The 57,671-nt window shown below is 34.2% G+C and carries 32 protein-coding genes and 1 pseudogene (1 of these 33 only partly in view); 22 read left to right on the top strand and 11 right to left on the bottom strand.

The genetic code is table 11. From position 1 onward, the window contains the following. The first annotated feature begins 252 nt into the window (after positions 1 to 252). Positions 253 to 561, top strand: coding sequence for a transposase (locus ONG75_RS04670; RefSeq protein WP_264375903.1), 309 nt, complete (start codon positions 253 to 255; stop codon positions 559 to 561). A 126-nt stretch (positions 562 to 687) separates the two neighbouring features. After that, a pseudogene (locus ONG75_RS04665) lies at positions 688 to 1,902 on the top strand (IS256 family transposase). 119 nt (positions 1,903 to 2,021) lie between these two features. On the opposite strand, the gene secA reads toward ONG75_RS04665, so the two are convergent. Beyond that, on the bottom strand, positions 2,022 to 4,673 hold the full coding sequence (gene secA / locus ONG75_RS04660; protein WP_010405317.1) for a preprotein translocase subunit SecA: 2,652 nt from the start codon (positions 4,671 to 4,673) through the stop codon (positions 2,022 to 2,024). A gap of 225 nt (positions 4,674 to 4,898) precedes the next feature. Here secA and ONG75_RS04655 point away from each other — a divergent pair, with 225 nt between their 5' ends. The 4 genes from ONG75_RS04655 (at position 4,899) to ONG75_RS04640 (ending at position 9,762) form a co-directional block, all read left to right on the top strand. Then, on the top strand, positions 4,899 to 5,921 hold the full coding sequence (locus ONG75_RS04655) for a hypothetical protein (protein WP_264375902.1): 1,023 nt from the start codon (positions 4,899 to 4,901) through the stop codon (positions 5,919 to 5,921). Between the two features lie 172 nt (positions 5,922 to 6,093). After that, positions 6,094 to 6,897, top strand: coding sequence for a hypothetical protein (locus ONG75_RS04650; protein WP_264375901.1), 804 nt, complete (start codon positions 6,094 to 6,096; stop codon positions 6,895 to 6,897). Between the two features lie 100 nt (positions 6,898 to 6,997). Beyond that, positions 6,998 to 8,158, top strand: a complete 1,161-nt coding sequence (locus ONG75_RS04645) for a porin (protein WP_264375900.1) — start codon at positions 6,998 to 7,000, stop codon at positions 8,156 to 8,158. Positions 8,159 to 8,421: 263 nt separating this feature from the next. Beyond that, positions 8,422 to 9,762, top strand: a complete 1,341-nt coding sequence (locus ONG75_RS04640; protein ID WP_064085792.1) for a DNA recombination protein RmuC — start codon at positions 8,422 to 8,424, stop codon at positions 9,760 to 9,762. Positions 9,763 to 9,794: 32 nt separating this feature from the next. Here ONG75_RS04640 and ONG75_RS04635 read toward each other — a convergent pair whose 3' ends face one another. Beyond that, entirely contained in the window at positions 9,795 to 10,901 is a 1,107-nt protein-coding gene (locus ONG75_RS04635) for a D-alanyl-D-alanine carboxypeptidase family protein (RefSeq protein WP_010405178.1), read from the bottom strand. Positions 10,902 to 11,548: 647 nt separating this feature from the next. Between ONG75_RS04635 and radC the strand changes: the two genes are divergently transcribed. Together radC and tnpC (ONG75_RS04625) are read left to right on the top strand one after the other, a co-directional pair. After that, positions 11,549 to 12,229, top strand: a complete 681-nt coding sequence (gene radC, locus ONG75_RS04630) for a RadC family protein (RefSeq protein ID WP_264375899.1) — start codon at positions 11,549 to 11,551, stop codon at positions 12,227 to 12,229. A gap of 372 nt (positions 12,230 to 12,601) precedes the next feature. Next, entirely contained in the window at positions 12,602 to 13,984 is a 1,383-nt protein-coding gene (gene tnpC / locus ONG75_RS04625) for an IS66 family transposase (protein ID WP_264375454.1), read from the top strand. Between the two features lie 72 nt (positions 13,985 to 14,056). Here tnpC (ONG75_RS04625) and ONG75_RS04620 read toward each other — a convergent pair whose 3' ends face one another. Beyond that, positions 14,057 to 15,298, bottom strand: a complete 1,242-nt coding sequence (locus tag ONG75_RS04620) for a hypothetical protein (protein ID WP_264375898.1) — start codon at positions 15,296 to 15,298, stop codon at positions 14,057 to 14,059. Positions 15,299 to 15,453: 155 nt separating this feature from the next. Between ONG75_RS04620 and ONG75_RS04615 the strand changes: the two genes are divergently transcribed. After that, positions 15,454 to 17,568, top strand: a complete 2,115-nt coding sequence (locus ONG75_RS04615; protein WP_458694722.1) for a heme lyase CcmF/NrfE family subunit — start codon at positions 15,454 to 15,456, stop codon at positions 17,566 to 17,568. Here the strand turns inward: ONG75_RS04615 and ONG75_RS04610 are convergent. Further along, on the bottom strand, positions 17,515 to 20,157 hold the full coding sequence (locus tag ONG75_RS04610) for an ankyrin repeat domain-containing protein (protein WP_264375896.1): 2,643 nt from the start codon (positions 20,155 to 20,157) through the stop codon (positions 17,515 to 17,517). The genes ONG75_RS04615 and ONG75_RS04610 overlap by 54 nt on opposite strands. Positions 20,158 to 20,270: 113 nt before the next feature. Between ONG75_RS04610 and mutS the strand changes: the two genes are divergently transcribed. Further along, positions 20,271 to 22,781, top strand: coding sequence for a DNA mismatch repair protein MutS (gene mutS, locus ONG75_RS04605; protein ID WP_264375895.1), 2,511 nt, complete (start codon positions 20,271 to 20,273; stop codon positions 22,779 to 22,781). Positions 22,782 to 22,842: 61 nt separating this feature from the next. On the opposite strand, the gene ONG75_RS04600 is transcribed toward mutS, so the two are convergent. Beyond that, the gene (locus ONG75_RS04600) at positions 22,843 to 24,219 is read right to left on the bottom strand and encodes an ankyrin repeat domain-containing protein (RefSeq protein ID WP_264375894.1); all 1,377 of its coding nucleotides are present in this window, start codon (positions 24,217 to 24,219) and stop codon (positions 22,843 to 22,845) included. Positions 24,220 to 24,352: 133 nt separating this feature from the next. Between ONG75_RS04600 and aspS the strand changes: the two genes are divergently transcribed. Then, positions 24,353 to 26,155 (top strand): aspartate--tRNA ligase, encoded by a 1,803-nt coding sequence (gene aspS / locus ONG75_RS04595; RefSeq protein ID WP_264375893.1) that lies wholly within the window; start codon positions 24,353 to 24,355, stop codon positions 26,153 to 26,155. 35 nt (positions 26,156 to 26,190) lie between these two features. Continuing rightward, the gene (locus ONG75_RS04590) at positions 26,191 to 27,453 is read left to right on the top strand and encodes an MFS transporter (protein ID WP_264375892.1); all 1,263 of its coding nucleotides are present in this window, start codon (positions 26,191 to 26,193) and stop codon (positions 27,451 to 27,453) included. Positions 27,454 to 27,460: 7 nt separating this feature from the next. On the opposite strand, the gene ONG75_RS04585 is transcribed toward ONG75_RS04590, so the two are convergent. Both ONG75_RS04585 and ONG75_RS04580 read right to left on the bottom strand, forming a co-directional pair. Continuing rightward, on the bottom strand, positions 27,461 to 28,384 hold the full coding sequence (locus ONG75_RS04585) for an RluA family pseudouridine synthase (protein ID WP_064085499.1): 924 nt from the start codon (positions 28,382 to 28,384) through the stop codon (positions 27,461 to 27,463). 108 nt (positions 28,385 to 28,492) lie between these two features. Beyond that, positions 28,493 to 30,850, bottom strand: a complete 2,358-nt coding sequence (locus ONG75_RS04580; RefSeq protein WP_264375891.1) for an ankyrin repeat domain-containing protein — start codon at positions 30,848 to 30,850, stop codon at positions 28,493 to 28,495. A gap of 169 nt (positions 30,851 to 31,019) precedes the next feature. Between ONG75_RS04580 and ONG75_RS04575 the strand changes: the two genes are divergently transcribed. Continuing rightward, a complete protein-coding gene (locus tag ONG75_RS04575) occupies positions 31,020 to 32,306 on the top strand; it encodes a Na+/H+ antiporter NhaC family protein (protein WP_211908158.1) in 1,287 nt (428 codons plus the stop codon). Positions 32,307 to 32,480: 174 nt separating this feature from the next. Here ONG75_RS04575 and prfB read toward each other — a convergent pair. Continuing rightward, positions 32,481 to 33,582, bottom strand: a protein-coding gene (gene prfB / locus ONG75_RS04570; RefSeq protein WP_230440360.1) for a peptide chain release factor 2 whose coding sequence is annotated in 2 segments (ribosomal slippage) — positions 32,481 to 33,515 and positions 33,517 to 33,582 — 1,101 coding nt in all. Because the reading frame shifts where the segments join, the coding sequence is not laid out codon by codon here. 155 nt (positions 33,583 to 33,737) lie between these two features. Between prfB and mgtE the strand changes: the two genes are divergently transcribed. The 6 genes from mgtE (at position 33,738) to ONG75_RS04540 (ending at position 51,951) form a co-directional block, all read left to right on the top strand. Further along, complete coding sequence (gene mgtE / locus ONG75_RS04565) at positions 33,738 to 35,108, top strand: magnesium transporter (protein WP_010405243.1); 1,371 nt, start codon at positions 33,738 to 33,740, stop codon at positions 35,106 to 35,108. 489 nt (positions 35,109 to 35,597) lie between these two features. Beyond that, complete coding sequence (locus tag ONG75_RS04560; RefSeq protein ID WP_264375890.1) at positions 35,598 to 38,810, top strand: ankyrin repeat domain-containing protein; 3,213 nt, start codon at positions 35,598 to 35,600, stop codon at positions 38,808 to 38,810. A gap of 406 nt (positions 38,811 to 39,216) precedes the next feature. Continuing rightward, entirely contained in the window at positions 39,217 to 40,944 is a 1,728-nt protein-coding gene (locus ONG75_RS04555; protein ID WP_264375889.1) for an ankyrin repeat domain-containing protein, read from the top strand. 421 nt (positions 40,945 to 41,365) lie between these two features. Further along, positions 41,366 to 42,613 (top strand): hypothetical protein, encoded by a 1,248-nt coding sequence (locus ONG75_RS04550; protein WP_264375888.1) that lies wholly within the window; start codon positions 41,366 to 41,368, stop codon positions 42,611 to 42,613. Positions 42,614 to 42,815: 202 nt separating this feature from the next. Further along, entirely contained in the window at positions 42,816 to 51,767 is an 8,952-nt protein-coding gene (locus tag ONG75_RS04545; RefSeq protein ID WP_264375887.1) for an ankyrin repeat domain-containing protein, read from the top strand. A gap of 28 nt (positions 51,768 to 51,795) precedes the next feature. Further along, the gene (locus tag ONG75_RS04540; protein ID WP_264375886.1) at positions 51,796 to 51,951 is read left to right on the top strand and encodes a hypothetical protein; all 156 of its coding nucleotides are present in this window, start codon (positions 51,796 to 51,798) and stop codon (positions 51,949 to 51,951) included. 127 nt (positions 51,952 to 52,078) lie between these two features. Here ONG75_RS04540 and ONG75_RS04535 read toward each other — a convergent pair whose 3' ends face one another. Beyond that, positions 52,079 to 52,996 (bottom strand): Rpn family recombination-promoting nuclease/putative transposase, encoded by a 918-nt coding sequence (locus ONG75_RS04535; protein ID WP_264376172.1) that lies wholly within the window; start codon positions 52,994 to 52,996, stop codon positions 52,079 to 52,081. 144 nt (positions 52,997 to 53,140) lie between these two features. Between ONG75_RS04535 and tnpC (ONG75_RS04530) the strand changes: the two genes are divergently transcribed. Continuing rightward, positions 53,141 to 54,523, top strand: coding sequence for an IS66 family transposase (gene tnpC / locus ONG75_RS04530; RefSeq protein ID WP_264375454.1), 1,383 nt, complete (start codon positions 53,141 to 53,143; stop codon positions 54,521 to 54,523). A gap of 57 nt (positions 54,524 to 54,580) precedes the next feature. Here tnpC (ONG75_RS04530) and ltrA read toward each other — a convergent pair whose 3' ends face one another. Together ltrA and ONG75_RS04520 are read right to left on the bottom strand one after the other, a co-directional pair. Continuing rightward, the gene (ltrA, locus tag ONG75_RS04525; protein ID WP_264336129.1) at positions 54,581 to 55,828 is read right to left on the bottom strand and encodes a group II intron reverse transcriptase/maturase; all 1,248 of its coding nucleotides are present in this window, start codon (positions 55,826 to 55,828) and stop codon (positions 54,581 to 54,583) included. A gap of 43 nt (positions 55,829 to 55,871) precedes the next feature. Next, the gene (locus ONG75_RS04520; protein WP_264336130.1) at positions 55,872 to 56,021 is read right to left on the bottom strand and encodes a hypothetical protein; all 150 of its coding nucleotides are present in this window, start codon (positions 56,019 to 56,021) and stop codon (positions 55,872 to 55,874) included. A 469-nt stretch (positions 56,022 to 56,490) separates the two neighbouring features. Here ONG75_RS04520 and wmk point away from each other — a divergent pair, with 469 nt between their 5' ends. Together wmk and ONG75_RS04510 are read left to right on the top strand one after the other, a co-directional pair. Then, positions 56,491 to 57,402 carry a WO male-killing family protein Wmk gene (gene wmk / locus ONG75_RS04515; RefSeq protein WP_264375885.1) on the top strand — a complete coding sequence of 304 codons (912 nt, stop codon included), beginning with the start codon at positions 56,491 to 56,493 and terminating at the stop codon, positions 57,400 to 57,402. Positions 57,403 to 57,572: 170 nt separating this feature from the next. Then, on the top strand, positions 57,573 to 57,671 hold the beginning of the coding sequence (locus ONG75_RS04510) for a JAB domain-containing protein (protein ID WP_264375884.1). It continues 558 nt past the right edge of the window; the window shows 99 of its 657 coding nt (coding positions 1–99); it begins with the start codon at positions 57,573 to 57,575; its stop codon lies beyond the right edge, outside the window.

Here is a 57,671-nt window from a genome sequence, read left to right as displayed (position 1 = left end):
AGATTTATCAAATTTCTGAATGGAAATCAGGATATTAGAATTGAAAAGATAATTGAAGAATTTGGTAATATGTGTAGAAGCACAGTATATAACTACCTTAGCAAAGTAAACTATACATATAAAAAAAACTTTTCTTTATCGAGATAAAGAGAAACGCAAAGAGTTCATAAAAAAAGTAGAAGAAATAAATAAAGGAAACTTGATATACATAGATGAGTCTGGAATAGAGGACAATGAATTTTATGAATATGGGTGGTCTCAAAGAGGCAAGAGGTTATTTGCCCAGGGTTTAAAAGAAAGAGGGTAAGCATAATTGGAGCACTGAATGAAGGAAAAGTTAAAGCATCATGGATAATTGATGGCTACTGCAACAGGGAGATTTTTGATGCTTATGTAGAAAATGTACTTGTTCCTGTATTTAAACCTGGACAGACTATTGTTCTCGACAATGCGAGCTTTTATAAATCTGCAAGGATGAAAAATTTGATAGAAAATATTGGGTGTAAAATTTTGTTCTTGCCTCCATACTCGCCAGATTTAAATCCGATTGAGAAGTTCTGATCAAGCACGCCATAAGAAAGGCTCTACAAACCTTTTGGCCCAATATTAATTCGGGGGAGTGTTAAATAAACTGTGTCAAACCGAAAAAAAAGTAATAAATTGATATAAAAAAATGGAGGTTTGACAATGAGTCAGAAAGTAGTAAACAGAACTACCGGTTTGGTAGATTATAAAGAATTAGAAACAAATATCCTGTCGTCTATACGAGAAGGAAGACCGTTGACAGGAAGAGATGGAGCATTAACACCGTTTATAAAAAAGTTGCTGGAGGTAAGCCTGGAAGGTGAAATAGAAAACCACTTGTCGGCTGAAAGCGAAGAGAATAATCGAAGAAATGGGAGGAATGCAAAGACTTTACGTACAAGCGCAGGGTCATTTGAGCTTTTGACGCCAAGAGATAGGGAAGGAAGTTTCGAACCACAAATAGTCAAAAAAAGGCAAACAAACTTACATCCAGAGCTTGAAACGAAGATTTTGAGCACATTTGCCAGTGGTATGGGCTATAGAGATATAGTGTCACATGTTGAGGAAATTTATGATCACAAAATATCGGCGGCAGAGATATCAAGTATTACTGACAAATTGCTACCAGTAATCAACGAATGGCGTAGTCGCCCGCTGCAGTCTGTATATCCGATAGTTTTCATGGTTTTTTAAAGTCAAAGAGGACGGGCATTGCGTAAGTAAATGCATGTATAATATATTAGGCATAGATCAAAATGGCAAAAAAGAAGTATTAGGTTTTTATTTGGCTGAAAGTGAAGTTCTGGTTGGGAGTGCTAAATGACCTCAAAGAAAGAGGAGTAGAAGATATCCTTATTGCCTGCGTTGATGGGCTGAAAAGCTTTCCTGCAGCTATAAACAGTGTCTTTCCTAATGCGGAAGTGCAGATGTGTATAGTGCATCAGATACGCAACTCACTGAAGTATGTGGCCAGTAAAGATGCGAAGAGTTTTTTGAGCGATTTAAAGAAGGTATATCAAGCTTCAAGCAAGGAAATTGCCGAGAATTATCTGTTGGAATTGGATGAAAAATGGGGCACAAAGTATCCTATGGTTTTGGCAGAATAATTGGGAAAACTTGTCTGGTTATTTTAAGTATTCTGGTCCAGTTAGGAGGATAATCTACACCACCAATCCCATAGAGGGGCTACATAGGCAAATTAGGAAATTCACTAAGACCAAAGGCTCATTTACCAGCATAAATGCCTTGTATAAGCAGGTATATTGTGCTATAAAGAAGGCAGAGGAAAAGTGGACGATGCCTGTACATGATTGGGCTTTAACTATCTCTCAACTTGATGTTTTCTTTCCTGGCAGATTGAAAATTGAGTTGAACTAAAAATGCGGTTTGACACAGTTTATTTAACACTCCCTAATTCGGCTATTGATTTTGTTTTTCAGTGCTCGGGCAAATCTTACTTCGGTTAGCTATAGCAGCCTATAATGTGCTTGCAACAACTAATTTACTACGGCAACTGCACCGTGACAGTGTTTGTATTTTTTTCCAGAGTTACAAGGGCACTTGTCATTTCTTGAAACTTTTGGAAGTCTGCTATTTTTAGTAGAGCGTGACCTATTGCCTATTTCTTGATTGTCTAGCAACTTAAAGTGCGCTAGGCGGTGAATGGTAAGCTCCCCCCACTTTTCAAGCATCGACTCAAACATTAAGAAAGCTTCGCGTTTAAATTCATTCAGTGGGTCTTTTTGCCCCATGGCACGCAAATTTATGCTTTGTCTTAGGCTCTCTAAGACCGAAAGGTGCTCCCTCCATAAATGATCAAGTGTCATGATCATCACTTGTTTCACTATCGTATTCCACAAATCTGTAGTTTGTTGACTATTGAAATATTTTTCTTTCTCAGTAAAAAATTCTTGTATCTTGTCATTTATATAATCCAAGGCTTCTTGTTTATTCAAAAACTCTTCTAGATTAAGCGTTATCCCGTATCTTATGTGGAATTCTTTTGCAATATCTTCAACATAATCTTCGTAATAACCACTTTGTACTATACCTTCTATTATATCCTCATTTACTTCACTATATACTTCAACTAAATCATTGATTTCATTGTTTAAAATATGATTTCTCTGCTTAAAAATAACTTTACGTTGATTGTTGATTACATCATCAAACTTTAGCAAAGACTTCCGCACATCATAATTTCTAACTTCAACTTTCTTCTGTGCTTTTTCAAGTGCTTTATTAATCCATGGATGATGAATAGCCTCGTTGTTCTTTAGTCCCACTTTTTGCAAAAAATTCCTCATTCTATCAGAACCAAATATCCTCATTAAATCATCTTCAAGTGATAGAAAGAACTTAGAAAGTCCAGGGTCACCTTGGCGGCCAGAACGTCCACGTAATTGATCATCTATTCTCCTGCTTTCATGCCTTTCGGTTCCAATAACACATAAGCCACCAGCTTTTATAGCAATTTCCTTATCTTTTTTTACTCTTTTGACTATTTCTTGATATTTTTTTTCTCTTTCATCAGCATTTTTTATTTTCTCGAGCTCTATTTTTGCAATCATTTCAACATTTCCACCAAGCTGAATATCAGTTCCACGTCCTGCCATGTTTGTTGCTATAGTAATGCTGCCTGGTATTCCAGCTTGCGCTATTATATACGCTTCTTGTTCATGATAACGAGCATTCAATACTGAATGCTTAAGAGAATGGCTTTTCAAAAGATCGGAAAGTTTTTCAGAATTTTCAATACTCACAGTGCCAACAAGCACTGGTTGAAGGCGTTTGTGACATTCCGCTATAAACTTCAATACAGCACTAAATTTTTCTTTTTCTGTGCCATAAATTTCATCATCAACATCTATTCTTTTAACAGGCACATTAGTTGGAATTTTTACTACATTTAATCTATATATATCACGAAATTCTTCTGCCTCTGTTGCTGCTGTTCCTGTCATACCAGAAAGTTTGTTGTACATACGAAAGTAGTTCTGAAATGTGACTGATGCTAAAGTTTGACTTTCATGCTGAATTTCAAGATTCTCCTTTGCCTCCAGTGCCTGGTGAAGACCATCAGAATATCTCCTACCTTCCATCATGCGCCCAGTAAACTCATCAATAATTACCACCTTACCGTTTTTCACTATATAATCTTTATCAGCAGTAAACAGCTTATGTGCACGAAGTGCTTGATCTATATAATGAGTCAGTATAATATTGCTAGTATCATAGAGCGAGGAATTTTCAGGAATGAGGTTATACGATTTTAGTAATTCCTCCACTCGTGAAATGCCATTTTCAGTGAGGAACACTGCTCTACTCTTTTCATCGACTTCATAGTCAGAATCAACTAATTTGATTACTATTTTATTGATATGCTTATATATCTGATTATTTTCCTCAAGTGGGCCAGAAATAATGAGCGGAGTACGCGCTTCATCAATCAGTATGGAGTCTACTTCGTCTACTATTGCATAATTGAAGCCTCTCTGAACCATATCTTCTTGAGAAAATTTCATATTATCTCGTAGATAATCAAAGGCAAGTTCATTATTTGTTGAGTATACGATATCTGCGCTATAAGCCTTTTTTCTCTCGTCGTCTGTCAAATTATTTGTAATAAATGCAACAGAAACTCCAAGAGAATTATATAATTTACTCATCCACTCTGTATCTCGTTTTGCAAGATAGTCGTTAACAGTTACGACGTGCACACCTTTTCCTTCTAAAGAATTTAGATATGCGGCTAAAGTTGCGACGAGTGTCTTTCCTTCTCCTGTTTTCATTTCTGATATCATGCCATTATGGAGAACCATGCCACCAATTAGCTGAACGTCGAAATGTCTCATGTTAAGGAATCTTCGTGATGCTTCTCGTACAACCGCAAATGCAGGTACGAGAAGGTCATTTAGTGTTTTTCCATTTTTCAGTTCTTGTTTTAATTCCGCAGTTTTACTAGCAAGATCCTCATCAGATAAGCTCTGCATTTCTTGCTCTAGCGCATTAATCTGCTGAGCAATTTTTCTGAAGGATTTTATTATCTTCTTGTTCGTTGATCCAAATATCCTTTTTATAAAAAAAAGTGACAACGTAAAGATGAAGAATATAAGAATAGTTGTTAAAACTAACGTAGAGTCTGGCATAAACTTAGGTAAAGTTTTATTTAATATGAGATTATATTACTAAACGTAACCTGCGGCAATTAGATTCAGAAAATCTTTATTTACAAACTAAGCAAAAGATTCTTGCAGATGAAATGTAAAAGAGTCTATTTATTTTATTAAATATTATAATTAATAATTAAACTTTCTTAATAAATTATTAAAATAGTGTTAAGCTACATGTATAAAACGGTTAGTGGAGTTACAATGTTAAGCAATATTATAAAAGTAAAATTAGAGGAAAATAGTTGTCCTTTTGAAGAATTAGAAGAATTTTTTGCTTCATTAAAATTTGGTACAAAAGGGTTTAAAGATTATTCAATAAAATTAGTTTGCCAAGTATTGGAAGATTTCACCTTAATTCTACCAAGAGAGGCAGTACCTAATTCTTTCGCTTTGAAGCTTTTATCTTTGCTTAGTAAGGGAAATGAGCTAGCTTTACCTATTATATTAAAATACCTTTCTTGCAGAACTGTATTTAAAGATTTTGGTCAAAAACTACAGGATAAAGTGGATCAAGATATAAAAGGACAAAACGATTCTAAAATTTCTCAGGAGATTGAGTTATGCAAAAAAGACATTTTAAATCTTCTCAATGGTGGTAAATCAGTATTAGACGTTCAATTGAAGCAGCGGTATAAAAAATACTATTCGTTAATAGATAATGAGATTGAAGAGTTAAAGACTCAAATTTTAAAAGAACTAGAAGATTATATTAGCAATACTAACGTTAATAAAATGTATCGAAGCCTTAATAATAAAAAGAAAAACGAAGAATCATTAAAAGAAGTAGCGTTAGGATCTTGTTCATTGGGTGGAATTTGCGTGTTAATATTTTTTTCACTTGGTTTTTTTATTTTTTTGGCAACAACCATTGACCCACCTGCTCATATGAGTATGTATAAAGTAAAGGTTTTTAGGTGTATAGGAGCTTCACCTTTAGTTTTTGTAGCATTAGCACTAACAGTAGCAGGTGTAGCTTACTTAACAAGTTGTTATCTAAATCATAGTTTTACAAAAGAAATACAAGACTATATAGAGCAACCAATAAAATGTATGGATAAGGCAACTAATAATAAAGAATTAGACAATTTTCCTTCTGACAATTATGAAAAAGTACAACCTTCAGCACCGCTTGAGGAACTACTACCTTCATACGAAGAATCGTGTTACAGTAGTTTAGGTTATATTCAACCATCTAATCCAATACAGCAAAATAAGTTGTTGTAGTGAAGGTATAAAGAGAATAAGCAAAATTATATTTGTAATTTTGATTCCTTTATCATGACTTAGAACATGCAGCAACATGACGATTTTTCTATACTTTATCAAGTATATTAATGGGTAAATGAATTTTAATACAATCTTATTATACTTATAAATACGTTATATGTGAGAAGATATGGAAGATTTTATAACTGAAAGAAGGAAAGATGATGCTGTGATATCTGTTTGTCAGGATAATGAGAAAAAGAACGTATTAATCTTGGGACTCAATCAAGCTGCAAGGAATTTATTAAAATGTGAGGGAGAGAATTTACTTAATAAGCCGTTAATCAATATTTTAAGTAAAAGAGCAGCTGAAGATATGAAAAGCTATTTGGAGTATACTGAAGATGGGCGCGATTTGCCCGATATATTGCCAAAAGTGATAGGCTTTTCTTTAATCGACGCTAAAGGAGAAGATATAAAAACAAAGGTAAAAGTTTTTCGCACAACTCAATTTACTAATAGCAAGATTAATTATGAGCTATTGATACGTGACATTAGCCTGTTTCATAAGCTAGCAATGTTTAGGGATAAATATCTGATGGGTAAGAAATATAAAAAACACAACTTGTTTGATATACCAGACAATGATTCAACGATTTTGGAGTTATATGTCATATTGAATTTTGCCTTTGAATATCAAATTAATGCAGTTATAGGAATAATAGGCTTCAATAATAAATTTAATGAGATAAACGATGCATTGAGTATGATCACAGAGCATTTTTATAAAAATTGCCGTAGTGATGATTTTCTAGGATTTATTGATGAGAATAAGGTGCTTTTTATTTTGATTAACTGTGATGCAAAGAACACATCTAAAATAATTAGTCGTATATATTCTACCATTAATAAGCAGTTACTAAAGCGAAAGTTACCAAGTATATCAATTATTTATGGAAATATAATTCAAAAACATAGTGTGAAGAATGCTTAAACGCTTTTGTCATTAATTGGTTTGTAGTATCTAAGTTCTACACAATATAAGAATTGTTTTTTATTTCTATTAAGCTTATATTAAAAATTTAAGCTTAACTATGAGGTTACTGATCAAACTATTTTCATTATTATTCGTGGTAGGGAGTGTCAATGCTAGGGTAATTCTAGATAAGGAGATATTTTATGCAGAACTAGATGGAAAAATAGATTTAAGATTTGGCTACGCTTTCAACAGAGATTCTTTTAGCTCTACAAAAGACAAGACCTCAAGCTATTCAGACCTGCGCTTGCTTTATTTACAGCAAGTTTATCCAAATACTAAAATGGGTTTTGATGTTAAGGCAGGAGTTTCTGGTATTGCAAACTTAAAGGCACTAGACATAGAAAAGTTAGAAATGGAGAAGTGGTATTTTATCATAAAGAATCAGGAGTTTGGATCATTTGAATATGGTAAAGGAAGTTTAGTTAGTCAGAGTATGTTAATTAACACTTCAAAAATTTATACAGCTGCTGGGGGAATAAATGGTCATTGGACAAACTATGCAAATCTGCGCGGTAATGGAAAAAAAGATGATGACCCTGGGTATGATAAGGACAAGGTATTTTGGGTAAAACCCAATGTTTACAGCGACTATAATGGACTAGAGCTGAAGTTAAAACAACCAATGATAAACTATATTTCTCCTGAAATTCATAACTTTCAACTTGGATTCAGTTATGTTCCAGGTAAAAATAATTTACAATATAATAATTTAATAGCCGCTGGTCTTTCCTATAAAAATGCCCTATCAGATGAAATAAATTTTACTACTGCTTTGACTGGTGAATTTGCAAGGGAAAATTTAACTGATTGTACAAACAAAAATTCTAGCGATCTTCAGTGTCATAATCAATTACTACACTGGAATTTTGGTGTGAAACTAAAGCTTTTTGAACTTGATTGCATTTTGTCGTACGGGAATGGTGGTAAATCTGGTGAGAAGCGTAGTCATGAAACAAATAATATGCATTATGTAAATGCAGGTATTGCTTATCATTCTGATTCTCGTAAAGTGAGCTTAACATATTTTAATAGTGTTAGGGATATTGCAGACAAAGGTACAAACGAATTAACATCACAGGCTTTCAGTCTTGAATATCCATTAGCTGTTGGTACTTCATATTACTTTGATATTGTAAGATTTAGTACTAAGGAGCTTGCAGTGGAAGATAATAACTCCGGATATGTGCTTTTGGCCGGATTGAAGCTAAGTTTTTAGTGAAGTAACTGGTATGTAAGTATTGTAATAATGAGAGTAAAATTGAGTTGTTAATATATGTGCTATTTGATATTATAAAAATAACTATTACATAAGATTTTCAATAAAAAGACATTCTGTTACTAATCCAAGTGTAGAAGAAAACGGTTATTAATTAGCAAACCAAGCCCTTCAGTAAGCGCATCTCTTCAGGTGCTCTTTTTTTCTTTTTTATATATAAAAAAATTAGATAGTATTGTGAGTGCGGTTTTTTCTGTGTTCTGATGCTTTTCAATTCTATAGCTTTTGTATTGAATTTCCTTTTTTTACTACTATTTCTCTATATTGTTGTAAGAAAGAACAGAAAATTTAGTGAGAATCTTGAGAAGAATTTACTTAAAGTAGAACATGAACTTCAAGAGGCAAAACAGTCTTTAGTAGATAAAAATAAGGAAATAGTTGATTTGAAAGTGAGGAACGCAGAACTTGAAGTAATTCTTCAAAAAGAGCGTGAAGAAAAGAAAAAGGAAATAGAATTACTAACAAAAGCAGAGGAGAGGCTTACGAACACTTTTAAAGCACTTTCTCTTGATGCTCTTCAGGTAAACAATAATAATTTTCTGAACTTAGCAAAAGAAGTGATCGATAATAAGCTAAAAGAAACAGAAAGTGACTTCAAAAAAAGGCAAGCAACGATCAACGAAGTTATCACTCCAATAAAAGAAAAATTAGAAAAATTCGACAGTGAAATACGTGAGCTAGAGAAAGAGAGGGTAGGGGCCTATGAAGGTTTAAGGGAGCAAATTGGAGCATTAATGAGTCAAACCTCTAACCTTGCTAACGCCCTGAGGAAACCTCACATTAGGGGTAAGTGGGGTGAAATGCAGCTCAAAAGAGTGGTAGAAATGGCGGGAATGGTTGAATATTGCGATTTTTTTACTCAAGCTTCAGTGGTTGATAAAAATGAGGATAATTTGTTACGTCCTGATTTAATAATAAAAATGCCATCAGGAAAGCAAATAATAATAGATGCTAAAGTGCCACTTGATTCTTATATGGATGCTATGTCACAAAATGATTTGCAGATACAAAGGGAAAAGTTGAAGAATCATTCTCTGGCGATAAAAAAACATATAAACGATCTAGGCAGAAAGGAATATTGGAACCAATTTGAAAATACGCCAGAGTTTGTGGTGCTTTTTTTAACAGGAGAAGGGGTTTTCAGCGCAGCACTAGAATGTGAACCAGCTTTGATAGAAATTGGAATAGAAAAAAAAGTAATTATTGCAACACCAATCACTTTAATCGCGCTACTTAGGGCAGTAGCCTATGGATGGAAGCAAGAGATGATAGCTGAAAATGCAAAGAAAATAAGTGAACTAGGCCATATTTTATATGAGCGAATCTGCACAATGGGCGAAAATTTTGATAATTTACGCAGAAGCTTAAAAAGTGCTGTTGATCATTACAATAAAACTGCTGGTTCGCTTGAGGCAAGAGTGTTTCCTGCTGCCCGAGAATTCAATAAGCTTGGTATACATGCAAAAAATAAAGAACTCACTGCTGCAAAAGAGTTGGAATCTTTACCACGCAGTTTACATGCTGAGAGGTTGAAAGTAGATTAGTATTTCAGGTCTCCTTAACTTACATTTGCTGATTAAAACAACTTTCTAAAAATTTTTTTTATATAGCTCAATTTCTGCACATCATTTGCTGCATAAACAGGTATAGTTTGTTGCTCAGTACCAGGTATTTCTACAAAAATTTTGCCCACTTCTTGACCTTTTTTAATTGGTGCGGGTACCATATCTTTATACTCAATACGCACTTTAATTTTATCATGTAATCTGCGGTTATAAGTTATGGTAACATCGTTTGCAACTGTAACGGGCACTTTTTTATCTTTTCCATAAACAATATTTATTTCTTCAACTACGCTATCCTTAGCAAATATTTTCTTGGTATTAAAATGATTTAAGGAATATTGTATTAGTCTTTTTGCTTCCTCTATTCGCTCTTTCTCGGTGTCCAAACCATTCACGACAGCAAAAATTCTTCTATCGTTCCGTTTTGCAGATGCTATAATGCCATAACCACCAGCACTTGTATGACCTGTCTTTAGACCATCAACTCCAATATCATGGAAAAGTAAAAGATTTTTATTTTTTTGTACAATATCGTTATATGTCAAATATTGTTCAGAGAATAGATCATAGTATTCAGGAAAATCAGTAAAAATCCTTTTTGCCAGTGTTACCAAGTCTTTTGCGCTCATAAAATGGTTTTCATCTGGCCACCCGCTTGAGTTAACAAAATGACTATCATTAAGATTTAAATCTTGTGCAACTTCATTCATTTCAGCAACAAAATTCTCCTCTGATCCTGCAATACCCTCGGCTAGCGCTATGCATGCATCATTACCTGAGGCAATTGTAACTCCTTCAAGTAGTTCTTTTACCGTAACAAATTGACCTTCTTTCAAAAACATAGAAGAGCCTTTCCTTTCCCATGCTTTTCTACTTACTCGAAATTTATCTTCCATTTTTATTATTCCAGCTTTTAGATAATCAAAAGCTACATATAAAGTCATCAATTTGCTCATTGAAGATGGGGCCATTTTTTCCCTGGAATTGTGTTCAAAAATGAACGAGTCTGAAGCTAAATCTAAGACAATTGCTTGCTTTGCTTTGGTTCTAAACTGATATGAGTATGAGTAAAAAGGAAATATAAAAATTAATAGCAAAGTTACTAATTTGCTTAACATATTTATAATTTTAAATTTATAGTGTACTAATTAATAGTATGATTTTGCACGAGCATTTCAATAGATCTCTCGCATAAAACTTCCTTGACAAACTGCGCCAGCCCCCTTATTATGACAATAACAGTATTTATCCTTGTTTTCGATCCGCGCGGGTTCAACAACAAAAATTCAGTAAAAAACTCAGGTATTTATTGGCAAATTACATAAAAATTATAGCGGCTGCATGTCTTTTTTTTTTTCTACATTCAGCCAAAACGCGCTTATTTTAAGCGTTAGCACATTATTACAGCGCCAATTTACATTATTATAGGGTCAAAACTCGTTACACGGGGATTTTTTTGCCTTTTTTTTCGCTTGGTAAATTTCTTAACATTTACAGCTAAAGCTTCAGGCCAGCACTTGATGCTGGAAATTTTTTGAGCACAAAAGTTATGCTAGGTTTTTGTTGGTAAGAAACCAGTGTCAAGCACTGGGATGACATAGAAGGAGCACTGGGATGACATAGAAGGAGGGAGCAGGAGATGACAAGAGAGGGGCTACTTTCATTTGCTGTCTTCAAAAATTTACAATTATGCTTCATATATTTTATTAAATATTTTACTTAAAAATTCAATTTCTTATTATAAGAGATAAGCAATTCATGAATAATGAAAGATTACAAAAAAGGTCATAGAAAGCGCCTAAGAGAGAGAATTATTTCAGATAACGGACAATCATTACTTGATTATGAGATTTTAGAACACATTTTATATTCAGCATATAGTAGAATTGATGTAAAGCCAGTAGCAAAGAGTTTGATAGAAAATTTTGGTAGTTTAAATAAGGTTTTTAATGCCGATTTAGAAGCACTGCAGAATATCGAAGGAGTTAGTAATGCAGCTATATCTGCTATCTTTTGTGTTAAACAGGCTTTTGTTCGTTCTGCACGAGAAGAAGTAAAGGACCTACCTATAATCAATAATTGGGAAAAATTGCTTGATTATTTAAAAGCAAGTATAGGAAGCCTTAATAAAGAAAATTTTCGCGTTATCTATATGAATAAAAGATATCGTCTAATAGCAGAAGATCTACAAAACTTTGGTACAATAGATCAAACTCCTCTTTATGTTAGAGAGATCATAAAACGCGCTCTTTTGATTGGCTCAACATCGATTGTAATATCCCACAATCACCCAAGTGGAGATATACAGCCTTCAAGTAGCGATATGTTTCTCACCAGACAGCTTGCAGAAGCTTGCAAAAGCATAGGAATAGAATTAATAGATCATATTATTATCACATTTAGTAGCTATTTTAGTTTCAAGGAAAATAGGCTTTTATTAGAGTAGATCTAAAATTGCTTTTGCCATTTTTCTTATTATGGAAGTATAGCTCTTCTTATAATAGTCCGAACGGAGGTAAAAACGTCTTTATAGCTATTATAAGCCAAGAGGCCAGCAGTATGTTATTATGACCTGTTCGGATTATTGTGAGAAGAGCTATAAAGCTATACATGAGGTGGTTGCCAGTGGAACAAAAATTTTCCTTCTGGAAGACAATGTGTGATTTAGATGGCGTAATAGTGGCAAATTGAAAGAAATACATGGTATTTGCCACTATTAGAAATCTCCTGTTTTGATAAGGTATCCGTTCAGCGGAGTGGCAGAATAAGGTAGACAAGGTGATCTAAAAAGATAATCATAGAGCAAAAGTGAGGTAATGTGGTAAACCTTTTAGAGCTTTGCAAAAATTTACAGCAAAAAATAGAAAAGTTAGAAGCAAAAATAGAAAAGCTGGAAAGGGAGAATGAAAGTTTAAAAGCAGAGAACAAGGCTTTAAAGATAGAGAACGCTGAATTAAAGGAAAGGCTTGGTTTAAACTCGAAAAATTCATCTCTACCAAGCTCTAGAGAGTTGTACAAAATAAAAAAGGACAAGCCAAAGAGCGACAGAAACGTTGGTGGTCAGGTTGGTCATAAAGGAAGTTTTCGCGCCAAAATGGATGCAGATGAGGTGATAAAAGTAAAGTTGTCATCTACTTGTGAATGCGGAGGAGGGATTGCAATATGCAATGGACCGTACATTCATCAAAAAGTTGATCTTCCGGAAATTAGGCCTTATGTAGTGGAATATCAGATGGAGCATGGTCGTTGCCGGAGATGCGGAAAAAGAAGAAGCAGTAAGTTACCAGAAGGTGTTACGTCAGATACATTTGGTCCAAGGGTTAAGTCAATAATTGCAGCGTTCAGCGGATTCTACAAAAATTCAAAACGCGAAATAGCGAGTGTCGTAAATGATATCTTCAATTTGAACATAAGCGTCGTTAGCATATCAAATAGTGAACATAGAGTTGCTTCAAAATGCAAAAAAATGTATGAGCAGATCGAACAAGAGATAAGTAGGAGTAAAGTTCTACATATTGATGAAACGAGCCATTATAACAAAGGTAAACTCGCTTGGTGTTGGATGTTTGCAAGCAATACGGCAAGTTTTGTGAAGTTGACAGAGTCAAGAGGAATGAAAGTTTTAAAAAATAACGCATGCTGCAATCATAATAGCTTAGTGGTAACCGACAGGTACGCAGTATACAATTACTTTGCTGATGAAAAAAGGCAAATCTGCTGGGCACACTTAGCAAGGGATTTTGAAAGATTAGCGCATAGTTGGAATATTGAAGTCAAAGTTCTTGGCTGTTACTTAAGAAATGTAGCTACTGAATTATTTGCACTAAAAAAGGCTTTGCTAAAAAATGAGATAGATGTTTTTAGATTTGCCAGACGTGCCAGAAAGTTGCGAAAACGTACAAGGTATTACTTGAAGGAAATATCCTACTTACCTGAAGCAATTGGAGCCTCTCGAGTTGCGAAAAATATTTTGAAATCTGAAAGAATGATGTGGAATTTTTTAGATGACCCAAAAAACATTCCGCTGACAAACAACCATGCTGAACAGCAGATACGGCATTATGTCGTTTACCGCAAAAATTCGTATTTTACACAATCAAAGCGGGGAAATGCATTCCTTGAACGGATAATTTCGTTATACTTAACATGGAAACAAAGGGGTCTCAATCCTTTCCAAAACCTCTTATCTATTGTTTCTTAAACCACTCTCCTGAACGGATACTTGATAAGACTTATGAGGTCTTTATTGGTTTTTTGAATTTTGTTGAAGCACTCACATGCTTACTCTAATATTTTGTTCACAGAGCCTAGTTAGCTCAATTTCAACGTTAATTTGTGAAGCTCTGAGTTCTGTTAGGGGATTTTCTGGTTGAATATCTAGCTTATTCTGTATGTTCGGTAAACAAATTAAAGCCGAATCAAAAATTTCATCATACTGCTCTGCTTCATGTGCGCAATTGATTATTTCTTCGAATTCTTCCACATCTTGCGGCGTATCTTTTAATATTGCTCTTATTTGGTTTAGGTTTTGACGAATTTTTTCCTGATATCCAGCAATTCTCTCTTGATATATATCAATCATTTTTTGACATGAGGTGCCTCTAAATGGGTGTTCTGCTTTTTCCTTTATGTAGGAGCTCTGAAAATTTTTGCAATTAAGGACTGCTTCTCTACATTTTTTTATGTCACTAATTATACTGGTTATTGACTTACTTGCTTTCTCATGCTCTTCTTTTTTGATTATACATTCATTCTTTGTTTGGCTCATTTTATCATACAGATTTCTGCATTCTTTATATGATACCAGCGGTTGTAGTATTCCTTCCTCTACACCTTTATTATAAAAATTCTTCAACTCATCGCTTGATAGTATTCGTATAGCATCTTCCCTTTTACCTTGTGATTTAGGATACTTTTTGTTCAGTGAACTAATATAATTTAATAGGAAACTCTTAGTTAAATCTTCCTTTTTAACTTCTGATAATTTTTCTAGTGTTTCTATATATTTCAAAGTTTCCGCAAAAAGCTGCGCACCAGATGTAGCAAATCCTGGCAGTGGTTTGCTCTGCGCTTTATAAAAATCGGTTTGTAAAAAATCTTCGGCTTGTTTTTTTATTACTGAAAGTTCATTGAAGGCTTTTTCTGGATTGATTTTTTTTAAAATACTAGTAGCTTTTTTAATCGCTCTTTCTCTCTTTTTATTATCTTGTTTTTCGTTTAAGATTAAGCTTTCAGCTTCAGTAAAAGCATTGCCTTGGGCACTTTTGGCAATATTACAAACAACGTTTTTTACAACTTGCTTAGTTGCTACATAATCTATTTCCTTTGTAAAGCAATCAATAAATAGCTGCCAAATTTTTTTGTTAACGGACTTACTTGTCTTATGTTCTAAATCTTCTACATCTTTGAATCCTAAAATAGTATAGAGATTTTTTTCAATTATTGGTTCAGCATGTTGTTTTGCCACTTTACCTTTTATATTGAATAGAAATTCACTAATCTTAGTTGTGCCCATAATATTACCTCACAATATTAATGTTATATAATATAAAGTATAAAAGCTTAATGATTAATTTTTACTTACTATTAATATAATTGAAGATTAACTTTGTTCCTATATTAAAACTTTAACTCCCAATTTATTATTAGTAATATCATTATATGAATCTTATGCCTGAATTTGGGAATATATTGTTATTGGTAGCCTGTTTGTTATCTTTAACGTATTTGTTTCTACCGTTTAGTTCTTACCGATTCGTCTCCTCTGCCATATTTTTTTGTGTGTCAGCATCAATGGCTATTTTGATCTACTGCCACATTAAAAATGATTTCTCACTTGAAAACGTATATTACCACTCACACACAACAAAACCTTTGATCTATAAGATTTGTGGTGTTTGGGGAAATAAAGAAGGGTCTATGTTGCTTTGGACCTTAGTGCTTGTCATGTATTTATTACTAATGGATATTTATATACCTTCTGTCATCCCAGTGCCCAGACACTGGAATTTAATTGCAAATGAGTACATCAAATGGCAGTGTAATAAAAAATGGATTCCAGTGTCAAGCACTGGCATGACACCAGAACGAACTAATGGTAGTAAATTAAAAAAAATATCTCTTATCACCCAAGGCTTGATTTGCTTTTGTTTTTTACTGTTCACTTTACTTGAATCCAGCCCCTTCACTAAAATGCCAGGCATTGAAACAGATGGACTGGGTTTTAATCCGATATTGCAGGATATAGGCCTTGCTATTCATCCACCGGTATTATATTTGGGGTACCTTGGATTTAGCGTTCCTTTTTCGCTCTCTATAGCTGGATTAATTTTAAATACTGAAGGAAATGTTTGGGCTAAAATTGTCAGGCCTTGGGTACTTATTTCTTGGTCGCTGCTCACTTTGGGCATCAGCTTGGGTAGCTGGTGGGCATATCGTGAACTCGGTTGGGGTGGATTTTGGTTTTGGGATCCAGTGGAAAACGTTTCTTTGATGCCGTGGCTAATTGCAGTGGCGCTGACACATTTGTTGCTCGTTGTACGAAATTTCAATACTTTAAGGAATTTTGCTATTTTACTTACGCTCACAACTTTTATATTGAGTGTGACTGGAACATTTCTAGTCCGCTCAGGAATACTTACCTCAGTGCACACGTTTGCAGATGACCCAAGATATGGACTTTATATATTAGCTCTACTTGGTGTAATTACAGTCAGTAGCTTAGTAATATTTGTAGTGTTTACGAGAAAGAATCACACATCTTTCCAGTATTCGATATTGGAATCTGAAAAGAAATCTGCTACTCAAGTGACAGAAGGTAGAAGATTCTTTTCACGCCTTACGATGATGCTGATGAACAATTTATTATTCATCACTGCCTTTTTCATCGTGTTCGTTGGCACTTTATACCCTACAGTGCTTGAGTATTTAACCGGTGAATTAATTTCAGTTGGAGCACCATATTACAATTCTTTATTTAACTCTATTGCACTAGCTATTCTAGTGCTCACCATGATAGGGCAATACTGCAGTTGGCAGGGAAATAGTCTATTGCCAATATTCCGTGAATATAGATTTTCATTTTGTAGTGCTGCAGCTATTTTGCCGTTTATCTTTCACATGGAGCTAATGATTGTGCTATCAATTACCATCTCCATAGCATTATTAATATTTGTTTTAGAAGCATATAGTAAAAGAATTTGTTTATTTAAGGTAGCATTTGGTGAATCAATTTTATTAGCAAGAAGAGTTTCTAAGTCCTACTATGCAATGATGCTTGCTCATGCTGGAGTGGCAATTCTAGTGCTTGGTATATCTTATTCAGTTGGTTGGCAGGAGAAAAAAGAAAACTACTTGGGAATAGGAGACAGCATAACAGTCAATAAATTTAAAGTTACTTTACGAAATATTGAGCTAATAAAAGAAAAAAATTTCCATGCAGTGAGGGGTACAATGGATATCAGGAATTTGCTGAATAATAAGATATTAGGTGAAGTAACTCCTGAATATAGATTTTACCTTGCGGAAGGTCAGAAAAATGTTGAAAGCAGTATCTACCACAATTTATTTTCTGATATTTATGTTGTAATTGGAGAGATTGATAAGAGTAAGAGCAAAATTGCAGCTAAAGTGCACTATAAACCTGGAATGTCTATAATCTGGCTTGGATCCTTTCTTATCGCTTTTGGTTCGCTCCTTGCTGCTTTGCCTTCTAGCAAAAAAGTAGTTCCTTCAGTAACCTTTCTGGCGAATTTTCTCTATGTTCTGTTGTACAATAGGAAATAAAGATATATTTTCTAATGAAGAACTTACATGATATATGGAATCTACTTCCTCAGGCCTTTTAAAATATCCCTGCTTAATAGCGTCGTAGACAGAAGAACCACCAAGCAAGCAGTTCTTACCTAACTCTTCTTTATAATTTTTAAACTTTTCCAATATTTCCTCCTTGTTACTCACTTCTACTATAATTTTTCCTTCATCTTGGACATCAGAATACAATCTAGCATCTACTTTTCCCAAATCAGTATGAAAAGTCAGTACTATATTACCTATAAGGTCAGTATAATTTCTTACCCCACCTTCTGTTAAAATTTCTGTCTCGCTTTCACCGATTGCTATCACGTCTCTTCGAAATTCTGTGCTTTCATCTGTTCCATTTATGATTTTTGCAACCTCGACTATACTATTCTTTGAGTATTTCAAGTAGAAAGTGAAGTTGTCCATTTTTGCCTCTTTTACCTTACCAGTAGTTGCGTTTTTTGCAGCTTCCAAAAACCTTAGAGAGTAATGTATATAGCTTTTACGTGCTTCTTTAAGATTAGCTTTGTGGTCTTTAAACTTCTCTAGTTTATCAATTACAATTATACTACTTAGAGTTTCAAATACTGCACCTCTTTTTACCAAATTACATACTATGCGACTAGCAACTTCTATGTCCCTTTCACCTTGAAAAATCTTTAATTCACTAATTCTTCTTATTACATAATCTGTAAAATTATACCTACTCTCATAAGTATTTTCATATATATTTCCCTCACGAGTAAGATTGAACCTTACCCTAGATTTTATAGCTTCATTTACAACCTGTTCTAGCTGATTTATGTCTTGAACTTCATCTAATTTACAAAAATATTTACCTGGATCTTGCTCATCTAGTAGAAAATCCTCCCCCCATAGATTTACACTTTTGCACAAATACTTTTTTCCATTATAGTCAACTTGTGTTTTTTTACGAAAAGTTCCATAAATAACATCATCAGTTAAAAAGTACTCTTTAATATTAAGGTTGGGATTATTAACTGCAAATTCTATTGGGGTTTTACCTTTTTTATCCTTTATATCAAGATTAGCTCCTTTCCTTAGAAGCAATTTGATAATTGTATCACAATGACCAGAACGAGTAGCATAATGTAAAGGTGTTCTTCCTGTGTCGTCCTTTTCATTAGGATCAGCACCTGAATTCAACAGTAAATCTATGAATTCTCCCGCATTGCTACATTCCATACTTGATAGAATATGCAGTATTGTCAGTTTAGATTCTCCTCTTTTAAGGTTGAGGATGGTTTTTAGATCTTGATTACTTTTATGATCCAGTAAAAATTTTTTAATTTTTTCAACATCGTTCTTATAATCCTTATAAGTAACATGTGGAAAGTCTTTAAAAGTACTTAAGAATTTTTTATTCAACTCCTTCTGACTCTCTGTTAAGTTGGACATGTCAACAAGCCACGTAGATATCAACTTACCAAATGCACCTCTTTCAGCAATATCAGTTAAAGAACAGTCATTGCGAAGTACCAGTGAGTATTTAATCAATTCATATTCATCATCCTCTTGTTGCTGTGTTTCTTCTGCTTTCTTAGAGTGCTTAAAATCATTTTTTATTAATTCAATCAAGAGCTTTAATGTGTTAAAACTTTTATGTCCCAATAAAGGATCTGCTTTGTTTTCAAGTAGAATTCTTGCTATTTCTGAATAGCCATTTCTAATAGCCCAGCATAACGGAGTACGCCCGTATTTATCCGCTATGTCAACAGCAGCTTCCTTTTCTATAATAGCTTTTACTATTTCCACTTGGCAATTTTCAGCAGAAACAGCATGATGTAATGCAGTACTCTCAGCCTGACTTACTGCATCAACATTAGCTCCCGTGTCTAATAGGAGTTCTACTATCTCTTTATTTTTATTGTGAGCAGCACAATGCAAAGGAGTACACCCATTTTGATCTGCTGTATTAACATTAGCCCCGTTTGCTATGAGAACTTTTATTATCTCTGTATAACCAAAGCGAACAGCAGCGTGTAAAGGAGTTATCTTAACTTTACCTACTGCATCAACATTAGCCCCCGTGTCTAATAGGAGTTCTACTATCTCTTTATGTCCATTGTGAGCAGCACAATGCAAAGGAGTACACCCATCTTGATCTGCTGCATCAACATTAGCCCCCGTGTCTAATAGGAGTTCTACTATCTCTTTATGTCCATTGTGAGCAGCACAATGCAAAGGAGTACACCCATCTTGATCTGCTGCATTAACATTAGCCCCGTTTGCTATGAGAATCTCTACCACTCCTATACTACCACTTGCAGCAGCAAAGTGTAAAGGATTCCATCCATCTTGATCTGCTGTATTAACATTACCCCCTTTTTTTATTAAAAGCTCTGCTATCTTTACAAGATCATTTCTAGCAGCTATATGTAACAATGTACTTTGATCATCGAATGTATAATTTATGTTAAATCCATTATCTTGCCACTTTTTATACGTGTCTGGATCTTCTTTTTCCAATTCCTCTTTTACCCTTTCGATTATATTGTTCTCATTTAAGTCACTTATTGTCCTTAATATTTTTAACAACCGTTCATATTCCATAATTCTACCTCAAACTATTTGTTTTTGTACTATAGCTAAAAAAAATTATTGATCCATAATAAAATAACCAACACCAGAGTAAGTGGTTTGCTGCTAACATATTTAAAAATGTTATGAACTTAATAAGAGAAAAAAATACCCCTGTAATGGAGCAATATTTAAATTTGAAAGCTCAATACACGGATCATCTATTGTTTTATAGACTGGGCGATTTTTATGAATTGTTTTTCGATGATGCTATTAAAGCTGCGAAATTGCTGAATATAGTGCTAACCAAGAGGGGCAATTCAAATGGGCAAGAAATACCAATGTGTGGAGTGCCAGCACACAGTAGTGAGTCTTACCTGCACAAGCTAATAGATTTAGGATTCAAAGTAGCAATCTGTGACCAATTAGAAACTGCTGATGAAGCAAAAAAGAGGGGCTATAAATCCATAGTAAAACGTGATGTAGTGCGAGTTGTAACTCCAGGTACAATTATAGAAGATTCACTACTGGAGGATAAAAGCAATAATTATCTCGCATCCATAGTTGAACAAAATGACGAATATGCTATTAGTTGGCTTGAATTATCGACGGGAAAATTTTTTCACATTTTAACGAGTTTGAAAGCTCTAGATAGTGATTTATTGCGTATATCACCAAGAGAATTATTAATTTCTGAAAAATTCACTGAGGACGAAAAAATTAGATCGATTTTAAAAAATTATAAAATATCAATTACGCAACACGCACAGAGCTTTTTTGAGTATAGTAAATCTCACAGAACGTTATGCGAGTTTTATAAAATCAGGGAACTTGGGAGTATAGGAAATTTCAGCAAAGTAGAAATCATGGCGTGTGGTGCACTGCTTGAATATGTCAGAGTAACACAAAGGGGCTCCGTTCCAAGGCTTGAATTCCCAAAAACCTATAAGCAACAAAATTTCATGCTTATTGATGCTTCAGCAAGGAGAAACCTTGAGTTGTTTTCAACTCAATTTGGTGAAAAGAAAGGTTCACTAATTTCAGTTATTGATCACACAGTAACAGCCTCTGGTGGACGCCTGCTCAAACAAATGCTCGCTTCACCCCTTGCTTGCTCTAAGGCAATTAATTTGAGGCTCAGCACCGCTCAATTTTTTGTAAATAATCATGAGCCACGCAGAAAAATACGAGAGATATTATCTAACATTCCAGATATTGAGAGGTCTTTATCGCGCTTAATACTAGGGCGTGGTTCACCAAAGGATATGAACCTATTAAAAATAGGCCTAGGAAAAACTTTAGAGTTGTCTGAGTTTCTGTCTACCTTGCATAATTATTGTTTAAGTGAAAAATCAGAAATTAACTCTCAGATGTCATTCCAGTGCTTGACCAGAGAAAAGGAACCAGTGTCTACTACTCAGGTGATAAGTAGTGACGAAAGTGAACTAAGCACAATACATAAAAGCCTTGGCAATCATAAAGACCTATTTGAACTGTTAAATAGTGCTATACTTGATAATAACCTCAGTTCCGTGAAAGAAGGAGGATTTATTCACTCAAAATACAACTCAGAATTATCTGAGTTATCCTACATATTAAATAATAGTAATAAACTAATAACCAAACTCCGTGAATCTTATCGCGACCTAACTGGTATTGCCGCACTTAAAATATTACATAACAACATACTCGGTTATTACGTTGAAGTGTCGGCAAATCACAAAATAACTTCGGATATATTTATTCATAGACAAAGCTTAGCAAATAGCATGCGCTACACTACTAATGAGTTGAAAGAACTAGAAAATAAAATTCTTACGGCACGTGATGCTGCAATCGGCTTAGAAATGAAAATTTTTAGTGAACTGTGTAGTGAAGTCGCTAAAGAATCTGAAAAAATTGCTCTTGCTGCAAATGCTTTGGCAAAACTTGATATTAGAACCGCGTTTGCAGAGCTTGCAGTGCAAAATAATTACGTAAAACCCATCATTGATGACAGCAAAGAGTTCAATATCTGTAGCGGAAGACATCCAGTGGTTGAAGTTAACGATAAATTCATTGCAAATAGCATCAATTTAGCTGGTATACATCTAATTACTGGTCCTAATATGGCTGGAAAAAGCACTTTCTTGAGGCAAAACGCTCTCATTGCAGTTTTAGCTCATATGGGGTCATTTGTGCCAGCAGAGAGTGCGCATATTGGAGTGATTGACAAGATATTCAGCAGGGTTGGCGCAACGGATAATATAACAGCTGGTTATTCTACCTTCATGGTAGAGATGATCGAAACAGCAACGATAGTAAATCAGGCAACGGACCGTTCCTTGGTGATACTTGATGAAATTGGTAGGGGCACAGGGGTGTATGATGGATTATCTATTGCACAGGCGGTGATTGAACATATTCACAATGTAAATAAGTGCCGCGCCATTTTTGCAACTCATTATCATGAATTAACTAAAGTAGGTGAATACTTAGAAAATGTGAAATGTTTTTGTATGAAAATAAAAGAATGGAACGGAGAGGTTATCTTTCTACATGAAGTAATTGAAGGCATTGCAGATGAGTCATATGGAATACATGTAGCAAAACTTGCTGGTTTTCCTGACTCTGTTTTAAATAGAGCAAGTGAAGTGTTTGAGGAGCTAAAGGCTTGAGGAAAGTAACATTATATTACTCCACAATTATGGAGTTTTAGCAATCTATGGCGCTTTAATTTTAGTCAGCTTTCTGAGTAGCTGAATTAACGTAGCATTGATCTATTGCCACATTGGTCAAGATTCCAATTCCACCACCTACAACTGCACCTACAGCTCCTAATGCTAGTTGAGTACCAATTCCAGCAGAAGACCCAATGATTAATGGAGCAAGAAAATATAATGCTAAAGCGCAAGTTATTGCAGCTACACTTATAACAGCCAGCTTTCTCGGACAAAAATTTTCTGGTGCCTCAGCACTAGATATGAATGATGATTTTACTAGATTTTTTCTACTTTCATGATCTAAAAAGCCACTCACTGTTCTCATTATAGGACGGGTAGAGCCGCCACCAGTCAAGTCAATTCTATCTTCCACTATATCATGAAGTTCTTTAACTTGAGCTTTATATTCGTCCCAGTAGACTGATAACTCTTGTTGGTCATTGAGAAGATCTGGTTTATTTGAAGTTGTTAACCAGTGTGAGTCATGTTCCAAAATATATCGAATTGTAGCTTTCCCTATATCTATATGCCCTTCAGTAATTGCATACTTTAAAACACCTTCTGCTTTTTCCCTTCCAACATTAAGATCAGCACCAGCTTTTATCAATAATTCTACTATTTTTGGAGAATTATGAAATATAGCAATATCTAAAGGGACCATCTCATTACAATCTTTAATATTTAAGTTTGCTTTTTGTTCTATTAAATAACTTATAAATTTTAAGGTTTCATCAGATTTTTGATCGTCTATGTCTTTATATTTGTAATATATTCTAATTGCAAAATTCAACGCAGTTTCACCCTTTAACGCACTACCACCAATAATTAAGTTCTGATAGCTTTTTACCTCTTGATTTATTAAGTTAACATCCGCGCCGTTTTCTATTAAAGCCTTAGCTCCTTTGAAATTGCTTTTTGCAATTTGCAGATGAAGTAAGTAACGACCAAGATGATCAGTTGCATTAGGATTTGCACCTTGTTTAATCAAATACCTTGCAATTTTATCATTAAATTTGTGATCATAAGTTGCAGATTGTAGTGGCTCAGGATTTTGCTGTAACTCATGTTTAGTTATTGATTTATTTATCTGACAGATTGATTTTACTAACCCTAAATTTCTTTTCATAATCGCCTTTTTGACTGCAGCGCTGAAACTTACACCTTGCTCTATTAAATACTTAGCTATTTCTTCATCAACAGCATCACCTAATAAATTTGTACCGCTTTGGGAATTAACGTCAGTAACAACATCTCGAATAATGGAACTATTTTTCTCAAAAATTGACTTTACTTTTTCTGAATCATTTTTGGTAACAGTATCAACAAGATCTTTTATTATAGCATCCACCCTCTTTTTTTTAGCCAACATTTCCTCTAATTCTTCAGAATTCATAAGTATACCTCAACACACACAATCAAAAAAATTATATCCAAATCAGAATTGTTTGTAAAGGATTTTTAGATATTAGCTTGCCCAAAGGTTAATTTATTTTATAATCTTTCTGTATTCTAGAAATTTCAATTAAATGAACTGCTATAAAACTCACGCGTGTAATGAATTAAGGAAGAATGATGTAGAAAAGGAAGTTACTCTCTCTGGGTGGCTGTACCGTAAACGTGACCATGGTAACCTAATCTTTGTTGATTTAAGAGATTTTTATGGAATTACTCAACTGGTATTCAATAATGACAAAGACTTTTTTGGTGAAATTTCAAATTTAAAATCAGAAAGTGTGATTACTGTCACAGGAATAGTCAAAGCTAGAACTGAAGATACGGTAAATAGCTCTATTTCCACAGGAGAAATTGAAGTTATAGTTAGTAATTTACAAGTTGAATCGGAAGTTGAGTTCCACTGTGATGAAGAAATAGCAAAAGAAGAAAGAAGTATATTAGCAAGTATTGCCGGTGAGCAAGAATACCCAGAAAATATGAGATTTAAATATCGGTTTCTTGACTTAAGACGTGAAAAAACCCGTAACAACATTATTCTACGCTCAAAAATCATTGCAGAGCTGAGAAGGCTCATGATAGAGCAAGGATTTTTGGAAATTCAAACTCCAATACTTACTGCCTCTTCTCCTGAAGGAGCACGTGATTATTTAGTGCCAAGCAGACTAAATCCTGGTAAATTCTATGCATTACCACAAGCTCCACAGATTTTTAAGCAGTTGCTTATGGTTTCAGGGTTTGATAAATATTTTCAAATTGCACCTTGTTTTCGTGATGAGGACGCAAGGGCTGACCGTTCTCCTGGGGAGTTTTATCAGCTCGACCTTGAAATGTCTTTTGTGACTCAAGAAGATATATTTCAGGTTATTGAGTCTAGCTTATACAAAGTATTTGCCAAATTTTCTCGCAAGTCTGTCGATAAAGATTTTCCACGCATTACATACAAAGATGCAATGCTCAAATATGGCTCTGATAAGCCAGATTTGCGTAATCCGTTATTAATCAGCGATGTTACGGAAATTTTCCGTGATTCAGAGTTCAATATTTTCAAAAACAATATCGAGCGTGGTATGGTAGTGAGAGCTATCCCTGCTCCTAAAACAGCAGAGGAACCACGCAGCTTCTTTGATAAAAAGATAGAACATGCGCAAAGAGAATTCGGTGCTAAGGGCCTTGGATATATAACGTTTGATAAAGATGGTACTGCGAAAGGACCGATTGCTAAATTCCTCGATGACAATAGGCTAAACTACATAAGAGAAGTAACGAATGTAGGGCCTGGAGATAGTGTGTTTTTTGCTTCTGACAAAGAGAATGAGGCAGCAACAATTGCAGGGAAAGTGCGTATTCTTTTGGGATCAGAACTAGGTCTTATAGATGACAATATCTTCAAATTCTGTTGGGTGATTGATTTTCCTTACTTTGCGTATGACGATAAAAGTAAAAAAATTGATTTCTTTCATAATCCATTTTCTATGCCACATGGTGGCTTGAAAGATTTAGAAGAAAAGAATCCACTGAATATCCTTGCTTACCAATATGATCTTGTTTGCAATGGAATAGAGCTGTCAAGTGGAGCAATTCGTAATAACAAACTAGATATTATGTACAGAGCTTTTGCCATTGCAGGCTACAGTAAAGAGGAAGTTGATACAAAATTCGGTGCGCTCGTGCGTGCATTTAGGTTTGGAGTGCCACCTCATGGTGGAATAGCACCAGGGGTTGATAGAATGGTTATGCTGCTTGCTGATGAGCCGAACATTCGTGAAGTAATCTGTTTTCCTATGAATCAGCAAGGTGAAGATGTTCTAATGGGTGCTCCTTCTAAAGTAGAGGATAAGCATTTACGTGAGTTGTCTTTAAAGGTTGTTGAATAAAAATTTTTATAGCGGAGTGTGGTAAACTGGAAGTTATGAACAATATTCAAAAAGCAATACTATCAAGCATAATCTGCAATATGATTATATGGTATGAAGTAACTCTGTTTGGAGTTTTAAAGCATATAATAAGCAACGTTTTTTTTCCTTCAGAAAGTGATTATTTAAGCACAATCAAATTTCTTGGCAGTTTTGCAATTGGATTTGGATTTAGACCACTTGGTGCATTTATTTTTGGTTACATTGGAGATAAATACGGCAGAAGGAAAATTTTGCTGACTTCCTTAATATTAGCTTCGATATCATCTACTGCAATTGCGATTATACCAAGCTTTAAAGAAATAGGAATATTTTCTCCTATGCTGCTTCTGCTTTGTAGAATAACACAAGGAATGGCAGCAGGTGGAGAAACAAGTATCAATTCAGCTTTTTTAATAGAGCATTCAAGCGATAAAAAAAATCTAGGCTTTTTAGGTAGCATGAAAGCTTTTAGTGGTGCTCTTGGTTCTATTACATGCTTTGTAATGATAGCTGTTTGCAAAAAGTTTACAGGTGAAAATTATGAAATTTGGGGCTGGAGGTTGCTCTTCTATTTCTGCTCTGTTATGGGTGTAATAGGCTTTTTAATAAGGTACATAATGGAAGAGAGTCTAGCATATAAAACTCATGACCAAAATAAAAGCTTATCTAATTCTCCCTTTTTAGAATTAATCAAGAATTATAAAAGAGCATTTGTGATAGCAATTGGACTTGGCATTGCTCAAAACGCAATTGTTTATTCAGTAATCATGTTTTACAACATATCTGTAAAAGAGCTTATTCTTTCAGATATTGATATTAAAAATGTAGTAAGGATTATGGTTGAAATTACATTTGGGACGTCTGCAGTGTTGTTTGCAATACTGTCTGATAAAGTTGGAAGAAAAAACGTGATCATTCCTACGTTATTAGCTTTAGCTTGTGTCAGTTTGCCGGTACTTTCGCTATTATCAAATGATAACCACTATATTGTAACGCTCACTTTTCTATTAATAAGTGTGCCGATAGGCGCATCTTTTGGAATATATAATTCTCTCGCCTGCGAGTTATTTCCAACAAAAGTTAGATGCACTGGCTTTAGCCTCGCACATAACATATCTGCAGGTATTTTTGGCGGCCTTTCTCCATCGATATGCATGTGGCTTATAGAAAAAACTGAAACAAAACTTGCAGCAGGCATTTATCTTACTATCTGTGCATTAATTAGCCTAATATCTGTACTTCAAATTAAAGCCAAAGATAGAAAAGTTGATTGGTGAAATCGTTTCAGTTGAAAGATAGCACTTCAATAGATTTTTCGATGTGCCTAGGGATAGGTGCAGTAATAGTGATTTCTTTATTGCTTGGTAATTTTAAAGATAAAGAATGCGAATGAAGGTGGATCTGATTTACTACCCCATCGATAAAAGCTTTTTTACCACCATATTTACCGTCACCAAGAATAGGGCAATTTATATGAGCTAAATGTGCACGCAACTGATGTGTCCTGCCGGTAATTGGTTGTAATTTTAAATAAGCAACATTATGTTTTAATCTTGATATAATTGAAAAATGCGTAGTGGCATTTTGAGGTGAGTCTTCATCAATAACTACTTTTTCTTGCCCTGAAATATATTTTTTCACCAACGGGTAGTCTATTATTCCATTATCTTTGCTCGGTATACCAGAAGTTAATGCTAGGTAAGTTTTTTTTATCCTCCGTCCTTTAAATTCTTCCATAAGGTATCTTGCAACACTGGCATTGCGCGCGAATATTATTACTCCGCTTGTATCTCTATCAAGTCTATGGACAATTTTAAATACTTCCCCTTCTCTTATTTGGTCAAGCAAGTCACTAATGCTAATTTTTACCTTTATACCGCCTTGAACGATTATTCCTGCTGACTTGTTTATAGCTAATATATACTCGTCTTCATATAGTATGTTGTCTCTCAGTAAATTTACTAATTTTTCATTATATTTACGATCAGAATTAGTGTTTTCAATATAATCTAAGTATCTTATCGTTATAGTTTGCCCAGAATTCACTCTATCGCTGGATTTTGCCGTGCAATTATCAACCTTGATTAATCCTTTCCTTAAAGACTTCTCAATTGCAGATTGTTTCAAATTGGGAAAAATTCTTCTAATGTACCTATCGAGCCTAACGTTATTGTCTTCTACTAATATGGTTTTGATACCTTCTGACATCTTACTTATAAAAATTTTATTGTGTAAACTAAAATCTAACATACCTAATGTACTCCTCAGTTTCAGCTACTTGCATCGAGTGCTGCGTGCTGGAATTTAGAGGATTATTTAACTCTTTATAACAGCTTCATATTTTCCTATAGCTGAGTAAAGTGGTAACAATGATAGTTTCTCGATCATAGAGAGGTGAGTATTAGGCTCTTTAGTACTAGGGCCTGGACACGCTTCAGTGTTAGGCCCTGACTTCATACACTCAATGCCGTTAGCTAAAGATGTTACTCTTCCTACATTAACATTTTTAGTGCGATATGACCACCTGTAAGGACTATGTAATATTTGTTCTTTTACTCCATCCATTTCATCTGGACACGCTTTAGTGTTAGTCCCTAACTGCACACATTTAATGCGGTCAGTTATAAGTGCTACTCCTTTTCCATTAAGTTTAGCGTTATACTGTAATTGTTCAATTTGATTAGCTTGATCTCTTATCATACGTTCAAAGCTGATAGATAGATTATGTGATTCTATTTCTCTCAACATATGTGATTCTGTGTGTTGCACTGTCATTAATTTTTTGTTTCTGAGTATACTTGATTCTAAGTCAAGCTGTGTAAGTATAGCTATTGCTCTTTGTTCTGCTTCCACTAGAAGATTACTTATACCTTGACGTTCAGCTAAATCTCTTACAGTTTCACCACAGTGATCAGGCAATGAAGTATTTGCGCGATAACATAGTAAGGTCATTACTACTATCCAGTGTCTACGTTCGACAGCATAAGCTAAAGGAGATTGCCCAGAGCTATCCTGTGCATTAACATCTACTCCATATAAAATTAAGATCCTTACTACTTCCGGATGGTTATACTTGGCAGCTTTATGTAAAGCAGTTGATCCTAAATCATCATCTGCATTAGCATTTACTCCAGCTTCTAATAGAGCATGTACCATTAGTGTATCACCATGTCTGGCAGCACAACGTAAAAACTCAGCTCCCATCAATTTCATCATATCCTTCCATATTCCAAGTTGTATCATAGTAGTTACTGCTTCTAGATAATTATATGGACAAATAGAAAGTAATATTTTCTGTGGATCATTCGTCTCAATACTTGCTCCATGGGCTATTAGATAATACATTACTTTTCTATTGCCTTTTGTAGCAGCACAATTAAAAGGAGTCCATCCCCATGCATCCTTATAGTTAACATTTGCTCCATATTTTATTAAGAGCTCTACTGCTCCCACATTACCATTCGTAGCAGCAATATGTAAGGGAGATCGTCCAATTAAATTATCCTCTAGATTAACATCTGCTCCATGTTCTGATATGCACTTTAATAGGTCTTCTAATATTGAAATATCGTTCTTTGTAACAGCCCAATATAGAGGAGTCCATCCAAATACATCTACTATCTCAATATTTTTGTCGATATTCTTGTCGTTTTTTATTATACAATCCACCATTGCTCTATCAACATTTGCAACAGCAATATGTAAAGGAGTAAGTTTAAGCGCCCCATTCTTTTTAACATCTGCTCCATTATTCATTAATAACCTTACTACTTCTTTATGGCCATTCCTGGCAGCTTCATATAAAGCAGTCAAGTTCATCAGATCTTCCAAATTAGGATTTACCTGCTCCGTTACTAAGATTTTTATTATTTCTATATCGCCATTTACAGCTGGCTGATATAAAGTAGTCCGTTGAGATGAATCCAACAGATTAACATCTGCCCCTTCTTCTATTAGCTTGAGTGCTACTTCTATGTTCCTATCTTCAACAGCCCAATGTAAAGCAGTCCATTTGAACAACGGACTTGTTGCATTAATATCGAATCCTTTTACTTTAAGCATAGCATTGAATACATTCATCAAGTTAAAATCCATAGCTAAACACAATAATGCGTATTGATCATACCCACTATGTATATCGTAATTTAATGTAAACCAATAATTTACATTAAATTTAGCTTTCTTCCACTCGTGATACACATCTTTACTTGCTTTCTTTAGCTTCTCTATTGCCTCTAGTATCTTTTGTGTATCTAACATCACTGGCATTTTCTCTGATGTTTTTCGCACATTCAGTACATCTTCTGTCGTCACTGCTTTTGATTTTTCTGATGTCTCTTGTACACCTAACTTTTTTAGTACTCTCTTTAATATCTTTTGTGCATCTGATACTCCTTGCTCTTTTAGTATTTTTTTTGATTTCTCTAATGTCTGTGGTATATGTTGCACTTTTACTTTCTTTTTTAATGGCTCTGGTGTCTCTTGCACTATTGGAATCTCGTTTGATATTTCTAATTTATGCGATACCCCTTCTAACATTCTTAATACTTCTTTTCTCTCCAGTATCCTTGCTTTATTTAGTAGCTCTTTTATTTTTTCAATTACATTATCTTTGCTTAAATCTGCCTTCTGATCAACTATACCTAGTATTATTTCCCATTGCTCATGTGACATTGCCATAGCTTTACCTCATACTATAGAATATTTTTTAATACTATACATAATAATGTAATGATCAATATATTTTTTCTACAAGTGCAACATTAGAGACTAAAGCCTTGCGAAAACCAAGCTTGCCTGAAACCACTTAATTGATTATAATCATAGGTTTTAAGGCAGTAAAATGACAGCTTTTTTTCCTTTGGTTATTTTTTTAATCTTATACCTTGGAAGTGGTGTCTATTTTTCCTTTATTGGAATTGATAATCCGCTTCGCCAAGTTTCACCGGTAATTTGCCTACTACCGGCGCTATTTTTTGCTGTTGCATGCAGTGCAGGTAAAATTCAACGTAACATCGATACTGTCATCGAGGGTATGGGCGATAAAAACACCCTTACTATGTGTTTAACTTTTCTATTTTCTGGAGCATTTTCTGTGGTGACTCAATCAATTGGTAGTGCAGATACTGTTGCTGATTTAATTCTCAATTTCCTTCCAGCAAGATTACTACTGCCTGGAGTATTTTTGGCTTCCGCTTTTATATCAACTGCAATTGGTACGTCTATGGGAGTTGTTGTATTAATGGTACCAATAGCTGTTAACTTAGCAAAAAGTGGGGCTTTTGGTCTTGAAATAGGAACTGCAACTGTAGTTGGAGGTGCCGTATTTGGTGATAATCTTTCAATGATATCTGACACTACTATTGCATCTGTTTCTTCACAGGGGGCTACGATAAAGGATAAACTTAAAGTGAATTCTAAAGTAGCATTTGTTGCCAGCATTATAACGCTTGTCTATCTGGCAATTATGGCAGATAGTACAAAAATTATTCCTACATCAAATTTAGATTATTTATCAGTAATAAAGATTATTCCTTATATTTCTTTAATAATCATGGGGTTATTTGAAGTTACTACTTTAGTAACAATAACTATAAATATAATTGTTGCTAGTGTATTAGGGATGACTTTTTTTGACTATACTATCATTCAACTCTCTCATGACATATATGACGGTTTCAAAAAAGTAAACGAGATAGTGATATTTGCTCTATTTATTGGCGGATTGAGTCATATAATGTACAAGCAGGGTCAAAAGGCATTACACAAACTTATCGATGAAAGCAATATCACAAAAACTAAAGCTGAATTTGTAATAGCGGGCATAGCATCTATGTTTACTGTTTTAGTTGCTAATAATACCATTGCTATTTTATTAAGTGGCGATATTGCAAAAAGGCTCGCGCAAAAGCATAATATTCCGTCATACCGTAGTGCATACTTGTTAGACATTTTTGCTTGCGTTACAAAAGGCATTTTGCCTTATGGTTCCCAGCTGCTGCTAGCAGGTAGCATTGCTTCTGTCTCACCTATTTCTTTGTTAACACAAGTTTATTACTGCTTTATTTTAGCAGCAGTTACAGTAGGTGAAATAATCATCAATGGCAGACGTTGCGCGGCTACAACTTAATGTACGAAGATTTCTCTTCATATTACATTTTTGTGCCCATAAGAAACGAGTTGCCATTTTCATCAGCTACTTGGATAATAGATATATTCACAAAATTGTTCCATTTTTCTCAATAGGTTTTGGTTTTCTTTTCCCCTTATTAGCAGAGCATAAAACTTAGCTTTTTAATAAATCTCATTTTAACTCCAATACACTAACTATGAAACAATCTATATTGCCATCAAAAACGGAATTTATATTGCCAACTTCATGTCCAGTCCTTAAATCCTTTACCATTTGATACGGATGCATAACATACGATCTGATCTGACTGCCCCAACCTATATCGCATTTCTTGCCATATTCTTCGGCCATTTTCTGTTCTTTTTTTTCCAATTCAATTTGATATAAACGTCCTTTAAGTAGTTTAAGTGCTTCATCTTTATTTTTATGTTGAGAACGACCATTTTGGCATTGAGCTACAACGCCTGTTGGAATATGCGTAATACGTACCGCGCTTTCAGTCTTATTTACATGCTGACCACCTGCTCCAGAAGCACGGTAAGTGTCGATCTTTAAATCCTTTTCATCCACAACAATATCTATTGAATCTTCAATCACTGGAGTTACTCCTACACTTGCAAAACTGGTATGACGTTTACCATTTGCATCAAATGGTGATATTCTAACCAATCTATGAACTCCACTTTCGCTTTTTGCCCACCCGTAAGCTTTTTCTCCGATGATCTTTATTGTTGTAGATTTTATACCAACTGCATCACCATCTAATTTTTCTACAACTTCAACTTTAAAATTGTGATAAATTTCTGCCCATCTTGTATACATGCGCATGAGCATCTCAGTCCAATCATTGCTCTCTGTTCCACCAGCTCCTGAGTGGATTTCTAAAAAGCAGTTATTGTTATCTGCTTCACCAGTAAATAAGGATTCTGTCTCTTTAAGTTTGATTAATTTCTCTAGCTTTACTAACTCACCTTTAACTTCAGAAAAAAATTCTTCATCATTCTCATCAATAGCAGATTTCATCAAGCTGATAGAATCGTTGTAATCGCTTTCTAGCTTTGAAAACGATTCTATTTCATGCTTAATTTTAGAGCGTTCTTTTAAAATCTCTTGTGCTTTTTGATTGTCTTGCCACAGATTATCATTCGACGCTTGAGAATCCAGCTCTTCAAGACGCAACTTCAATTTTTCTATGTCAAAGACACCTCCTGATAAGAGAAATACTTTTATTTAAGCCTTGAAAGTATTCAAGGATTTCTGGATGGGTTTTCATTATACTTTAGACTTTAATATATTTATTATCACTAACAATAACAGCAAACAAAATAGAAATTTAACCATATAATAGTTAATTCAAAATAATTTTATTATACTTGAATGTTCAATAAAATCAAGTGTGTATATTTATTAAAAAAATAAGGTAAAGTAATGAATATTAAAACAAGTTCTCATTATGGTTTAGACAAAAAGGCTATTGATGATTTAATAGAGTCTCTCGATAATCAAGAATTAGAGAATGTTCGTAATATTGTAAAAACGATAGATAGCGTTCAGTTAGCTTATTTTTTATCTACTTCGATCAGTGATCACAGGGAGAAATTAGTTAATATCCTCGATCAACATTTGTTAAGTGATGCCTTAGTACATGTAGTACCAGATTTACAAGTAGAGATCATAGAAATATTGGGAATAGAAAATACAGCAAAGTTACTAATGCTTCTTGATATAGAAGACATAGTAGCTATAGTGAAAGATTTAGATAGAAAGTCTATAGAAAATATACTTAACTACTTACCCAATGCAACTCAAAAATTAGTAGAGGAATTGTTATCATACCCAGAAGAAAGTGCAGGAAGGTTGATACATAAAAATATGGTTATAGCTCCATATTATTGGACGATAAATCAGCTAATGGAATTCTTGCGCAACTATAAAAAAATACCAGAAACATTTTATCAAATTTTCATCATTAACTCAAAATTAGAACCCATAGGCATTTTCAACTTAAATAAGGTAATATCTCACTCAGGAGAAACAATAATAAAAGAGATAATGAGTCAAGATATAAAAATAATTAAAACTGGAATGGACCAAGAAGAAGTAGCAAGAATATTTAAAGATTACTCTCTATTATCAGCTCCAGTAGTAAATAAGAATGGTAAAATTATAGGTGTAATCCTTATTGAAGATGTAATCAAAATTGTTCAACAAGAAGCAGAAGAGGATGTGCTTAAAATAAGCGGTGTATCTTCTAAATCTGATATAAATGCCCCTATACATAAAACTATAATTAAAAGACTACCTTGGTTACTGTTTAACCTCTTAGCTGCAACAATATGTTCTATAGTAGTTGGCTTTTTCGATAACGTAATACAAAGTTTTATAGTACTGCCAATAATTATGCCAATCATTGCATCGATGAGCGGAAATGCAGGATCCCAAACAGTAACACTAACTATCCGGGCAATCGCAACAAAATATCTAACTGAGCAAAATGCAAAAAGAATACTGATGAAAGAATTTTTAATAGGTCTTATAAACGGGGTGATCTTATCTACTATTTCATTAGTAGTGTTAGCAATAAGGTTTCACAATGTCAAAGTGGAGATGATTTTTGTGGTCTCCATGATTATGATGTCAATTATTGCAACGTTCATCGGAACTTTCATTCCTATAATGCTTCATCGTTTAAGATCCGATCCTGCTGTTTCGTCTTCAATCTTAACATCAGCAACAACTGATATTCTCTCAGCTCTTATATTTTTTGGTCTAGCCACGATCTTTTTATTAAATAGCTGAATCTTGCTATATAAAAAAATTGCTTTACAAGCTTTACCGTCCACGTTATCATTACTCATAGATGCATTGAAGAAGAAAAATAACAGTCGATAAAGAAATAAAAGTACATGAAACTGAGCTGCTTTAGTTTTAAAATAAAAACTAAAATAAGATGCTAAAGTATGCAAAAAAATTCTTGCTTTGCTAGATCTTTTTAGCTACAATGCAGTCTAACGTAATGAAAACATGGGGTGTGAGTTAGATGCATTGTATTATGTATATCACTCAGAAAGCAATTCTCGATTTTTTAAGAATATATCTATTTTAGTCAGAAGTCAAAAGAAAAGCATACTGTTACTCAGCAATTAAAGTTACTTAGGATTACCGTAAGGTTTCTACAGCAAATTGGTTTGGTACAGCTGCATAAGAATCAAATGTTGAAATCAATCTTCAGAAAAGAGGTTTACGACAAAACAATCAAAATATGAATATTAAAATATAGGCGGCTTTATGTTAGGTAAAGAAAATATAGGAGAACAAGTAGCAGATAATCAAATGGATTATGTAGATGCTGGATCAGCAATAGTTGATTATGAAAATATATTATCTAGTGAAGAACTTCAGTGTGGACGAAGTCAGGAGAGCCCTAGAGTAACAAGATCTTCATCTATAGGCAGCAGTAGTACATCGACTGATGATGAAGAAATGTTTAGCTGTATAAGCATTACAAGTGATGAAATAGTGAAAAAAGCAACTTTTTTTGTTAAGACTTTTGTTAAAGAATTCGAGGAAAAACTATCTGAATGTTCTAAAGAAGCAAAACCAGGTTCAAAAGTACGTAAAACAGGTAAAGTAGTAGCTAAGGTTGTATCAACTGTGGGTAATTATATTCCACCAAGTGTGGAGAAAGTAGGTACTTCTCAAGTTATGGAGTGTGTGAGTTTTGTTTCTACAAACCAACATAGGAAAAAAGCAAAAATATTTTCTACAATAGTTGCGCCTTCAGAAGGTAACTTAAGAAAGATTTTAATAGAAGCTGGCTTGGAAATTTTTCAAAGTTTTGAGAAGCAATTCACTAAAATTGTGGATACTAATCAGTTGTCTTGTAATAGGGGGATTGAGAAGTTAGCAATGGATACTGTATCCAGAGTAATAAATTACACTACATCTTGCAACGAGAAAGGAGAATTTCCCAATCTTCACATAACTAAAGGTGTTATTTTAGGTAAATCAAAAAGAAAGTACCCGTTTACTACACGTACTGGACATCAAGTAAAAGATAAACAAAGTGGTGAAATGTTGATGACTTCAGAGTTATATGAAAAGGTGGGAATAGAGAAAGCAGAGGGTGAGATTATTAAGTATTATCAATTGAATGAGCATGAAAAATACGGCTATCGGCTTCCCTTTACGTGGGAATTAGAAAATTGGGAAGAGTTAGAACAAAAATATGTACTTAGTGCAACATCTAAAAAAAGAGAGTATGTGCGTATTTTAGATGAGGAAAAAAAGAAAGGATTGGCTAGTAGTATATTAAAAGAGATCAATGAAAACGATTCAGCAAAAAAAAAGGATATACAAGAACTGCGTGAAGAAATCAGAAATTTACGAATACTTCATGAAAAAGAAGGTAAAAATACATTTTCCTTTAATTTGGGCTATTTACCAAAATTCTTTATAAAAAGAGAAGTGATGTTAGATGAATTAAAAAAGAAGTTAGACAGTAAAAATCAAGAAGTGGAAATGTCACGAGTGGTCTTAATTAATGGGAAACATGGAACAGGAAAAAGTGAATTGGCTAAGAACTGCGTATATAGTAAGAAGAATGACTGGAAGAAAATTGCATGGATAGATGCTACAACATATAGTACTCTTTCACAATCATTTCGTAATTTAGCTAAAGAATTAGAAATTCCTACAGAAAATGATAATGATATGGATTTTAATGTTGTTCGAGATAGAGAAATAGAATCTATTGTCCAGGATGTATACCAGTATTTTCGAGACGTAAAAAGTCTTTTCATCTTTGATAACACCAGTAAGTATAAGGAGATCGAAAAATTTTTACCATCCTATTTTCCTAATTTGTTTTTTCATGGAGAAAAGCCTTACGTTTTAATTACTTCTCGTAGCAAGAATTGGGAAAAAGAAATAGAAAAGACACAGTTGAATGATGGATTTTCTCTAGGAGAAGCTATAACATTTATTGAAAGGGCCTTAGGGATAAAAGATAAATTAGAGAATCGCTATCTAGTAGAGTTAGCAGAAGCGTTGAATTATCTACCATTAGCTTTGGTGCAAGGAGCAGCATATATAAAACAAGAAAAGATTAGTATTAGCGAATATCTAAAACGCTATAATGAAGCAATACAAAAATCAAATCCTGATCTTTTGGAAGCATTAGGTATCACCAAAGAATTATTTACAACTTTGAAGCTTAACCTTAATAAAATAAGAAGAGAAAAAAATGTTGGGCAGCAATCGCATGATATTGTATCATATATGGCTTACTTGGATCCCAATCAAATTGATATAGAAGAAATTTTCCTCCAGAAGAAATCAGAAAAAGGTAAGCAACAAGTTTTGGATGCTCTTAATCTACTCAATAAGTTTTCAGTGATTGAGCTAGAGGAGTCAATAGCAAGAGTTCATAAAGGGATACAAAAAACAGTAAGAGTAGAGAAAGAACGAACAGGAATAGAAGAAGAAACTTTAAGAGAAATTATGACATCATTTTGCCTTACGAATCCAAATCACGTTAAGTCTGTTTGGAGTCATGCAAGTAAATATAGTAGATTAGTTAATGAATTTATTGATTCTATTTATGATGGAGGTACTATCTTACATTTGCTAGCCAAAGATGGTAATGAAAAGGTTATTAAGCTGATATTAGAGAAAATATATCCTGATAAATTAAGTAAAGTTATTAATGCTATTGATGAAAAGAATTTTACTTCTTTAGATTATGCTATCATACATGGTCACTTAGGTACTGTTCAGCATCTTGTAAGGAAAGGGGGTGATGTAAATCTAAATAACACAAAAGGTATGAATCCTTTGCACTTTGCTGCCGTATATGGTCACTTAGATATTGCTAAATACCTTGTAGCGCAAGGGGCTATAATAAAATCATTAAACAAAGATAGTATGTGTCCTTTGCACTTTGCTGCTATATATGGTCACTTAGATATTATTAAATACCTTGTAGAGGAAGGAGCTAGTATAAATATAAAGGATAAAAATAACATGCGTCCTTTGCACTTTGCTGTTATATATGGTAGATTGGATATTGTGAAATATCTTGTAGAGAAAAGAGCTAATATAAATCTACGTAGCAAAGAAGGTGAGAGTACTTTGCACTTTGCTGTTATGCATGGTCAGTTAGATATTGTTGAATACCTTATAGAGAAAGGAGCTATTATAGATAGACAAAATGAAAAAAATATGAGTCCTTTGGACTATGTTATTGTATATTCTAACTCAGAAGAAATTATTTATTATCTTGAAGATATGCACTTAGCTCCAGACTTAAAAACACAATCACATAAAAGAAACCTAGAGACATTTGATGAACATACACTACCTAAAAAAAGAAAATTAAAAAATATAAGTGAAGCATTGCAATTTGAAGATAAAAGCACAGTTAACTTAACTCATAGGTCACCTATATCTTCATTTAACAGCGTCTCTGTACAACCTGCAAACAAGGACTTAAGACTATAATTTTACAGTAAGCTATTTAATTTTATGAGGGGAATTTCAAAAAAACAGAGAAATAAAGTAATAAATTGATATAAATTCGCGTAGAACAAGTGGTAGACCAAGATCCCAAAACAAATTCTTCTCTCACTAGCTAATGTTGTTTGCTGGAAATGGTTATATTGTTTAAATTTTTAGCAATATGTAATACTAATTCATTAAAAAATGGAAAAGAAGAATTATGGTAAGAAAAGTTTATGCTTATCTTATAATAAAAGTGCAATAGAAATTTTCCTAAAGAAAGCAAAAATCGCAGAAGTATACAAAAAAAAATATAAGCATTTATAGTACTCAAAAATGTAAGTACAGTAATGTTAAGAACTATTAAGTATTTATGCTGCATAATGTATCTATAGGTTAGAGGTAATTTATGAACAGAAACACACAATCACAGAAAAATATTCAATATAAAATGTTAATAGCGGCTGCTAATTATAAAGCATTTAGGGAAGCTGCTACTGAAGGTAATATTGAAACGTTGAAATTTCTATTGGACAGAGCGAAACTACTAGATTTACAGTGTAAAATGTTGGCAGTTAATGATTATGAAGTATTTAGAGAAGCTGCCGGTAATGATAATGCTGAAGTATTAGAGCTGCTGCTGAATAGAGTAGAATTACCAGAAGAACTACATACAATGTTAGCAGTGAAGAATTATGAAGCATTTAGAGAAGCTGCTGTTGAAAGTAATATTAAAGTATTGGAGCTTCTATTGGACAAAGCAAAATTACTAGATGTACAGTATAAAATGTTGGCAGCTAATAATTATGAAGCATTTAGAGTAGCTGCTTATGCAGGGCACACTGAAGTACTGAAACTCTTATTGAATAGAACAGAATCATCAAATGTACAGCGTGAAATGTTGGCGGCTAATAATTATGAAGCGTTTAGAGTAGCTGCAGATGATGATGGTGATATTGAAACGTTGGAGTTTCTATTGGACAGAGCGAAACTACTAGATTTACAGTGTGAAATGTTGGCGGCTAATAATTACGAAGCGTTTTGGGAAGCTATCAGTGAAGGTAATATTAAAGTGTCGAAGTTGCTCCTGGATAGAGCAGGATCACTAGAAGAACAACATGCAATGTTAGCAGTGGAGAATTATGAAGCATTTAGGGCAGCTGCTGACAGTGGTAATATTAAAACGTTGGAGTTTCTATTGGATAAAGCGAAATTACTAGATGTACAGAGTAAAATATTGGCAGCTAATAATTATGAAGTATTTAGAGTAGCTGCTACCGGTAATGGTAATATTGAAGTGTTGAAACTACTGCTGGATAGAGTAGAATTGCCAGAAGAACGACATAAAATGTTGGTGGCTAATAATTATGAAGCATTTAGAGAAGCTGCTGCTGAAAGTAATATTAAAGCATTGGAGTTTTTATTGGATAGGGCAGGATTGCCAGAAGAACAATATGCAATGTTGGTGGCTAATGCTTGTCAAGCACTCAGAATAGCTGCCAGTGAAGGTAATATTGAAGTGTTGGAGCTACTATTGGATAAAGCAGGATCTCCAGAAAAACGACATGCAATGTTGGCGGCTAATAATTATGAAGCGTTTAGGGTAAATACTGTTCATGTTGACATTAAAGTATTAGAATTTCTATTAGATAAAGTAGGATCACCAGAAAAACGACATGCAATGTTGGCGGCCAATAATTATGAAGCATTTAGAGAAGCTGCTGCTGAAGTTGATATTGAAGTGTTAGAATTTCTATTAGATAAAGCAGGATCACCAAAAGAACAATATGCAATGTTAGCAGCTTATAATCATAAAATGCTTTCTTCCCATATAATTGAGAGCCATGAATATTCTTCTGAGGAGTTCAAAAGGATGTGTCTTGAAGCTGTGATAAACTATAATAGTAAGGAAATGCTTGATACAGTGCAGTCAAACCTTTTCCCTTCCAGTACCCGTCAAGAAGTAGATGAATCTTATCAAGAGAGAAAGAGAAAATTTGAGGCAATAGAAGATTTATCAAAATCACAGCCAGGACCTTCTGGGTATAAACCACTATCAAGGCATCCTCAAAGAAAAATGTCATGTGTAAATATTGAGCCAGGAAATGGAGAAAGAGAGAAGGTAATGAAATGTTGAGAAAACATTCAAAAAAGTGTGTCAAATCAAAAAATAAATTAATATAAAGAAAAGTTTGTATGTATTGAGTGGTAGACCATGCCATCCCAAGAAAAACACTTCTCACCACCCTTCGTTTTAAGCGCTGGAAACGGTTATATTGTTTAGGTTATTAGTGATATATTTTGCTAAATTAATAGCATTTTACTTGCGGAAGAATTAACAAGCGTATGATAAAAACAGAATTTAAAATAAACAAAACGTCATGTATCTCTCATATTAAGAGGCTTTTGTTGAGAGTTATTCAAGTCTAAAAAAATTTTTCAAATTGAGGATTGACAAAACTTAGAAAAGGGATATCTTACTCGAAATGGTATCAAGTTACTATAGTGTATGTTAGACGTAACAGTTTCCATGTTTTTCCATTCATAGAGGGGTAATTATGCTGCGTTCAGATATTCCAAAAGTTTTGTTTTCGTCTATTAAAGAGGATGATCCCTATAGAGCATCTAAGCTTTTTCAAATTGAGCGCTGGTGTTATGCAAATTGGGACTTGCACAAAAGGGGTGGTAAAAAGAGGCACAATTTTCTTTCACAAGTGCTATCTAATGAGGATTGTTGGAAGAAAGTAGACAATTTACATAAAGTTAAACTTGATAGGCAGGTGATAGGTAAAAAGCTGATAATGCCAGGCAGTCCCTTTAGTAACCCTAGCTATGAAATTGCCTGTAGGTGCTGCTTAGAGGAAGATATTATTGCTTTATTTGAGGAAAGAAAAAAAAGATTATCAGCTCAAGGTAAAAGTAGTCTGTTGGAGTATGGTCACTTAGTTAAATCTTTAACAAGCGACCTTTTAACAGGTTTTTGGTCACATTTTGTTAGCGGTTACATCTCTAAACTAAATCTAGATGGTCGTCATCCATATGAATATGGACTTAAATGTGCTATAGATTTGAAACAAGCGGAAGCAGTAGAATTCTTCTGGAATAAAATAAAGTCATTACCTGAAGATGAAATGGGCTCACAGAAAAAGGATGAGATCTTCATGAAGACAGCAGTGTATGCAGCAGGTAGTCGTTGTAATAGTTATCCTGAAATATTCGAGTTTTGTTTTAGTCAAATAAGTCCTGATAAATATCCAGAACTTCTAAAAAGAGACTTAGCTGAAAATGGTTATTATGGTAGTTTGAATACACTACAGGGTGCACTTCGCTTTGATAAATTTCAGGAATTATTTGATTGTTTAAAGCCAAATGATGTTCCAGAAGATGATTATAATATCTGGTTAGACATGGAAATCAAAAAACATTCAGAGCCTTATGTAAGTGAAAGTGTAAAGCTTTTTATGCATATGTGGATGAAGGAAGGATTTGATAGCCATCGTGCTTTAGTGATAAGAGAGGAACTAGAGGATAAATCACCTCTTTTCTGTACAGTTTTATTAACACCTTTAGTAGAAAAGGGCTGTATGGAACCAGTATGGGCGTTATTAAATAAAGCTAATTCTGATCAGGTTAAAGAGTTTATGTGTTCTAAACAGGCAGGCTACATACGATCTATATTGGAAAAAAGAGATGCTGATTCATTGAATAAGTTTCTAGCATATAGAAAGTCTACAGATGAAGAGTTCACTAGCTTAACTGAAGTTGAATTAAGCAAAGCATGTGAGCAATTAGGGTTAAGCAATTAAGGTATTATAAGGCAATTCTATAAAGTAGGTGGTGGTTTCTTGTTACTACTTTAGCTTCTGTCAAAAAGATGTTGCATTGTAATACAAATGTTATATACACAAGTCAGCATGTAGGCAAAAATAGCTTTTATTATTGATATCTCTGATGGTTATACAATAAGCTTGGTATAGTGGGTTTAGTATAATATAATGAAGGGGGTTTATGTTCAAGATACAATATCCAACAGATCATCTAAAAAAAGAAGATGTTAATTCAAAGATTACTGAATTATCGGATGAAGTGCAATATATAGAGCAAGCTAGAGAATTTTCTCAACTTAAGCGTTATCGGAGATCTGATGTTGATTCCGAAAGTGGAAGTCAGATTAAGAGAATCGATGTTCCAGGAGACGGTAGTTGCTTGTTTTGGTCTGTTACTATGGCTTACTTAATACCCGTCAGAAACGACGATGCTTTATTTCGACAAAGGTATGAAGTACTATTTGGAAATGATGGAACTGTAACCCAAAATTTAGATCATATTAGAGGTTTGGTTCGGAATTTAGGTGCTGCGAATTATGATGATACATTTGCAAATTTAGTAAGAAACTTATTTCGTAATCGAGTAGTTGATCACATAAGTTCTTATAGAAATGAGTTCAGAGATTTTGTTGAAGGTGATTTTGAGCGTTACTTGGAAAACATGAGGAACCCTGATACTTGGGGAGGTGAACCTGAAATAAGAGCAATGAGTGGAATGCTTAGCGCAACGATTAGTGTTTCTGGTGAAGTTGAGACTCAATATGGTAATGGGGATATTCAAATACAATTATTTCATGTTGGTGCACCAGGTAAACGAAACCATTATAATTTTGGTCTTGAAAGGAATATTATTGATAATGATAAAGAGCTTGCAAAAGGCTTAAAAAGAGTCATGGGTAAAGTAAGACCACAAGACTTTGAGTTAATACAGTTATTGATAGAGGAAGCAGATAAAGAAGTTGGTATAAGCCGGCAAGATGAGGATTTTAAATCTTTTGAACCGAGATTTCAGTCATTTGTGGATCAGATTCCATCTTATTTACACTCTGTAGAAAAAGCAGGGTTTTTTACACACTTCTTCCTAGGTAGTTTTTCTACTTTGTTGGATACAGAGATGGCAAAAAAGCTAGACATCAAGGAGATTTATTTTAGCTTTGACGGTGCAAAGACTTTGAAGGTAGCTATTATAAAAAATGGTAAAATGAAGAGTCAAAAAGATGTGATCGATAAAGTAAAATTATTTGTTATATCAGAAAGTGGTTCTCATTCTTACACTCAAGAGTTTGATCAAGGTGAATTGAAGGAGGTATTAGGCAAGCTTTACTCTCTTATTGAAAATAACCTAGATAAAATTAAAGTTAAATCAATAAAAATCATTAAAGATGCCGGTCATCAGGGAGAAATAGTTGTTGATGTGAAAGATAAAGGAGTAGACATAGAACATAATTCTGAAGTTCAATTTAAAAAAGTGAGAAAAGGGTTATGGAGGGATCCCGAAGTCGATATAGCGAAGCTAGCTATTTCCAATCAGCGAACAGTTAAAGCATCTTTAAGGAGAATTCTTGATAAGATTTACACAATTCACTCCGAATATGCAGACTCACTAATCTATGCTAGCAGAGCACGTGAAGCAGCACATCATGGATTTATGGTAGGCGTTTTCATGAATTTCCACTATAGGTATAATCTTAGAGTTTATCCAGAGCAATTTGCAGGAAGGGGTTATGCAGATATTATCCTGCTAGCTCGTGGTCCTGATCGTGCATTAAACTCTATTCCCATTATTATTGAATTAAAAGCAGGGGCAGGTCCTAATGCCACTCCAGATAAGGCTTTGCAACAAGCAGAGAGGTATGCACAAGGCTTCCAACCAAATGTTATGCGGGTTTTAACCACTGCGGACGAAATTTTATGTGTTGGTGTCAATCTTGATAGTTCATCTCCTATTTCTAATATCGGAGGGTCGAGCCGTGAGGGGAGAGTAATTCCTCTTTTTCAAGATATATTAAAGTCTGCTGATGATTGGGATACGCAAGAAATCTACACAAATGCGCTAAAAAAACGAATAAAAAATAATATGGAACGTATCTATCACACGTTTCCTGGTACACCGGAAAAGGGAGATAATCATTATTTTAGTAGGTTTTTACTAGGGCAATTGTTATTATTAAGTGAAGATTCAGGAACAAGTTTAAAAAAATACATTTTTATCTATGGAGGCAATATACCTACTGAAGTGCATCCTAATCTTCGTAGGCTTAGACGTCCAGCAGCTGAAAGAGCCAGAGAAAGACTATCGGCTAATCTTGATGCAAGCCATGCAGTTGTAACAATGGTGCTTATTCCAGAAAATACAGAGAAATTGGTTTATGTGATAAATATTATTGAAGCTAACAGAAAAGATGTTCTGAACATGCTAAATGAAGTACTCCCTCTTGATAGATTAAATAGAGAAATAGGGAATAGGGAAATAGTCGAATTAAGTCTTAATTTTGATACTAGATACAAGTCAGATTTTAGAAGATATCTTACTATTTGGACTGAAAAATATAATTCTTTACAAGAGTACAACAACGGAGCTGAGAGATTTCAAGGTACTTTCAAAGAAGTTCCTTATCCTAATGAGTTAAAAGAAACATTTGATAAAGCACTAGATATCCAATCCTTATCAATAAAAGGATATAGTGGATTATTAGAAAAAATTGGAGAAGGAATATTCCCTTTTAAGAGTCTCGTTAATAAAGAAGCTCATTTCCAGGGAATATTGAATGGAGTATTTAGTTATTATAGCGACCTAAAATTACAAGAATCACCAGAAACTAGAGCATTAGTTTTAACTGAGTTTCAAACTGGTAGAGGGGAACGCATTGATATGCTAGTTCATGGTATTAAGTTTGTAGCTCAAGGTGGAAATGCTGAGGAGTACACTCCAATAGGATTAGAACTTAAGACATCAAGGCAGGGCAAAGGAGCTAAAGCTTTATTGAGGGAAGCAAATGATCAAATAAATGAAGAGTATAAAGAGGGCGTTACCTATAAAACACTCACAGATGGTGATGAGGTGAAATTTATCGGTGTTGTTTTCGATAAAGGATCTAATAATCCAAATAAACTTATTTTAACAAGTAGGACAGCTAAGGAAGGATTTATTCCTGTTGGTGTAGTTCATAGTTCAGTTCATATGTTACCTACTGTAGGGCAGTGTTCTAAAGGAGAAAAAAGAGAACCTTCATCACCAGAGTATCCACCAAGTAAAAAACCAAGAAGAGAAAGAAGTGTAAATATGGCCTGCAAGGATTCGTTTGATGAAGAAGAGATTACAGAAGAGGAAAAAGAACAACGTATCAAAGAGTTGTTTAATGCTGACAAGGTAGCAGAAAGAGTAAAGAATATTGAGTTTTATGATCAGCTTTTCAAGGTTTCTGAGCGAATATCTAGAGGTGAAACTATAGACCAAAATGTTGAAGAAGCATTTATCGCAAAAGTTAAAAATATAGATCTAAGTTCAATAGATCCAGAGATTAGGGATATTGTGAAGGAGATGAAGGACAACATAGAAAATAAAGAAGAAATGAAAAATATCCTGAGAAGGTCTGGAGTAGCAGAAAAAATAGGGAAAGTAGCAGAAGGTGCAGGTCTTGCCTTTACGGTATTTTTAGTTGGTAAACATATAGCAAATGGAGATGTAGAAGGGCTAGGTTATGATGCATTAAATCTCTGGGTAATGCCAAAGATTGGTGAAAAAATCTCTGGAAAAATGTTAGAGTTAGGAACAAAGCTTGATTCTCAGATGCTAAAGGGATTTGCTCCAGTTATGGGACGTGCTATAGGTAATTTTGCGGCATTTTTAGGGTTAGCGGAGTCAATAAAAGCAAGGCAAAGTGCGACAGATCCTGCAGATATAAAGATTGCTGACCTAAACATCGCAACTAATTCTATCTTTATCGCCGCAGATGTCCCTGCGGTTGTTACTGAAACAATGTCAGTAGCAGGCTTAGAAACTGGAGTGGTAGGAGAATTTGCTGGTCCAGTTGGTGCTGCTGTCTCAGTTGCTGTTATTGTCATATCACAGTTTGTAGAAGCAGGGCTTGAGGTAGAAAAATTAGAAGAACAAATGAACCTTACAGATCAGGAAAAACATGATCTTTATTGGGATTTATTCTTAGGTAAAAAAGTACCTCATTATATAGAAGACAATATGGAAGTAAAAGAGATATATAAACAATATATATCGAAGATTGTAGATAAGTTTAAGAATGATTATTCCAGGATAGCTATATCCTTACCTCCCATTTCAGTTAAGAAAATAGAGTATGCTACTAATAATCAGCTTCGTCAAAAGAAAAGAGGTGTAGTGGATGACATAGATAATCAAATGAAACATTTATTCGATGCTTGCCGCATTAGAACAAAGGTTGTTGATAGGGAATTTGATTTTAACTTTACTGCTGCTGTGTCTTCATCTAATACAGGATACACTGATCACTATTCTAGAATAGTTCCTCACTCTCTTGAAAACTATAATATTGTTTGTGGGTCACGTGGTGATAATATAAAAGAACAAGAAGTATCTAGGGAAACCTGGCATAAACTACCAAGTGAAGCATTATGCGATGATTCTTCACCACATAAAGGTAAAGTATTAAGTACAGTAAAAGAGAAATGGTCTTTACAAGAATATCCACCTCACTGCCAAAACGTAGTTGTGTATAAGAACGAGAGTCCTCACAAGTATAAAACTGATATGTATTACATAAAATCTTTATATACCGATATACATATAAGTGAAGAAGGTAGCCTTAATCTTATTTTTTGGGGAACTCATGTATCTATTGCTGATTCAAGTAAAAAAGGAAGTGATAAAGTGGAAAATAGGTACTATTTTATGAGTCCGTTGGAGAGCTGTGATGTACAAAAATCAGGTAACAACTTCTTCTACATAGCAAAGGATAATTTTGTATGTAATTTAGGAATAGAAGGACAAAAGAACATAGTTGTAACGCAAGGTAATTTTACAGATTCAGAGAATATACATTCTATTATTGGCAGTGATAAAGCTAATCATATAGAAGTTTCTCATGCAGGTTACGTTGATGGTAAGGGTGGCAATGATGTAATAACAGCAAAAAACTTTACTGCAATAAAGGGTTATTTTGGTGATTCCATTCATGGAAAAGGTTTAGTATTATTACCGATAAATTTTAATGATATAGATAACATAACCCACGTTAATAACATAACAACCATCTATAATAAAAGTGGGGCTTTTATAAGTGTAGATAAACAAACATCGGTAAAAACAGCAGATGGTTTATTTGTAACACTAACGAAAATAGATGATAAGACTGGCGTAGTAACAAACTTGCATGTGACAAAAAGCTTGAGTGGTGATATTGTGTTAGATGATGAATTAGATAATTTACGAAAGATAGACAATTCAAACTTTAATATTACAAAGCAATTATCAAGTGCTAATTATCATAGTACTATAGGTAGTTCCAGTAATCATATTTTTTATCCTGATAAAGAACATCATAATTTTTACTGGGAAGCTCCAAGTAATATAAGTCATCTTTATCTTTTCGATAACAGAAACGCTAATATTACGATTGCTCAAGCAAATGGTATATTAGATTTTAGCCAATTAAATTGTACATTAGATGATATGCCATTTACAGAGAATAATGAAGGAGAAATAAAGATTAACAGAAATAGCTTACACGTAACCATGTTGCCGAATTACAAAGATGTTACAGTTACATTTGACGGAGAAGAATATTACAAATTTCAAAATGGGGAACTAGAGCGAGATTATTGTTCTCATAGCTTAAAAATAGATGGAAGGTTTAGCGTTAATGGTACTGACCTTTTAAATCATCATAATTGTTTCACATTTGACTCAGACAAAGTACTTTTTTTGAAACTAAATAATAATTTGCTATTGCTATCAGATAGAGGAGCATTATCGATATCAAATTATTATTCTTCTGTTCACAAAAATTGGGATTTATCTGTAGAACTGAACAATAGAATTATAGAACCAGAAGAATTTGGAGAAAGAGCTGATGAATTTAGTTCTTTCAGATATTATAAGCCAGATGAGCAAGGGTTACAGATTTATCATAATCAACCTATTAACAAGAATGATATTGGTTTAGTTGATTTGAAAGATAAGTCTATATTAGATTTCGATATGAAAGTTATGAATGATACCTTATTGCTATCACATAAAAATAACACTCTTGTAAAAGTAGAGAACTGGAATACTTATCAACCGGCAAGAGAAATGATGTTTGCTTTTAATGATGCAATAGTTTCTAACTCAAAGTGTATAGCTTCTATTTGTAACTCAGAAGATGTTATAGTGGAATTTAATAAAGAAAAAGCAATTCTATCTATAGAGCAACTGTTTGATGCTGTGAGACGAAATAATCTTAGTGAAGTTAAGAATCTTCTCAGTATGGGTGCAGATGTTAATATTAGAGATAGGCGTGGTTGGGCACCTTTGCACTATGCTTCTGATAACGATAATAAGCTTGATACATCCAGGGCAATTTTAAATCGAAATGCTAATATTGAGGCTAAAACTAATATTGGAGAAACACCGTTACATATAGCAAATGCTTATGGTCAATTGAAAATAATTGAGCTTCTTATAGATAAAAGGGCTAACATTGAAGCTAAAACTAATGATGGTTTAACACCTTTGCATGTGGCTATTCAGCACAATAATACTACACCTAAAATAATTGAATTTCTTATAGATAAAGGTGTTAACATTGAAGCTAAAATCAAAGATGACCAGACACCTTTACATCATGCAGTTTTCAAAGACAGGCTTGATACAGTTAGAGTACTTTCAAGTCGAGGGGCTAATATTGAAGCTAAAACTAGCGATGGAAAAACACCTTTAGACTTGGCTATTCAAGGGAATTATACAGACATAGTAGGATTTTTAAAACAAACAGAATTAGACAAAAAATTATTGACTGCCACAGAAAATGGAGATCTCTCTGAAGTCAAAAAATTTGTTGGTCAGGGTGCTAGTGTTAATGCTATAGAAGTGGGCATTTTTGGTAGGAAACCTATACACATTGCTGCTGAAAAAAATTACAAAGATATTATAGAGTTCCTTCTCGGTAAGGGGGTAAGCGTTGATGATACCAGTAACTATGGTTGGACACCGCTACATTATACAGCATGGTGGAAAGGCTGCTTAGAAGTTGCAAAGTTTCTCGTTGACAAAGGGGCTAATATTAATGCTCAAAACGTTTATGGTAGAGAGCCTATCCACATTGCTGCTGAGCGCGATAATAAAAATATTATAGAACTTCTTCTCAATAAAGGAGTAAGTATTAATGAGTTTGACAAAGACAGCTGGATGTCTCTGCACTGGGCTTCTTGGAATGGCCATCTTAATATAATAGAATACCTAGTAGGTAAGGGAGCCAATGTCAATGCTAAAGATAGGAATGGTAAAACACCGCTAGATCTTGCTAGAGATAAAGGATATAATAATGTTGTAGAATACTTACAACAAACACAATTAGGTCTAGATAGGCAGTTGTTAACTGCAGTACAAGGTGGTAATCTTAATGAAGTTAAGGATTTTGTAGTTCGAGGCGCTAGCTTAGATACTCAAGATAGTAATAATGGTTGGACACCTATAATCTATGCCGCTCAGGGAAGTAAATGGGATGCGGTCAAGTTCCTTATAGCTCAGGGTGCCAAGTTTAATAATGAGATCACATATCAAGGAACACCCTTGCACTTTGCAGCTCAAGAAGGTAATTCAAATATGGTTCAATTTCTTCTTGACAAAGGTGCTAATATTGAGGCTCAAGATGCATACAATAGGAAACCTTTGCATATTGCTGTTGATGTAAACAGGTTAAATGTAGTAAATCTACTTCTTGACAGGGGTGCTAATTTAAAGGCTACAGACATGTACGGCAAGACATCCTTAGACCTAGCTATTCAAAAGGGTTACGAAGATATAGTAGAAGTTTTGAAACAAAAACAATTAAATCTAGATAAAGAATTATTAATTGCTGCAGAAAAAGGAGATCTTGAAAAAGTGAGAGAAAGTATCAGACGAGGTGCTAATGTTAATATTCAAGATAGGCAGGGTTGGACTCCTTTATTTTGGGCCATTCAAAAGAACAATTTTAATATAGTTGAACTTCTTTTAGATAACAATGCTGATATTAAGGTCAAAGATAATGAAGGTTGGACACCTATTCATTGGGCTGTGCAGTTGGGTTCATTAGACGTCGTTAAGCGTCTTGTTGAAAGAGGTGCTGATGTTAATGCCTTAACTGCTGACGGTAGAACACCCTATGATTTGGCTATCAATCAGAATTATAGAGAAATTAAGGAATATTTAAGGAGCAAGTCTGCAGTTCCATCTTCAATGTTGATTCCTCAAGTTATTCTAGCTGATGATAGCGTAAGACAGCGCAAACGCCGTGATCACAATCGTCATCATATGTCAAGAAAACCTCTTGCTATAGATTCAAGTAATCAACCTGAAATAGCAACAAGCAGTGGTACAAGACCATCTTCATGGATAAATAATTGTATTTCTTGGGCGAAAAAATTAGCAGCCAGCATTTTCTCTATAATTCCTGCATTACCCTCTCAATACAACATTGCAGACAAGAATAATGTAAAAAGTGATAATAAAAAAATACCACAAAGTACATCATCTGTTGGTTGGAATAAATTCCTAAATAATGAAAATATTGCTCTTGCAAGTTGTGTTGCCGATGCATTAGATAATACTCCAAGTAGGCGCTATCAAGGTTTAATGAGTAAAGGAGTAGAAGTTGTGCCAAGCAGCAGAGTTGCAGTTGAATTTGCTCTTAAAAAATTTAATTCATTTGTAGAAGATAAAATAAGAAACCTAGAATCAAAAGAACAAGCTAGAATACATGTTGAACTTAAAGATGCATATCCAGAAATAATAGCAAGCTTGGAAAGAGGAGTTGAATTTAGTGGTAATGTTGGGTTAGATAATGTTTTAGAAAAGTGCAAGAAGTGCTTTTGTACAAATGTCTTGCCAAAGGATAAAGTATCAAATTGTCTTTCTGATGTAGGAGTAACCAAACTTGGAGGTAATCTCAATAGGTAGGTTATAATATAAGAGGTGGAGCTATAATATGCTAAGTAGTGGAAAATTTAAAGTGAGGGTAGCCAAAATAATTAGGGAAACAATCAGTAGCAAGTTTGATAGTCTTAATACTAAAATGGATGAAGTAGACATTATTGAACTTACAGCACGTAGCTTTGATATAGAAGTTTGGGTAACGTTATGATAGTAATTTATATAATTCTATGTGCAATCTTCATAGCCATTTTAGATAGTTCACTAGATTCTTAATTAGGGGATATGTCGAACTTAGAGAAGGTTTTCATAAATGTTGAAGTGAATAAGTAGGAATATTATATTTTTTCTTTGAGTTGTGAAATTTCAGAATGAGAAAAACCTGTAGTTTGTGATATGATATCAGTAGAGACACCAGCTTTAAGTAGGTTTTTTGCCACAGCTATTTTAGCTTTCATTTCACCTTTTTCTTCGCCGATTTGGATGCCTTCTTGTCTACCTTTTTCCTGACCAACTTTAAGACCCTCATCAAATTTTTGAGCAAAAGCAGCAATCTCATCCATTATGCGTTTTTTCATTTGTTCATATGCTAGTAACTCTTCTTCTGACCAATTAAACTTATTCATCTCTTCATAAGCTCGTTTTATTATTACGTCACTACCAACTATTTTATCTAGGTCCTCTTCGCTTGTTTCTGCTGCATATCGGAAAAAATAACACCATTTTTCTACTATATTTTCTAATTGATCTTCCTTCGTCTTTGTAAATTTTGGTAATTCTATGAATACGAAGTAAAAATCCTTTAAGTCATGTTCAAAGCTATTTTGATCTAAAATGACATGATTAGATTTGTACTCAGACTTATCTGGAAAAATAATACAATCAGCAACAGCTATGAAGATAATTTCCTTAAGGTCATGATATTGATCACCCTTACTAGCTTGTCTTGAGTAAGCTTTAGCTGCGTAATATTGGGCACGTTTTTCAAAGCCTTTGGTTTTAGCGACCTGCATTTCGACTATGACTTGCAGCCCATTTTCATCTCTACAAAGAACATCGACAATGCTTTGTTTTTTAGAGGCAATATCAGGGTCTTGAATAGTACTTAAAAACTCTATATCCTTTATTGCACTTTTGCCGGTGAAGCCAAGAATATCATTAAGAAAGTGAATAAGGATATCTTTATTTTTTTCAGTGCCAAAGATGCGCTTGAACGATATATCATTCTTGGGATCGAGAAACTTCGAAAGAGCCATGAGAAAGTAAGATGGAGAGTAGACCGGCGGAGCTTCCCCACCAGTCTCTCGCAGAACTGTACGTAAGTATCCGTTCAGCGGAGTGGCAGAATAAGGTAGACAAGGTGATCTAAAAAGATAATCATAGAGCAAAAGTGAGGTAATGTGGTAAACCTTTTAGAGCTTTGCAAAAATTTACAGCAAAAAATAGAAAAGTTAGAAGCAAAAATAGAAAAGCTGGAAAGGGAGAATGAAAGTTTAAAAGCAGAGAACAAGGCTTTAAAGATAGAGAACGCTGAATTAAAGGAAAGGCTTGGTTTAAACTCGAAAAATTCATCTCTACCAAGCTCTAGAGAGTTGTACAAAATAAAAAAGGACAAGCCAAAGAGCGACAGAAACGTTGGTGGTCAGGTTGGTCATAAAGGAAGTTTTCGCGCCAAAATGGATGCAGATGAGGTGATAAAAGTAAAGTTGTCATCTACTTGTGAATGCGGAGGAGGGATTGCAATATGCAATGGACCGTACATTCATCAAAAAGTTGATCTTCCGGAAATTAGGCCTTATGTAGTGGAATATCAGATGGAGCATGGTCGTTGCCGGAGATGCGGAAAAAGAAGAAGCAGTAAGTTACCAGAAGGTGTTACGTCAGATACATTTGGTCCAAGGGTTAAGTCAATAATTGCAGCGTTCAGCGGATTCTACAAAAATTCAAAACGCGAAATAGCGAGTGTCGTAAATGATATCTTCAATTTGAACATAAGCGTCGTTAGCATATCAAATAGTGAACATAGAGTTGCTTCAAAATGCAAAAAAATGTATGAGCAGATCGAACAAGAGATAAGTAGGAGTAAAGTTCTACATATTGATGAAACGAGCCATTATAACAAAGGTAAACTCGCTTGGTGTTGGATGTTTGCAAGCAATACGGCAAGTTTTGTGAAGTTGACAGAGTCAAGAGGAATGAAAGTTTTAAAAAATAACGCATGCTGCAATCATAATAGCTTAGTGGTAACCGACAGGTACGCAGTATACAATTACTTTGCTGATGAAAAAAGGCAAATCTGCTGGGCACACTTAGCAAGGGATTTTGAAAGATTAGCGCATAGTTGGAATATTGAAGTCAAAGTTCTTGGCTGTTACTTAAGAAATGTAGCTACTGAATTATTTGCACTAAAAAAGGCTTTGCTAAAAAATGAGATAGATGTTTTTAGATTTGCCAGACGTGCCAGAAAGTTGCGAAAACGTACAAGGTATTACTTGAAGGAAATATCCTACTTACCTGAAGCAATTGGAGCCTCTCGAGTTGCGAAAAATATTTTGAAATCTGAAAGAATGATGTGGAATTTTTTAGATGACCCAAAAAACATTCCGCTGACAAACAACCATGCTGAACAGCAGATACGGCATTATGTCGTTTACCGCAAAAATTCGTATTTTACACAATCAAAGCGGGGAAATGCATTCCTTGAACGGATAATTTCGTTATACTTAACATGGAAACAAAGGGGTCTCAATCCTTTCCAAAACCTCTTATCTATTGTTTCTTAAACCACTCTCCTGAACGGATACGTACGTAAACCTCTCAATTTATACAGCTCCCGTTATTCAGCCTTTTGATCCCAATCCTAGTGTCCAGTGATAGAAAATATTTGGAGACCTCTTTCTCACTTTTGCTAGAAATTGCTTTGCTAGTCTTCCATGATTTCGAAGTTTCTTATATTTGGCTCTGACCCATCCTACTAGGTGCCACTCTACATTTCTAAGAGATGGATACATCTCTGATTTATAAAACCTGCCATAGTACTGATACCAGCCTCGGACTATAGGATTTATTTTCTTTGATATTTTCTCTAGTGTTGTATATGTTTGCCTACGTATTTTCCATGACCTTATGGTTTGGTTGATCTTCTTCTTGGCTTTGTTGCTAATTGCAGGTAGAAATGAGACAAAATAGTTTCCTATTTTATTGTTCTTTGCCAGTCTAGGTCTGAACGTGTAACCCAGAAAGTCAAAGCTCTGTATTGGAAACACATCTCTCCTATTGTCATCCTTACAGTACACTATTTGTGTCTTTTCAGGATGTAATTTTAGCTTAAACTCAGCCAATCTTTCTTCGATCTTGTCTTTTATGAATTTTGCCTGTTTCTGGGTTTTACAGTGCACCATTGCATCATCTACATATCTCTCAAATGGTATTGTTGGGTAGTTTTGCCTCATCCACATATCAAATGCATGATGCATAAATATGTTAGAAATGATTGGGCTTACAGAACCTCCTTGTGGAACTCCCTTATTCCTAACTACCTTACTGCCATCTGCTAGTTGAATCGGGGCTTTCATCCACCTTTCCACGTACAGTATGACCCACTTGCAATCTGTATGCTTCTTGATAGTTTGCAGTGCTAACACATGATCCAGATTGTCGAAAAATCCAGAAATATCAAGATCTATCGTCCAATCACTTCTCCAACATCTCTTACACGCTGTACTTACCGCATCCAGTGCAGACTTGTTTGGTCTATAACCATACGAATCTTCGTGAAATTCCGGCTCTACTAACGGTTCGAGATACATAGTAGCTGCTGTTTGCCCTATCCTGTCGAATACTGAAGGAACACATAAAGTTCTTTGTCCTCCTGTATCTTTTGGTATCGCAACAGCTTTTACTGGTTCTGGAAAATAACTTCCGGATGACATCCGATTCCACAGTTTGTATAGATTATCTTTTAGATTTTCTTCAAACTTTGTTATCGAGACCTCATCTACACCTGCCGCACCTCTGTTTTTGGATACTTGTTTATAAGCTTTCCAAATCAGTTGCTTTGGTATGTCAAAAGATTTTGTTTTATTCATTAACTCTTCCCTTTCGGTTGATAAATAATTAAAACTAAATAACTCAGCCCCTTCGCTCCATTTCCATTACAAAAACTTCTTCACTACTACGAGCTAATCCGCCCCTGTTTTTCGCATCAGTACTCTCTTCCTTAGAGTTCAGCTCCTTGGACTTCTCCCTTATCATCGAAACGACAGGTTCCCATAGTTCCACACAATAGCCTGAAATAGGTTCATGCCACCTATATGCCGGATGCCACCTACCCAGTAGACAAGTTCCCGATAGGCTTATCCCAAGTTACTTTTTCTCCCCTGGTTTTGACATCATCGCATTACCTTTCGACGTGTAATCAGTGGTTCACTTGCGTTCATCTCTCTATTTCACACATGACGCATAATTACGCCTTTTCCATAACGCTCACTACCTTGGCTCTTTACCAAAGCAGCTTATGGTTGTTTGAAGCCTGCTCTTGTAAACCGGCTCCGAGGGGCCCACCCTCATCTATTGTGCAGCTTTCGCACTTAGTTTGCTCTTTCCTGAACATTCCTTGTGTCTCTACGGCACACAAAAAGCATTAATAATTATACACAATTCTGAAGAAATATTCAACTAAAATTCAAACATAGAATGAAGCATCCCTTTTGTATATCTTTATTTGGTAGTATTAAACTGTATAATATTTATGGCAAATATTTCGATAAGATACAAAATAGCAAAAAATGTAAAAAGCTGGAGGTTAAAGCGAGGTTATACTCAAAAAGATTTAGCGGGAAAAATCGGCGTAACGTATCAAATAGTACTACAATATGAAAAAGGAACACGTAAAATTTCGATTGAAAAGTTGTATGCTATAGCAGAGATATTGTCGATTGGTATTGTAGACCTAATTCCTGTATCAAATGAAAAAATCTGTCTTGAAGATGAGGGAGAAGAAATACTAAATCTAGTAAGAGAATATAAAAAGATTAATGATCAGGAATTACGTAGAATGTTTTGTTTACTAACCAAATTTGTTCAAGTTAGTGAGAAAAATAGTAAAAAAACGGAGAGAATAAAAATTGCAAAAGGTCTGGTGAAAGCAGGAGTTTCTGTTGATACTGTTTCAAAAACAATTGGTCTATCTGCTGATGAATGTGTTGAAGAAAAAACGGGTTCTATCTACTACCAAATAGGAAAAAAGATAAAAGAATGGAGACTAGTGCGGGAATATACTCAGAAGGATTTAGCAGAAAAAATGAGTACAACACGTGACGAAATAAGCAATTATGAACAAGGAAGGACTGCTGTTCCACTTGATAAATTATATGGAATAGCAAAGGTGTTATCAATTAATATCATGGACCTACTTGAACTAACAGGAGATGAGATAGAAAATGAGCTACCTGATTTAATAAAAGAATACAAAAAAATTGAGAGTCAAGAATTACGCTATGCGCTAATAAAATCTCTGTTTGAAAGCATACAAATTTGCAAAGAAAAAGTGAAAAGAGCAGAAAAGATGAAAATTGCAAAGGATTTAGTGAAAGGAGGAATTTCTATTGATATTATTTTGCAAGCGGTAGGCCTCTCTTTAGACGAAATTCAACAAGTTTAAAATAAAAAAATCACCATATATTAATATCTTCACCTATTCATGAAAAAATAAGTAAAAAAGATTGAAAAATTGATTTGACTTCACTCGAAAGCTATGGCTCTATGCCAATGCTGATAAAAAACAGCAGTAAATATTTAAAAAAAGTTTGTTGTTAGTGAAGGGTAAATTATATGAATAAAAGTAAAGAAGAAATCGAATTCAGAATATTAGAAAGCAAAGGCAAAGCACTACTTGATCGTGAAATAATGGAAACATTTTTAAGTGTAGTA

This window comes from Wolbachia endosymbiont (group B) of Sphaerophoria taeniata (assembly GCF_947179355.1).
Taxonomy (GTDB): Bacteria; Pseudomonadota; Alphaproteobacteria; order Rickettsiales; family Anaplasmataceae; genus Wolbachia.
This window is presented reverse-complemented; position numbering and strand designations above follow the sequence as displayed.

Excerpts from the sequence above, each read along its gene's own strand:
- secA (WP_010405317.1), bottom strand. The coding sequence starts at position 4,673 with ATGCCAGACTCTACGTTAGTTTTAACAACTATTCTTATATTCTTCATC.
- ONG75_RS04655 (WP_264375902.1), top strand. The coding sequence starts at position 4,899 with ATGTTAAGCAATATTATAAAAGTAAAATTAGAGGAAAATAGTTGTCCT.
- ONG75_RS04650 (WP_264375901.1), top strand. The coding sequence starts at position 6,094 with ATGGAAGATTTTATAACTGAAAGAAGGAAAGATGATGCTGTGATATCT.
- ONG75_RS04645 (WP_264375900.1), top strand. The coding sequence starts at position 6,998 with ATGAGGTTACTGATCAAACTATTTTCATTATTATTCGTGGTAGGGAGT.
- ONG75_RS04640 (WP_064085792.1), top strand. The coding sequence starts at position 8,422 with ATGCTTTTCAATTCTATAGCTTTTGTATTGAATTTCCTTTTTTTACTA.
- ONG75_RS04635 (WP_010405178.1), bottom strand. The coding sequence starts at position 10,901 with ATGTTAAGCAAATTAGTAACTTTGCTATTAATTTTTATATTTCCTTTT.
- radC (WP_264375899.1), top strand. The coding sequence starts at position 11,549 with ATGAAAGATTACAAAAAAGGTCATAGAAAGCGCCTAAGAGAGAGAATT.
- ONG75_RS04620 (WP_264375898.1), bottom strand. The coding sequence starts at position 15,298 with ATGGGCACAACTAAGATTAGTGAATTTCTATTCAATATAAAAGGTAAA.
- ONG75_RS04615 (WP_458694722.1), top strand. The coding sequence starts at position 15,454 with ATGCCTGAATTTGGGAATATATTGTTATTGGTAGCCTGTTTGTTATCT.
- ONG75_RS04610 (WP_264375896.1), bottom strand. The coding sequence starts at position 20,157 with ATGGAATATGAACGGTTGTTAAAAATATTAAGGACAATAAGTGACTTA.
- mutS (WP_264375895.1), top strand. The coding sequence starts at position 20,271 with ATGAACTTAATAAGAGAAAAAAATACCCCTGTAATGGAGCAATATTTA.
- ONG75_RS04600 (WP_264375894.1), bottom strand. The coding sequence starts at position 24,219 with ATGAATTCTGAAGAATTAGAGGAAATGTTGGCTAAAAAAAAGAGGGTG.
- aspS (WP_264375893.1), top strand. The coding sequence starts at position 24,353 with ATGAACTGCTATAAAACTCACGCGTGTAATGAATTAAGGAAGAATGAT.
- ONG75_RS04590 (WP_264375892.1), top strand. The coding sequence starts at position 26,191 with ATGAACAATATTCAAAAAGCAATACTATCAAGCATAATCTGCAATATG.
- ONG75_RS04585 (WP_064085499.1), bottom strand. The coding sequence starts at position 28,384 with ATGTCAGAAGGTATCAAAACCATATTAGTAGAAGACAATAACGTTAGG.
- ONG75_RS04580 (WP_264375891.1), bottom strand. The coding sequence starts at position 30,850 with ATGTCACATGAGCAATGGGAAATAATACTAGGTATAGTTGATCAGAAG.
- ONG75_RS04575 (WP_211908158.1), top strand. The coding sequence starts at position 31,020 with ATGACAGCTTTTTTTCCTTTGGTTATTTTTTTAATCTTATACCTTGGA.
- mgtE (WP_010405243.1), top strand. The coding sequence starts at position 33,738 with ATGAATATTAAAACAAGTTCTCATTATGGTTTAGACAAAAAGGCTATT.
- ONG75_RS04560 (WP_264375890.1), top strand. The coding sequence starts at position 35,598 with ATGTTAGGTAAAGAAAATATAGGAGAACAAGTAGCAGATAATCAAATG.
- ONG75_RS04555 (WP_264375889.1), top strand. The coding sequence starts at position 39,217 with ATGAACAGAAACACACAATCACAGAAAAATATTCAATATAAAATGTTA.
- ONG75_RS04550 (WP_264375888.1), top strand. The coding sequence starts at position 41,366 with ATGCTGCGTTCAGATATTCCAAAAGTTTTGTTTTCGTCTATTAAAGAG.
- ONG75_RS04545 (WP_264375887.1), top strand. The coding sequence starts at position 42,816 with ATGTTCAAGATACAATATCCAACAGATCATCTAAAAAAAGAAGATGTT.
- ONG75_RS04540 (WP_264375886.1), top strand. The coding sequence starts at position 51,796 with ATGCTAAGTAGTGGAAAATTTAAAGTGAGGGTAGCCAAAATAATTAGG.
- ONG75_RS04535 (WP_264376172.1), bottom strand. The coding sequence starts at position 52,996 with ATGGCTCTTTCGAAGTTTCTCGATCCCAAGAATGATATATCGTTCAAG.
- ltrA (WP_264336129.1), bottom strand. The coding sequence starts at position 55,828 with ATGAATAAAACAAAATCTTTTGACATACCAAAGCAACTGATTTGGAAA.
- wmk (WP_264375885.1), top strand. The coding sequence starts at position 56,491 with ATGGCAAATATTTCGATAAGATACAAAATAGCAAAAAATGTAAAAAGC.